Source organism: Kitasatospora sp. NBC_00240, assembly GCF_026342405.1.
GTDB lineage: Bacteria > Actinomycetota > Actinomycetes > Streptomycetales > Streptomycetaceae > Kitasatospora.
Genome location: NZ_JAPEMU010000001.1, coordinates 1,317,818 through 1,375,488, shown reverse-complemented (window position 1 = coordinate 1,375,488; position 57,671 = coordinate 1,317,818). Strand labels below are relative to the sequence as shown.

Annotated in this window: 36 protein-coding genes and 2 pseudogenes (2 of these 38 running past the window's edge); 11 read left to right on the top strand and 27 right to left on the bottom strand. The window is 72.8% G+C overall.

The window, feature by feature from the left end:
* The 11 genes from OG689_RS05690 to mppP form a co-directional block, all read right to left on the bottom strand.
* On the bottom strand, window positions 1–1,069 hold the 5' portion of the coding sequence (locus tag OG689_RS05690) for an alpha-galactosidase (protein WP_266318297.1). It extends 659 nt beyond the left edge of the window; only the first 1,069 of its 1,728 coding nucleotides appear in the window; the start codon lies at window positions 1,067–1,069; its stop codon lies off the left edge, out of view.
* 1,032 nt (window positions 1,070–2,101) lie between these two features.
* The gene (locus tag OG689_RS05685; protein WP_266318295.1) at window positions 2,102–2,497 is read right to left on the bottom strand and encodes a discoidin domain-containing protein; all 396 of its coding nucleotides are present in this window, start codon (window positions 2,495–2,497) and stop codon (window positions 2,102–2,104) included.
* Window positions 2,498–3,392: 895 nt separating this feature from the next.
* Window positions 3,393–4,838, bottom strand: a complete 1,446-nt coding sequence (locus OG689_RS05680) for an RICIN domain-containing protein (RefSeq protein ID WP_266318293.1) — start codon at window positions 4,836–4,838, stop codon at window positions 3,393–3,395.
* A gap of 682 nt (window positions 4,839–5,520) precedes the next feature.
* A complete protein-coding gene (locus tag OG689_RS05675; protein WP_266318291.1) occupies window positions 5,521–7,227 on the bottom strand; it encodes a putative Ig domain-containing protein in 1,707 nt (568 codons plus the stop codon).
* 360 nt (window positions 7,228–7,587) lie between these two features.
* Window positions 7,588–7,917, bottom strand: coding sequence for a TfoX/Sxy family protein (locus OG689_RS05670; RefSeq protein WP_266318289.1), 330 nt, complete (start codon window positions 7,915–7,917; stop codon window positions 7,588–7,590).
* A gap of 261 nt (window positions 7,918–8,178) precedes the next feature.
* On the bottom strand, window positions 8,179–8,916 hold the full coding sequence (locus OG689_RS05665) for a polyprenol monophosphomannose synthase (protein WP_266318287.1): 738 nt from the start codon (window positions 8,914–8,916) through the stop codon (window positions 8,179–8,181).
* Window positions 8,917–8,942: 26 nt separating this feature from the next.
* Window positions 8,943–9,824 carry an alpha/beta fold hydrolase gene (locus OG689_RS05660; RefSeq protein ID WP_266318285.1) on the bottom strand — a complete coding sequence of 294 codons (882 nt, stop codon included), beginning with the start codon at window positions 9,822–9,824 and terminating at the stop codon, window positions 8,943–8,945.
* On the bottom strand, window positions 9,824–10,036 hold the full coding sequence (locus OG689_RS05655) for an MbtH family protein (protein WP_266318283.1): 213 nt from the start codon (window positions 10,034–10,036) through the stop codon (window positions 9,824–9,826). The genes OG689_RS05660 and OG689_RS05655 overlap by 1 nt, the downstream gene beginning before the upstream one ends.
* 26 nt (window positions 10,037–10,062) lie before the next feature.
* On the bottom strand, window positions 10,063–10,872 hold the full coding sequence (gene mppR / locus OG689_RS05650; protein ID WP_266318281.1) for an enduracididine biosynthesis enzyme MppR: 810 nt from the start codon (window positions 10,870–10,872) through the stop codon (window positions 10,063–10,065).
* Window positions 10,869–12,047, bottom strand: coding sequence for an aminotransferase class I/II-fold pyridoxal phosphate-dependent enzyme (locus tag OG689_RS05645; RefSeq protein ID WP_266318279.1), 1,179 nt, complete (start codon window positions 12,045–12,047; stop codon window positions 10,869–10,871). The genes mppR and OG689_RS05645 overlap by 4 nt, the downstream gene beginning before the upstream one ends.
* Window positions 12,047–13,198 carry an enduracididine biosynthesis enzyme MppP gene (mppP, locus tag OG689_RS05640; protein WP_266318277.1) on the bottom strand — a complete coding sequence of 384 codons (1,152 nt, stop codon included), beginning with the start codon at window positions 13,196–13,198 and terminating at the stop codon, window positions 12,047–12,049. The genes OG689_RS05645 and mppP overlap by 1 nt, the downstream gene beginning before the upstream one ends.
* Window positions 13,199–15,070: 1,872 nt before the next feature.
* Between mppP and OG689_RS05635 the strand changes: the two genes are divergently transcribed.
* From OG689_RS05635 to OG689_RS05615, 5 genes are all read left to right on the top strand, one after another.
* Window positions 15,071–15,742, top strand: coding sequence for an ABC transporter ATP-binding protein (locus OG689_RS05635; RefSeq protein WP_266318275.1), 672 nt, complete (start codon window positions 15,071–15,073; stop codon window positions 15,740–15,742).
* Window positions 15,736–18,345, top strand: coding sequence for an ABC transporter permease (locus tag OG689_RS05630; RefSeq protein WP_266318273.1), 2,610 nt, complete (start codon window positions 15,736–15,738; stop codon window positions 18,343–18,345). The genes OG689_RS05635 and OG689_RS05630 overlap by 7 nt, the downstream gene beginning before the upstream one ends.
* 228 nt (window positions 18,346–18,573) lie before the next feature.
* Entirely contained in the window at window positions 18,574–23,475 is a 4,902-nt protein-coding gene (locus tag OG689_RS05625; RefSeq protein WP_266318271.1) for a non-ribosomal peptide synthetase, read from the top strand.
* A gap of 17 nt (window positions 23,476–23,492) precedes the next feature.
* Window positions 23,493–32,621 carry a non-ribosomal peptide synthetase gene (locus OG689_RS05620; RefSeq protein ID WP_266318269.1) on the top strand — a complete coding sequence of 3,043 codons (9,129 nt, stop codon included), beginning with the start codon at window positions 23,493–23,495 and terminating at the stop codon, window positions 32,619–32,621.
* The gene (locus OG689_RS05615; RefSeq protein WP_266318267.1) at window positions 32,618–33,883 is read left to right on the top strand and encodes a serine hydrolase domain-containing protein; all 1,266 of its coding nucleotides are present in this window, start codon (window positions 32,618–32,620) and stop codon (window positions 33,881–33,883) included. The genes OG689_RS05620 and OG689_RS05615 overlap by 4 nt, the downstream gene beginning before the upstream one ends.
* Before the next feature lie 66 nt (window positions 33,884–33,949).
* Here OG689_RS05615 and OG689_RS05610 read toward each other — a convergent pair whose 3' ends face one another.
* Complete coding sequence (locus OG689_RS05610; RefSeq protein ID WP_266318266.1) at window positions 33,950–34,591, bottom strand: response regulator transcription factor; 642 nt, start codon at window positions 34,589–34,591, stop codon at window positions 33,950–33,952.
* A complete protein-coding gene (locus tag OG689_RS05605) occupies window positions 34,582–35,739 on the bottom strand; it encodes a sensor histidine kinase (RefSeq protein WP_266318265.1) in 1,158 nt (385 codons plus the stop codon). The genes OG689_RS05610 and OG689_RS05605 overlap by 10 nt, the downstream gene beginning before the upstream one ends.
* Window positions 35,740–35,969: 230 nt before the next feature.
* Between OG689_RS05605 and OG689_RS05600 the strand changes: the two genes are divergently transcribed.
* Window positions 35,970–36,569 carry an ATP-binding cassette domain-containing protein gene (locus OG689_RS05600; protein ID WP_266318264.1) on the top strand — a complete coding sequence of 200 codons (600 nt, stop codon included), beginning with the start codon at window positions 35,970–35,972 and terminating at the stop codon, window positions 36,567–36,569.
* Here OG689_RS05600 and OG689_RS05595 read toward each other — a convergent pair.
* Entirely contained in the window at window positions 36,559–37,476 is a 918-nt protein-coding gene (locus OG689_RS05595) for an ArsR family transcriptional regulator (protein WP_266318263.1), read from the bottom strand. The two genes, OG689_RS05600 and OG689_RS05595, sit on opposite strands and share 11 nt — an antisense overlap.
* Before the next feature lie 466 nt (window positions 37,477–37,942).
* Between OG689_RS05595 and OG689_RS05590 the strand changes: the two are divergent.
* Window positions 37,943–38,035 (top strand): annotated as a pseudogene (locus OG689_RS05590) (IS5/IS1182 family transposase); the annotation flags it as partial.
* Between the two features lie 286 nt (window positions 38,036–38,321).
* Here the strand turns inward: OG689_RS05590 and gntD are convergent.
* Window positions 38,322–39,350 (bottom strand): guanitoxin biosynthesis L-enduracididine beta-hydroxylase GntD, encoded by a 1,029-nt coding sequence (gene gntD / locus OG689_RS05585; RefSeq protein ID WP_266318262.1) that lies wholly within the window; start codon window positions 39,348–39,350, stop codon window positions 38,322–38,324.
* 22 nt (window positions 39,351–39,372) lie between these two features.
* Window positions 39,373–40,623: an MFS transporter gene (locus OG689_RS05580; protein WP_266318261.1), complete on the bottom strand. Its 1,251-nt coding sequence runs from the start codon at window positions 40,621–40,623 to the stop codon at window positions 39,373–39,375.
* A gap of 322 nt (window positions 40,624–40,945) precedes the next feature.
* On the opposite strand from OG689_RS05580, the gene OG689_RS05575 reads away from it, so the two are divergent.
* Entirely contained in the window at window positions 40,946–42,457 is a 1,512-nt protein-coding gene (locus OG689_RS05575; protein WP_266318260.1) for a glycosyltransferase family 39 protein, read from the top strand.
* Window positions 42,458–42,536: 79 nt separating this feature from the next.
* Here the strand turns inward: OG689_RS05575 and OG689_RS05570 are convergent, their stop codons facing one another.
* The 6 genes from OG689_RS05570 to OG689_RS05545 are packed head-to-tail and all read right to left on the bottom strand — an operon-like array spanning window position 42,537 to window position 50,226.
* Window positions 42,537–43,298: a protein phosphatase 2C domain-containing protein gene (locus OG689_RS05570; RefSeq protein WP_266318259.1), complete on the bottom strand. Its 762-nt coding sequence runs from the start codon at window positions 43,296–43,298 to the stop codon at window positions 42,537–42,539.
* Window positions 43,295–44,011, bottom strand: a complete 717-nt coding sequence (locus OG689_RS05565) for an FHA domain-containing protein (RefSeq protein ID WP_266318258.1) — start codon at window positions 44,009–44,011, stop codon at window positions 43,295–43,297. The genes OG689_RS05570 and OG689_RS05565 overlap by 4 nt, the downstream gene beginning before the upstream one ends.
* Window positions 43,999–44,673, bottom strand: a complete 675-nt coding sequence (locus OG689_RS05560; protein WP_266318256.1) for a 4Fe-4S single cluster domain-containing protein — start codon at window positions 44,671–44,673, stop codon at window positions 43,999–44,001. Before OG689_RS05560 ends, OG689_RS05565 begins: the two co-directional genes overlap by 13 nt.
* Window positions 44,670–46,565, bottom strand: coding sequence for an AAA family ATPase (locus OG689_RS05555; protein ID WP_266318254.1), 1,896 nt, complete (start codon window positions 46,563–46,565; stop codon window positions 44,670–44,672). Before OG689_RS05555 ends, OG689_RS05560 begins: the two co-directional genes overlap by 4 nt.
* A 59-nt stretch (window positions 46,566–46,624) precedes the next feature.
* Window positions 46,625–47,965: a hypothetical protein gene (locus tag OG689_RS05550; RefSeq protein WP_266318252.1), complete on the bottom strand. Its 1,341-nt coding sequence runs from the start codon at window positions 47,963–47,965 to the stop codon at window positions 46,625–46,627.
* On the bottom strand, window positions 47,962–50,226 hold the full coding sequence (locus OG689_RS05545) for a protein kinase (RefSeq protein ID WP_266318250.1): 2,265 nt from the start codon (window positions 50,224–50,226) through the stop codon (window positions 47,962–47,964). Before OG689_RS05545 ends, OG689_RS05550 begins: the two co-directional genes overlap by 4 nt.
* 467 nt (window positions 50,227–50,693) lie before the next feature.
* Between OG689_RS05545 and OG689_RS05540 the strand changes: the two genes are divergently transcribed.
* The 3 genes from OG689_RS05540 (at window position 50,694) to OG689_RS05530 (ending at window position 54,290) form a co-directional block, all read left to right on the top strand.
* Window positions 50,694–51,647 (top strand): sensor domain-containing protein, encoded by a 954-nt coding sequence (locus OG689_RS05540; protein WP_266318248.1) that lies wholly within the window; start codon window positions 50,694–50,696, stop codon window positions 51,645–51,647.
* Window positions 51,635–52,285 (top strand): response regulator transcription factor, encoded by a 651-nt coding sequence (locus OG689_RS05535; protein ID WP_266318246.1) that lies wholly within the window; start codon window positions 51,635–51,637, stop codon window positions 52,283–52,285. The genes OG689_RS05540 and OG689_RS05535 overlap by 13 nt, the downstream gene beginning before the upstream one ends.
* A gap of 166 nt (window positions 52,286–52,451) precedes the next feature.
* Window positions 52,452–54,290, top strand: a complete 1,839-nt coding sequence (locus tag OG689_RS05530) for a glycoside hydrolase family 15 protein (RefSeq protein ID WP_266318244.1) — start codon at window positions 52,452–52,454, stop codon at window positions 54,288–54,290.
* Between the two features lie 101 nt (window positions 54,291–54,391).
* On the opposite strand, the gene OG689_RS05525 is transcribed toward OG689_RS05530, so the two are convergent.
* The 5 genes and pseudogenes from OG689_RS05525 to OG689_RS05505 all read right to left on the bottom strand — a co-directional run.
* Window positions 54,392–55,252: an NAD(+)/NADH kinase gene (locus OG689_RS05525; protein WP_266318243.1), complete on the bottom strand. Its 861-nt coding sequence runs from the start codon at window positions 55,250–55,252 to the stop codon at window positions 54,392–54,394.
* Between the two features lie 100 nt (window positions 55,253–55,352).
* A pseudogene (locus tag OG689_RS05520) lies at window positions 55,353–55,496 on the bottom strand (exodeoxyribonuclease III); the annotation flags it as partial.
* Between the two features lie 241 nt (window positions 55,497–55,737).
* On the bottom strand, window positions 55,738–56,157 hold the full coding sequence (locus OG689_RS05515) for an ATP-binding protein (RefSeq protein ID WP_266318241.1): 420 nt from the start codon (window positions 56,155–56,157) through the stop codon (window positions 55,738–55,740).
* A gap of 388 nt (window positions 56,158–56,545) precedes the next feature.
* Entirely contained in the window at window positions 56,546–56,956 is a 411-nt protein-coding gene (locus OG689_RS05510; RefSeq protein ID WP_266318239.1) for a hypothetical protein, read from the bottom strand.
* Window positions 56,957–57,251: 295 nt separating this feature from the next.
* Window positions 57,252–57,671: the 3' portion of an exodeoxyribonuclease III gene (locus OG689_RS05505; RefSeq protein ID WP_266318237.1), read on the bottom strand. 384 nt of this gene lie beyond the right edge of the window; the window shows 420 of its 804 coding nt (coding positions 385–804); the start codon falls outside the window, past its right edge; the stop codon is at window positions 57,252–57,254.

Genomic DNA, 57,671 nt, shown 5'->3' with positions numbered 1-57,671 from the left:
GTTCACGGACGGTCACCAGTTCGGTGTCGGAGTCGGCGACGATGCGGGCCTGACGTCCGAGGCTGTCCTGGTCGACGGCGATCACGTCGTGGTTGGTGAGGACGCCCTTGACGGCCGACGTCATGGTGGTGAGTACGTTGCCCGCGACGAGGGGTGAGGCCATCTGGGCCCAGAGGCTGAAGTGCGAGCGGTACTCGGTCTCGCTCATGCTGCCGACGCCGACCTCCATCATGTCCGGGTCGTTCCAGTGGCCCGGGCCGGCCTGGCGTCCGAGGCGGCCGTTGATGTGGACGATGTCCATGACGCCCATGGACCAGGAGTTGGCCGTCTTGTGCTTGTCCCAGGTCGCGCTGATGTCCTCGGTGGTCCGCCACATGTTGGCGACGGCGGACCAGTCGTAGGTGGCTCCGGTCTTGTCCGCGTGGTAGCTGTTGGGGTTGATGCTGTACACGATGGGGCGGCCGGTGTTGTGCAGCGCGTTGCGCATCGTGCTGAAGGCGGCGACCTGCTCGTCGAGGGTACCGACCTGGGAGCACCAGTCGTACTTGAGGTAGTCGACACCCCAGGCGGCGAAGCTGTCCGCGTCCTGCTGCTCGTGCCCCTGGCTGCCGGTCGCCCCCGGGTAGTTGCCGAGGCGCTGGGCGCAGGTCAGGTCGGTGGGCACCTCGTAGATGCCGAACTTCAGGCCCTTGGAGTGGATGTAGTCGCCGAGGGCCTTCATCCCGCCGGGGAAGCGCACGGGATCCCCGTGGATGTTGCCCTGGGCGTCACGCTGGGGGTCGAACCAGCAGTCGTCGACGATGACGGTGTCGTAGCCCGCGTCCTTCATGCCGGAGCTGACCAGGAGGTCGGCGGAGGTGCGAATCAGCTGCTCGTTGATGGAGCAGCCGAACGAGTTCCAGGTGTTCCAGCCCATCGGCGGGGTGGTGGCCACGCCGTTGTCCAGGGCGGACGCGGGCTGGGCGCCGATTGTCGTGAGCGGGCCGGCGGCCAGCACCAGGGCGGTGGCCAGCAGCGCCACCGACCTGCGGGAACGGGACGAGGAGGTGGGGGAATTCATGGTGGACATGGGGGTCCTAGGGGTGCTGTGGGTGGGGGGTGGGGTTGTGCTCTGTCGGGCGGCTGCGGCTTCCAGAGGCAGCGACTTGGGGTTCGCTGCCGGTGGAGGAGAAGCCCTGCAGGGGTCGGGAGAGCCGGGCCGGGTCCGGAGGAGGGCCGTGTGGTGCCGGCGGACCTTCGTGTGGTGGACAGCTGCCCGCAGGTGGGTCGCCAGCGGGCGTCTTGTCGGGACTGACTGCGCTCGTCCGTCGACTGCGCTGCAGTTCCAACAAGAAGCGACAGAATCGCTTCTAAATCACCAGGATCGAACTGGTGCGTTACAGGAAACGTCCTGTTCACCTCGCCGTCAAGAGCTTTCGGTGATCTGCCTCGACTTGAGACGACCCCGTGATGTGGATCGCAGGCCGCGGGGGCCCCGCCCCGGCGCGTTCGGATCGTGCGGCAGGCCTTTCCTGGCAGGCCTGTTGAGCATGGCGGGAGTCGTCGGCCAGCGCCTCTGCGGCCTCGCCCGCTTTTGTGGAGAGGCGGGCGAGGCGGCCCCCGCTGCGCCGCCTCGGAGAGTCGTGAACGCTTCCCGGCCTGCGGATCCGCGCGTCGGCGACGATGTTGCGAGAGTGTCGCCAGAGGGCCTGTGGTGTTAGAACATGTTTGCTTCTGTGTAAACTCGCCGCCGATGACTGACGTCTGCGATCTTCCCGCGCGGGTGGGACCCGGCATCAGCAGACCGGTGGCGTGAGGGGAGCACCCTGGCGCCGAGGCGGGGGAGGTCGGCGGCAAGGACGGTGCCCACGCCCCCGGTGCGCGCCCGGTCCGGACCGGGCGCGCCCTGGTCAGCGGCCGCGCGACACCGTGAGAATTCCGCTGGTCCTGCACGGCTCCTCGGCGAGAATGCCGTCGGAGGCGCCCCGCATGGCCTTCCCCCGCTGCGCAGGGCCCGCTGGGCAGGGCCGGGCGCGCCGGAGCCCTCCCCGGAAGGTCGGTCGTGGCGACCGCCGTTCGAGGAAGGGCCGGGCCGGGCACAGTGGATCAGCGGTGCCGGGTGCTACGCGCCGTGGACCTCGAACTCCCACAGGGAGTAGCCGTAGGTGGTGGCGCGCTGGGTCGCGTTCATCCGGATGTACCGGCCCGAGCCGCTGAGCCCGGTCAGGTCGTTGACGCCGCCGGTGCCGGTGGTGGTGGAGTAGATGGTGGTCCAGGTGGCCCCGTCGTTGGAGGTCTGGATCTGGTAGGCCTTGGCGTAGGCGTTCTCCCAGGTCAGCTTCACCTCGCCGATGCCGGTCGTGGCGCCGAGGTCGACCTGCAGCCACTGCGGGTCGGCGTACTGGCTGGACCAGCGCCTGCCGTAGCTGCCGTCGGTGGCGTTGCTGGCGGGGAAGTCGGCGGTCTCCGTGGAGGACGCGGTGGTCGGCCGGTTCAGGGCCAGATCGCCGCCGGCCACGTCGGCGGGCCAGCCGGGGGCGTGTCCGATCGCGGCGATGACCGTTTGGAAGGCGCTGAACGTCGAGACCGGCTTGGGGGATCCCCAGGTCTGCTGGGGCCAGGGCGCGCAGCGGGTCCATGATGCCGCCCGCGATCTGGTTCTCGGTCTGGTACATGTAGGCCGTGTCGGGCTTCGCTCCGCCGAGCACGTAGTAGGTCGGGGTCCACGAGCCGTTCTGCACCCGGTGGCCGGCGGTGACGAGCTGCTGGGGGGGGTCAGGCCGTAGGTGTACCAGTAGTCGACGGTGATGTCGGCGGCCACCGCAATCGTGATCCGGACCCCGGCGGCGGGCTCTTCGCGGCCACGTCATCGCCGACGACCATCGCGCGGCCGCCGTCGGGCTGGACCAGCGCGTCGTACCAGTCACCCCCGAGCAGGGCGGGTTCCGCGGCCGGCTGGTAGACGGCCAGGCGGAGAGCGGGGCGAGTTCCTTGAGCTGCTCGCTGAGCCGGTTCAGGTCGGAGTCGAGGGTGAGGAGCCGGGACGGGAGGGGTGCCGTGCCCCGCCGCTCGTCTGTAGTGTCGCGCCTTTCCGCCGCCGTACCGTCGCCCGGCCCGGCCAGGTGGCACCGTGCCGCGTGCATCGTCCGTTCGAGGCTATCGGCCGGCCGTCCGGCGGACGCGTCGATTGCCCGTACACGTCCTCAGCAGGACGCTTATGTCCGTTCAGGTGCGCGGACGCTGCGGATCCGGTCATGGGTGATCAGGTGTGCGGCGTTCCCGCAGGCCGCGGGGCGTCGGGCTGCTGCTCCCGCACTGCCCGGCCGGGCAGCGGGCCGGCTCGCCCCGGTGTCCCCGCGGGGGACAGGAGCGAGCCGGCCGGGAGTGCGTTGAGCGGTCGGACGGTGCTGCGGTCAGACGGTGCTGCGCTGCCACTGCTGGTTGGTGCCGGTGTTGCAGGTCCACTGCTCCAGCGCCGTGCCGTCGGAGGTCGACTGGTTGGTGACGTCGAGGCACTTGTTGCTGTGCCGGGCGAGCAGCTTGACGTACGTGGTGCCGGTGACCTTCTGGACCTTCCACTGCTGGGAGGTCGCGCCGTTGCAGGTGTTCTGGACGACGGCCGCACCGTCCGCGGTCGACGCGCCGGCGACGTCGAGGCACTTGCCGCTGTGTCGCGCCATGATCTGCACGTAGCCGGTCCCGAGGTCCTTGAACCAGAAGTTCTGGTTGGCCCCGGCGCCGCAGCCCCACTGGATGACCTGCGCCGACTGGGAGAAGTCGTAGTTCCCGACGTCGGCGCACTTGCCGCTGTTGCGGGCGGCGAACCTCTCCCACGGTCCGCCCACGCTGGCGACCGTACCGGCGGCGGTGTCGACCGTGACCTGCGGGGAGTAGTCCATGGTCATGGTGGTGGCGGTCGGGAACTTGAGGGACGACCACACGTACTGGGAGTCGTTCACCATGCCGCCCATGGAGTTGCCCCACCGGTCGCCCATGTACAGGTAGCTGGTGCCGGCCGTGCCCTGCACCGGCAGGACGTAGGCGGTCTGGCTGCGGTACGTGGTCGGGTCGCCGGCGTCCTGGAGGCCGCTCCAGGAGCCCGTCAGGCTGGTCGCCGTCTGGTACCGCTGCTGGTTGGGGGACCAGCCGGTGGCACTGGAGGTGAGCAGGAAGTAGACGCCGCCTCGCTTGAACAGGGCGGGGGCCTCGCGCCACTGTCCGTTGGACGGGCTCGCGATCAGGGCCTCCGCCGTGAGGTAGTCGGCGCTCAGGCGGTAGATGTGCAGGTCGGCGTTGCCGCTGGAGGACGAGATCAGGTAGGCCGTGCCGTCGTCGTCCTTGTACAGCGTCATGTCGCGCGAGTCGTAGCCGAGCGGGCGGAAGCTGCCCTGGTAGCTGTAGTCGCCGTCGACGGTGCTGGAGGTCGCGACCGCCACGCGGCCCTCGCTGTAGTCGGTGCTGCTGCCCTCCTTGTGCATCCACATCACGAACTGGTTGGTGGTGCTGTTGAAGATCACCTTGGGCCGCTCGATGTTGGCACCGGCGGCGAGTTCGGCGCCGCTGGCCACGGTCAGGACGTGGTTGCGGAACTCCCACGTCTTCAGGTCGGTCGAGCGGTACGCCGAGACGTAGTGGAAGGTGTTGTCGGCGTTCCGGTCCTCGCCGAACCAGTAGTAGTACTGGCCGACCTTGATGACGCCGCCGCCGTGGGCCTGCACCGGGTTGCCGGTGGTGTCGGTGAACTGCGTCCCGCTGGTGACGGTCACCGGGGCGGCGTGCGCGGCGCCGGCGCCCCCGAGGAGGCTGAGGGACAGGGTGAGGGCGGCGGTGAGGAGGACGGACGATCTCTTGTGCGGCATGGGTCCGAATACCTTTGCTCTGTCGTGCCGGCCCGAGGGCCCCACGGCGTGGCAGCGCAGACATGCCAGGCATGGGGGTGCGAGGTCCTAGGGTCGTGCGAGGTCCGGACCGGCACCCCCGACGGCCCCGTGGCGACCGGGGCGGGGAGTGGGCGGTCCTTCGCGTGCACGTGATGGGTGGGGGTGATCCGGGCCGGGGACGGACGAGCGTGCCGGCCTTGCCCTGCGAGGGCGTTGACCGCGGACGCGCACTCGGGTGGCGAGGCGCGCCGGCTGGGCGGCGGGATCGTGGTCGGCCCGATGCCCGCCTTCTCCTTCCCGTGGAGTCGGCAGGGCTCGGTGGCTGCTTGACGCACCTTCGGGGGGTGAGTCATGTTGGCGCAAACAAGCGGCCGAGTCAGAGTTTCGGATCCGCGCCCGGCCCTGTCAAGGGTTCCGGTCGAGCCGTGATGCTCCGGACCCGAAGGGTCGGCCCGGGGGCGGGGTCGAGGGTGCGGGGCCGAGGTCGGGTCCGGGGCCGAGCGCGGCGCGGCTCGGATCCGGTGCGGGCTGTGCGCGCGGTCGCGGCGTCGGACGACTCACGCTTGCGGCGTCCGACGGTTCGCGGGTGGGGCGGGCCGGTACCACGACGCCCGCCCCCGGTGGTCGGGGGCGGGCGGGGCGGTGCTTACGGGGCGGTGCCTCAGGAGACGTTGACGGCGATGTCGTCGAGGACGAACGAGGTCTGCTTGGTGTAGTCCTCGGTGCCGGTGAACTTCAGGGTGACGCTCCGGCCGGCGTAGGCGGCCAGGTTGAAGGTGCGCTGCTGGTAGCCGCCGGCGGCGTTGAGGTTGGAGTAGGTGGCCAGGGTGGTGCCGTTGGCGGTCACGGTGAGCTTGTCGTACGCGGTGGTCGTCGACGAGGCGCTGTCGATGTGCAGCCAGAAGCTGAAGGTGTACGCGGCGCAGCCGGTCGGCAGGGTCACCGTCTGGGCGAGGGTGTCGGTGTTGGTGACGCCGTAGCCGTCCAGCCAGGCGTCGTAGCTGCCGGAGTGCGGCGGCTCGCCGGAGCTGTTGCTGACGGCGCTGGTGCCGCCGCTGTTGGTCTCGGTCCAGGACGAGGCGGAGCCGGTCTCGAAGCCGGGGTTGGCGAGAAGCTGGGCGGCGGTGCAGCTGGTGCCGCCGGTGGGGCTGACGGTCCAGGTGAAGGAGGCCGAGGAGGACGGGCCGGTGGAGTCGGTCGCGGTGGCCGTCACCGCGAAGCTGCCGGCGGTGGTGGGCGTGCCGCTGATCAGGCCGGTGGCGGAGCTGACGCTCAGGCCGGTCGGCAGGCCGGTCGCCGAGTAGCTCAGGGAGCCCCCGGCGGTGTCGGTTGCGGTGAGCTGGAGGGTGGTGGCGGTGCCGACGGTGGCGGTCCGGGTGCCCGGGTCGGTGAGGGTGACGGTGCCGCTGCCGCTGCCGCTGCCCTGGGCGAGCCAGTCGGTGGCGTTCAGCGCCAGGGCGGCGTCGGTGCCGGCCGGGTCGTTCCAGCCGTCGTAGAGGGTGTTGCCGGACTGGCCGGTGCCGTCGTCGATCGGGGAGCTGTCGCCCCAGATGGCGACCCGGCCGCTGCCGAAGGCGGAGGTGGCGACGAAGGCGCCGGTGGTGCCGCTGTAGCCGCTCCGGTACAGGAGGCCTTTGACCGCGGGGTTGTCGGCCGGCTTGAGGGTGAAGGTGGTGCCGTTGCGGATGATGGAGCCGGTCACCTGGCCGAAGGGGCCGTTGAGCACCGGGTCGCCCGGGTCGGTGACCGCGCGCGGGTTCTCGTTGGCGATGTTCAGCAGGTCGACGGAGAAGCCGAACGGGTCGGTGTTGTCCACGCTGTTGGTGGTCATCAGGTCGTTGATGATCGCGGGGGAGTCCCAGCCGTCGTTGTTGCGGTCGCTGACGGTGTGGTCGGAGATCAGGAACAGGCCGCCGCCGTTCTGCACGAACTTCATCACGGCGGTCTTCTCGGCGTCGCCGAGCCTGATGTTGGGCTCGGGCAGGACGAATTCGTCGAAGTTGGCGAGGTCGAGTGCGCCGCCGGTGCCGTAGGTGATGGTGGAGCCGGCGGGCAGCGTCTTCAGGCTGTAACGGCCGGTCTTCTGGAGGGCCACGCCCCAGGCGGAGATGGCGCCGGTCCAGGACGTCTCGGTGGTCGGGTCGGCGTTCTGGGCGAGCGGGTCGGGCTGGGCACTGGAGATGATCCAGTCGGCGTTGCCCGCGGTCTCCCCCTTGCTGTCGTCGAAGAGCACCCGCTTCGGGGCGCTTGCCGCGGTCTCGGTGGTGGCTGCCGAAGCCTGGTGCGGTACGGCGCTCGCGCCGGCCAGCAGCACCAGTGCGGCGGCGGCGAGGGCCAGGGGGCGGGTGGTGTTCGTGGCTCTGATCACGTGACAACACTCCTCGTGCGTGGGGTGACAGAGGATGCGCGCTACGCGCGTAGGCGCGGGCCACACGGTGTCATGTTCGGGTAATGGGAGCTTGAACGGAACACGTCGGTTCAACATTTTCCGCATCCCGGAGCAGCCGTCAGGAGGGGCGGGCCGCGGCGCGTCGGCGCGCTCGGACCCGAGGCCGAAGCCCTGACCTGGACCTTCCCGACCTCGAAGCCTTGACCGGGACCTCACCGACCTCGAAGCCCGCTACGGCCCGGACGACTTCGCCGGGATGCTGTTGGTGCCGCGGCCCCCGGCGGGCCCGGTCGCCGCCCGTCATGTGGCACGAATCCGGGAACCTCGCCTCGCGTGCCGTCACTTGGGCGGGAGCGTGCTCGCGAAATCCACGGCCGTGGTGATCCAGTGGTCCAGGACCGGGTCCTCCGCGAGCGCCGGGCCACCGACGGTCACCCAACCGCGCATCGGCTTGCCGGTGAAGTCCGTCGGGCGGGCCTCCGGGCGGACCAAGGCCTCCTCGTGATGCGCGGGGCCGACCCGGGCGATGAGTTCGTCGCCGACCACACCCACGGTCATGTGCCCGCCCAGCAGGAAGGCCAGGCCGCCGAACATCCGCTTCTCGCCGAGGCCTGCCCGCTCGCCGAGCCGCTCCCTGATCCGTTGGGCCAGCCCTTCGTCGTACGTCATATGACCCAGTACGTCATAAGACCCACTCTCCCGCACGGCCCGACGGCCCGCCGTCCGAGAAGGGGCGAGCCGTCGGGCCGTGCGGGAGAGGCGATCCGAGGGTCGCTCCGTCGGCGGGACCGACCGCATGCGAATGGAGCCGACCCGTTCCAGGGTGAGATTTCCGACGGCTTCCTCCCGGGCCGCCCGGACCGTCGCGAAGGTACGCCGGCCGACCGAGGCCCGGTACAGCGCGACGGCATCACGTCGGTCCCGTGAGTTTCACCCGCGCTTTCCAGCGAAAAGCAGCTTCCACGGGGTGAGGGCGGATTCGAGCTGAACCGCCAGGCTCATCTTCGACACGCCTTGCTCGCGTTCCTCGAAGCGAATGGGCACTTCGAGCACGGTGAACCCTCGCCGGACGGCGCGATGGTTCATCTCGACCTGGAAGGAGTACCCGTTGCTGCGCACGGAGTCCAGGTCGATCGCGCGCAAGGTGTCGGCCCGCCAGGCCTTGAACCCGGCGGTGGCGTCCTTCAGGCGCAACCGCAGGATCGCGTTGACGTAGCCGTTGGCCCAGGCCGACAGCATCCGGCGGGACCAGGGCCAGTCGGCGGCGGTCGAACCGCCGGCCACGTAGCGCGAGCCGATCACGGCGCCGGCCTTCGTCGTCAGCAGCGCCTCGATCATGGCCGGGATCACCGAGGCAGGATGCGAGAGATCGGCGTCCATCTGGACCACGATGTCGGCATCCTCCGCCAGCGCGCGGGTCATTCCGGCGATGTAGGCGCGGCCCAGTCCGTCCTTGGCGTCGCGGTGCAGCACACCCACGCTCTCCGGCGCATCGGCGGCGAGTTTGTCGGCGACCTCGCCGGTGCCGTCGGGCGAGTTGTCGTCGACCACGAGCAGATGCAGGTTCGGCACCGGCAGGTCCGCGAGCAGAGCGGCCAGTACGGGCAGGTTGTCCCGTTCGTTGTAGGTCGGCACGACGACAACGGTCTTCGGGGGTACGGCGGCCATGGGCAACTCCTCGGCCGGGAAGCGGTTCAGGGGCTGGGGACCAGGTGGCCTTGGGGCGCCGCGTGGCCGGTCCGCACGAGCGGGCGGTCCGGGACGCCGGCGAAGAACGCGAGGATCTGCCGGTTCACCTCCTCCGGTTGTTCGAGGTACCCGTAGTGACCCGCGTGGTGGACCAGCCGGTGGGCGGCGCCGGGGATGGCCCGGGCCACCTCGGCGACCAGGTGCGGGGGCGTGACCAGGTCGTCGGCGAAGCCGATGACCAGGCACGGGGTGGTGATCCTGGCGTACGCCGCGAGGCGGCCGGGGTCCGGTGTGATGGCGGTCTGGTGGCGCAGTCCGGGGCCGGCGGACAGCGACTGCTCGAACACCGACAGCCAGTCCGACACCTCCAGGTCGTCGTTGAGGGTGTGCGGGGACAGGTTCTGGAGCGCCTGCAGGGCCGCGTGGTACCGGGGCGGCAGCGTGATGCCGGAGTCCATCAGCTCGATCTCGGCCCGGACGGCCGCCGCGCGCAGCTCGTCGTCGCGGCCGCGGGTGGCCATCAGGACGGCGGCGGTGGCGAGGTCGGGCCGGGTCAGCAGCAGTTCCTGCACCACGTGCGCGCCGAGCGACGTCCCCACCAGGCGGCACGGCCCGGCGTCCAGGTGCTCGATGAGTCCCGCCAGGTCGGCTGCGAGATCGCCGACCGTCAGACCGGCTTCGCCGGGGTCGCTCGGGGGTACGCCCCGGGAGTCGTACGTGATCACCCGATAGCCGGCCGCGGTGAGCGCCGGTACCTGGTGCAGGTGCCACGCCCGGCCGCGACCGCCCGCGCCCATGACCAGCACGACCGGCTCGCCGTCCGCCCGGCCGCCGGGCGGACTGTCGTCGTAGTGCAGCCGCGTCCCGCCGACGGTCGCGATGCTCATCAGCGTGCGGCCATGCGGTCGGCCAGGCTCTTCGGGCGCATGTCGGTCCAGTGCTCCTCGACGTACGCGAGGCAGGCCGCGCGGTCCGTGTCGGCCAGCGAGACCGACCACCCTTCGGGGACGGCCGCGAAGGAGGGCCAGAGCGAATGCTGACCTTCGAGGTTGGTCAGCACCTTGAAGGTGGCGTCGGGGTCGTCGAACGGATTGGTCATCGTCTGCTCCTTCGGGGGACGGGGTTTCAGGCGAGTGCCTGGCCGGAGACGAGCGTCTCCGCGTATCCGAAGACATGGCCGCGCCCGACCGAGATCGGCCGCAGCGAGGCGAAGTCCGCGTCGAGCACGTCGAACATCTCCAGGTGCGCGTCGCCCGACCACACCTCGGAGAACTCGACCCCCGTGACGGTCGAGGTCACCAGCCCGACGGCCGGCTGCTCGCCGTCGATCCAGGGCGGCTGCACCCGGCTGTGCACCAGTGGCACGGTGTGCAGCTCCGGCGGTCCGGCGGCGGGGCCGGTCACGTTCACCGAGGCCTGGGCGAGCCGGCGGCCGCCGGTGGCGGCGGTGCCGTGGTAGGTGCCCGCGGCGGAGCCCAGGGGCCCCGCCTTGCCGACGCGCATCGGCCGGGTCTGATGCACTTCGCCGAACTGCTTCGGCATTCCCTGCAGCCAGCCGCGCAGCAGCGGCACGGGCTGGTCGACCCAGGCGTACGGGCACCGGGCCAGGCGGCGGCCGCGGTACTCGCAGCCGAGCAGGATCAGGAACTCGCTGAACTGGCTGGTACCCGGATCGGCCAGCTCGGCGCCCGGCTCCGAGCACCACTGCCAGTGCGCGAAGACGGCGGCGGCCTGCCCGGGGTCGGCGCCGGGGTCGAGCTCGGGCGGGAGGAACCGCGCCGCCGCCGCCGGATCCACCCGGTAGTCGACCATGACGACCTCGCCGGAGAAGTGCCACGGCGGGGGAGTCAGGGTGGCCGAGGTGCCGGACGGGGAGAGCGGAAGGCTGTAGCCGCGCAGGCCGCCGGCGACGGTACTGGTCACGGAAGTGGTCATCGGAGCGGGTCCTCGTTTCTCCAGGCGGCGGCGAGCCGCGCGGCCGCCTCCGCCAGTCGGTCGGGTGGGTTGAGGCTGTACGCGAGCCGCAGGTGGGTGCCGGGCGCGCTGCCGAAGCGGGAGCCCGGCGCCACCACGACGCCGGCCCGGTCGGCGGCGGCCAGCAGCGACGCCTCGCTGCGCCGCGGGTCGAAGGTCAGCCAGACGAAGAAGCCGCCGGCCGGCCGGTCGACGGTCACCGATTCGCCCAGGCCGGCCCGCAGCGCGGCCACCAGGGCCTCGCTCCGCAGCCGGAGTTGCTCCCGCAGCCAGGTCAGGCGCAGGTCGTAGCGGCCGTCCCCCATCAGCATGGTGACGGCCAGTGAGGTCAGGTGGTTGAGGGCGCCGCCGCTGACCAGCTGTCCGCGCTCGGTCAGTGTCCTGATCAGGTCCGGTTCGGCCTCCAGCCAGCCCAGCCGAAGGCCCGGTCCGAGGGTCTTGGCGAAGGACCCGAGCCGGATCACGCCCCGCCGTCCGGCCAGCGCGGCGAGCGAGGGCGGTGGGGCGGTGCGGTCCAGGCTCAGTTCCGCGTACGCGTCGTCCTCCACGATCGGCACGCCGTGCCGGGCGGCGACGGCGAGCAGCTCGCGGCGGCGCGTCTCGCCCGCGACCGTGCCGGTCGGGTTGTGGAAGGTCGGCGTCAGGTAGACGAAGGCCACGTCGTCGCCGTGGGACAGGGCCCGGTCCAGGGCCTGCGGCCGTACGCCCTCATGGTCGGCGTCCACCTCGCGCAGGCGCAGGCCGTGGTCGGTCATGATGCTCCGGCCCAGGTCGTAGCACGTACGCTCGACCAGGACGGAACGGCCGGGCCGGCCCAGGACGGTGCACAGCAGGGTCAGCGCCTGCGAGGTGCCGGCGGTGACCATGACCTCCTCGGCCGGGCAGCCGTGCCGGGCGGCCAGCAGGGCGCGCAGCGGCTCGGCCCCGGCGTTGGCGCCGTAACTCAGCGCCGCCGGGCCGAACTCGGTGAGGGCCTCCGCGTAGAGCGGGAGCACCGCGTCGACCGGCAGCAGGTCCGGCTCCAGGTAGCCGGGTCCGAGGTCGATGACGCCGGGCGGGGAGACGGCCTGCACCACCCCCGCACGCCACCAGCGGGCGTGCGGGGGCGGGGCGACCGTCGTTTCCGGTGAAACCATCAGCTCTGCAGCCCCGGCGTGTCCAGCAGGGCCGAGCGCAGGACCTCCGCGCTCGCGAGCAGGGTGGAGGGGTTGCGGGACAGGGCCAGGCGCAGCATCCGCTCGCCCTCCTGCGGCCTCGCCCAGTGGAACTTCTGGCAGGGCAGCACGTAGAGGTTCTTCGAGCGGACGGCCGACCAGACGTCCATGCCCAGCCGCGAGCCGACGTGCAGGCGCTCCACGCTGACCCGGGCGTGCTCGTCGACGAAGCTGATGTCGGGCACGCCCGCGAGCTCGGCGCGCACCAGGGCCCGGTGGTCGGCGATCGTGCGCTGCAGCTCGGTCAGGCCGCCGTCCGCCCCGTCGTCGGAGAACCGCTTGACCATCAGCAGGATCAGCGGCGAGGTGCCGAGCAGGATGTCCGAGTGGATCTTCTCGATCGGCAGGTCCACGTTGGCCGAGCGGACCAGCCAGCCGATCTTGAGTTCGAGCGTGGGCCACAGCTTGCCGGTGTCCTCGATGACCACCCAGCGGCAGCCGCTCGCCTCCAGCACGGCGTAGTGGTCGAACTGCGCGGCGGGGTCGAACCCCCGGAACGACGTGTCCAGGGCCAGCACCACGCCGTACTCGGCGCACTGCTCGGCGAGCCTGCGCAGGCGGGCCTCGGTCATCACCCGCCCGGTGGGGTTGTTCGGCGTGGTGATGAAGACGCAGCCGACCTGCTCCAGCAGCTCCGCCGGCAGGTCCTCGTCGTGGGCCTGCTCCTCCTCGACCGGCACGAGCCGCAGTCCGACACCGCGCAGGATGTCGGGGATGTTGTCGAAGGTGGGGTGCAGCAGCGCCACCGCGTCGGAGGTGGTGACCAGCGAGCGGGCGAGGATCTCCATGGCCAGCGAGGACGAGTAGCAGCTCAGTGTCCGCCCGGCGGCGAACGGGTGGCTGTGCTGGCCGAGCATGCCGAAGAAGGAGTTGGCGGCCTCTTCCTCGATCTCGGCCACCGGGCGCAGGACGGCCTCGTCCCACATGCTCGGGAGTTCGGCGACGATCTTGCTCTGCGCGGCCGTGAGTTGCTGGCGGGCGTGCCCGTCGGCGAGGTTCATCGAACTGTTCAGGGCAAGGGTCTCGAATTGGGTCAGGTTCTCCGCGGAGACCGACGACGGAATTCTGTTCACAAGCACCTCTCAAGTGAGTGTCGGGCGAAGTGTGCTTGGAGCCACGGCGGTTGCCGGGACTCACCGGCGCCCTGGCGGGCGCCGGGATAGGAATTGGGTGATCTGCTGTCAGCAGAAGGCGAATCGGTTGAGCAGTTGTTCGGCATCGTCGGGGCGGTCACCGGAGGTGAGTCCGGTCTTCTCGACGAAGCGTCTGAGGTGGCCGGCGCGGGTCGCGGGCGTCGGTCGCGCGGTCCGGCGGACCGACGGCCGGGTCACCGGCCGCGGGATCTCGTTCTGGTCGGTGTCCGGTCCGGCCGCGGCCGCGGCCGCGTCGTTGCGCTCGGACAGCCGCAGGCTCTCGTCGCCGCGGGCGGCTCGGCGAGGGGTGTGGCGTCCGGCCCGGCGTCCGGCCCGGCGGGGGTCGCGGCCGGTTCGTGCGAGCGGGTCGGCGCGACGGCCGGTACGGTACTCGCCGTCCGGACCCGCTCTCCGGGCGCCGACCGGCGATCAGGTGCCTGCCGCCGCCGGAGCGCCGGACGGCGCTGTCCGCGAAGCCCGCCCGGCGCGGCGGGTCCGGGTACCCGGTACGGCGCCGGTCCTGGGGCCGCGAGTGCGTGACGCCCGTCCGCCGCGTCGAGGACTCCGACGGAGGACAGCGCCAGCAGGAGCCGTTCCAGGGTGTCCTCGTCGACAGCCGGGGCGGCCGCCGTCGTCGCGGCGCTGTCGCCGCCGTGTCGTGTCAGGTGCTCGAGGGCGCCGTGCCGGGCCGCGACGTGCAGGGCGTGTGTTGCGTACATTCCGTAGACGGCGCGTTCCAGATTCGCAGGAATCATTGCTTTCGCTGCCCATCGATGTAAGGGAAAAGTCAGACGCTGTCGGTGCGGCACATTCGGCGCGGCCACCGAGATTTCCGACGTGGTGCGCCTGCGGCCCCCGGCGGTGGAAAGCCTCCCCGTCGTCGAGAAGTATTTCGGCGGGCGCGACGGGTCGGCCATCTTGTTGACCGCAGAGTGAAACCCGCAGTTCGGAGCCGCTTTCCGGGCCGCCGCTGCGGCGGGGGCGCCGCGGCCGGGGGGACGTGGCCGGCAGCAGCGCCGTCGACCGGGCCGCCGCCACCCGGTCCTGGTCCGGTCCCGACGGAGGGCCGACGCGGACACCGCGCCCCCAACCCGCACCGACTCCGGTGGCGGGACGCACCGGTCCGCAACTGGTCCACCGTCAACTTGCCTATGGGCCATGACCATCGGCTGGCCGGTGGGTCGGCGCAGTCCTCGCCGGCGCCGTCGGTCCGCCGGCCGTGCTGCTCGCTCCGGTCCGGGCGTGGACCCCGGCCGCCGGGGCCGCCGGGCGGGCTCGCGCCGCAGCCGGGGCTGCCGGGCCCGCCGGTGACGACAACCGGCCGGTCGAAGGACGGGGAGGGTGACCCTCCGTGGTGAACACTCTTGCTTCCGAGTCCAGTTGCTCTTCGGCCGGGCCGGGCCGGGCCGGCGGCAGGCGACCGACCGACCTGCCGCGCCGTCACCGGCGGCGGCCGGGCCGGACGGAGGCCGTCCGGCCTGCCGTTCGGCCGGCGCACCTGGATGCGGGTCAATTCGGTCGAGTACGGTCAAAAGTTGCGCATCGGGCGGCAAGATCCGGTCGGGCGGCCGAGGCGGGCAGGCCCCGGTCGAAAGAAGGAGCGCAGGTGGGAGCCGTTATTCGCGAACGTTCGGGGCGCGGCCAAAATTCGCCTTTTCTTCGTCCGGAGCAGGTTGATCGACGAGGGCGTCAGACGGTACCGTGCAGGCAAAGGGGGAATGGGTATGAAATGGGGGAAAGGGGTGCGCAGTGACTGGTAGGTATGCTCTCTTGTTGGAATCCGTGACCAAAACTTACGGGTCGGGTCGTAATATGGTCACAGCCTTGGATGACGTGACGATAGGTGTGCCGCGCGGAACATTCGTCGCGATCATGGGGCCCTCCGGCTCCGGCAAGAGCACGTTCCTGCACTGTTCGGCGGGGCTCGACCAACCCACGAAGGGCGGCGTGGTCCTCGGCGACACCCGTCTGGCCGGGCTGGACGAGGAGCAGCTCACCGAGATCCGCCGGGAGCGGGTCGGGTTCGTCTTCCAGGCCTACAACCTGCTCGACTCGCTCACCATCGCCGACAACGTGGGCCTGCCGTTCCGGCTGGGCGGCGTCCCGGTCCCCACCGACCGGGTGCAGACCGAGCTGGCGAACGTCGGGCTCGGCGACATGGGCGACCGCTACCCCGGGCAGCTGTCCGGCGGTCAGCGGCAGCGGGTGGCCATCGCCCGCGCGCTCATCACCCGACCCGACGTGATCTTCGCCGACGAGCCGACGGGCGCGCTCGACACCCGGACCGGCAAGCAGGTCCTGCAGCTGTTACGAGGAGTCGTCGACCGGACCGGCCAGACCGTGGTGATGGTGACCCACGACCCGGTCGCCGCCTCGCACGCGGACTCGGTGACCTTCCTGGCCGACGGCCGGCTGGCCGGCGAGCTGGTCGGGCCGACGCCCGAGATGGTGGCCGAGCGGATCACCAGGCTGGGTGAGTGGTGAGCCGCCGGAGCGAGGCCAAGGCGGTGGCCAAGGCCGCCAAGGAGGCGAAGAAGGCCGCCAAGGCCAGGAGAAAGGTCCGCACGCTCTCGCGCCAGAACCTTGCCCTGGCCTGGAGCACGATCCGCGGCCGCAAGGGCGGCTTCGCGGCGGTGCTGATCGCCGTCGCGGTCGGCTCCGCCGTGATCACCGCCTGCGGTGTGCTGCTGGAGACCGGGATCAGCTCGGGAGTGCCGCCCGAGCGGTACCAGCGGGCGGCCGTGGTCGTCGGCGGCTACCAGGCCATGCCCGTCGAGGGCGACCAGGACCCGCAGCTCGCCGAGCGGGTCAGGCTGCCCGCCGACACGGTCGGGAAGGTCGCCGCGGTCAAGGGCGTCGAGTCCGCGGTCGCGGACGTCAGCGTCCGGACGACCGTCCTCAAGAAGGACGCCGTCCTCGACGGCCCGCCCGTGTACGGGCACGGCTGGGCCGCCTCGGTGCTGGCGCCGTTCACGCTGCGCTCGGGCACCCGGCCGGAGGCGGCGGACGACGTCGTGCTGGACACCGACCTCGCCCGGCGGGCCGGCGTCGCCCCGGGGGACAAGATCACCCTGGTGATCGGGTCGACCCCGGTGTCGTACCGGGTCAGCGGCGTCGCCGAACCCGCGGACCCGCTCGAGCGGCAGTCCGCGGTCTTCTTCACCGACGACCAGGCGGCGCGGCTGTACGGCGGGTCCGGCGAGATCGACGCGGTCGGTGTGCTGGCCGCGAAGGGGACCGACGCGGGCGACCTCGCCGACCGGATCAAGAAGGCCGTGCCCGGCGTGGCCGCCTACACCGGCGACGACCGCAGCGACGTCGAGACGCTCGACGTCGGGAAGATGCGGTCGTTCGTCATCGAGGTGGCCAGTGCCTTCGGCGCCACCATGATCCTGCTCGTGATCATCGTGGTCTCCGGCACGCTGGCCCTGTCGGTGCAGCAGCGCCGCCGCGAGTTGGCGCTGCTCCGGGCCGTCGGAGCCACCCCCCGGCAGGTGCTGCGCATGATCGGCGGTGAGGCCGTGATCGTCGGCGGGATCGGGGCGGTGCTCGGCGCCGTCCCCGGCGTCCTGCTCGCGATGCTGCTGCACAGCGTGTTCACGGCGGTCGGTGCGCTGCCGCCCGGGTTCTCCCTGGTGACGACGCCGCTGCCGGTGCTGTTCGCCGTGCTGGTCTGCGTCCTCGCCGCCCGGATCGGCGGCTGGCTCGCGGCCCGGCGTGCCGCCAAGGTCAGTCCGGTCGAGGCGCTCGGCGATGTGGCCGTGGAACCGAAGAAGCTCGGCTGGGTCCGGCTCACGTTCGGTGTGCTGCTCGTGCTCGGGGGCCTGGCCGTCGCGGTCGTGCTGCCGATCGCGCTGCCCGGGGAGTCGGCCATCGACGGTGCCGCGAGCTCCGCCCTGGTGCTGGTGATCGCCGTCGGCCTGCTCGGACCGAAACTGTTCGGCGGCGTCGCGGCACTGCTCGGCCGTCGTCGCGCGGGCGGTGTCACCTGGTTCCTGGCCGTCGCCAACTCCCGGGCCCGGGCGCGCCGGCTCGCCGCCGCGACGACGCCGCTGATCATGGGCGTGACCATGGCCTCGGCCCAGCTCTTCAGTGCCACGACGCTCGCCGCGACCGCGCACGACCAGGTCGTCGACGGCGTGATCGCCGACCACGTGGTGACCTCCGACAGCGCGGGGATCTCACCCGGGCTGGCCGACGTGCTGCGCGCCGTCCCCGGCGTCCGCACGGTCGGCCCGGTCGCCCGGACCTCGACGATCCTCACCTGGCCCGACGGTGACGCCGTCCAGTACCGGATCTCCACGGCGCAGGGCATCGACCCCGCGGCCGTTGCGGACACCATGAGACTGGACGTGCTGCGCGGCGACCTGGGAGCCCTCACCGGGTCCACGGTCGCACTCAGCCGGCTCGTCTCCGGCACGGTCGGCGCCGACGTGGGCGGCAGCGTCGACGTGCACCTCGGCGACGGCACGATCGAGAAGGCCAAGGTGGTCGCGGTCTACGAGAACGGGCTCGGCTTCGGCGACGTCACGCTGCCGCACGACGTGGTCATCGCCCACACCACCGACCACCTCGACCAGTGGCTGATGGTGAACTCCGACCCGAAGGCGGACCTGGCCGCGGCGCTGGCGCCGTACCCGACGGTGGGCGTGCAGGACGCCGAGGCCGTCACCGTCGCACCGACCGACGGGGCCGACAACGGGATCAGCCTCGTGCTGAACGCCGTACTTCTGGGCTATCTCGGCATCGCCGTCGTCAACACGCTGGTCATGGCGACGGTCTCCAGACGGGGCGAGTTCGCCCTGCTTCGCCTGGTCGGCACCCGTACCGGCCAGGTCCGGTCGATGATGCGCCAGGAGGCGGGCATCATCGTGCTCTGCGCGATCGTCGTCGGCACGATCGCCGCGGTGCCGTCGCTGATCGGGATGAGCTACGCGATCCGGCACACGGTGTTCCCCTCCGTCCCGCCCCTGACCTACCTCGGCATCGTGGTCGCGGCCGCGGTGATCGCCTGGCCCGCCGTGATGGTGCCGGCCCGGCTCGCGCTGCGTCCGCCGGCCGTGGAGGCGATCTCACGGGCCCAGTGACGCACGGGTGGTGACGTACCACCGATTTCGCAGGTGAGGCGTGGCTTCGGCCACGCCTCACCTGTTGTGCGCACCCCCATGGGCACCGCTGCGAACGGGCGGTCCCGGCACCGGTTTCCTCACCGCTTTCCTCACCGCTCAAGAACGTGGAGCCGGTGTGCCCTCGCAGGCGAAGCTCGACCGTCGACAGATCCGCGCGCCACATGCGTCTCCAGTGGAGGGCCGAGCATGTCCCACCGTTCTGACACCACAGCCGCCGACCCGGGGAGCCGGGCCGTCCACCACGTCGTCGCCGCGCACGCCCGGCGGGCCCCTGACGCGCCCGCGCTCGTCGACGCCGACCAGACCGTCACGTACGGCGAGTTGGACGAGCGCGCCAACCACCTGGCCCACCGCCTGGTCGCCGCGGGGGTGACCACCGAGTCGCGGGTCGGCATGCTGATGGGCCGCTCGGGCCACTCGCCGCAGACCGTCGTCGCCATGCTCGCGGTACTCAAGGCGGGCGGGGTCTACGTGCCGCTGCACGAGAGCTACCCCGAGGACCGGATCCGCCGGATGCTGACCGATACCGACGCGGTCGTGCTGATCGCCGACCGGTCGACCGCCGACCGGGCGGCGACCGCCGGGCCGCCCGTGCTCGTCGTGGACGGCGCGGACCCGGGCCGACGCCCCGACGCCCCGAAGCTGGACGTCGACGAGGAGCAGCTCGCCTACATCATTCACACCTCGGGCTCGACCGGCCGGCCCAAGGGCGTCTCCATCACCCACGCCAACATCGTGGCGCTGGCCGGGGAGCGCCAGGTCCGCGCCGCCTTCGGCCGGGGTGCGCTGTTCAACGCGCCGATCGCGTTCGACGCCTCCACGTTCGAGATCTGGCTGCCGCTGCTCAACGGCGGCAAGGTCGTCATCGGGCCCGCGGAGCTGACCGCGTCGGGGCTGGCCGGGCTCATCGCCGAGCACCGCTTCGACGCGGTCTTCCTGACCTCGGCGCTGTTCCGGCTCTTCGCGGAGGAGAGCCCCGGCTGTTTCGCGGGGGTGCGCGAGGTCTGGGCCGGCGGCGAGGTCCTGTCGGCGACCGCCATCGAGCTGATGCAGCGGGCCTGCCCGGACATCACCTTCATCAACGTGTACGGCCCGACCGAGTGCACGGTGCTGGCCACCGCGCACCGGATGACGCCGCAGGACGCGCGCACCCGGTCGGCGGTGATCGGTACGGCCCTGGAGGACACCGCGGCGTACGTGCTCGACGAGCGGCTGCGGGCCGTCGCCCCGGGCGGTGTCGGCGAGCTGTACCTGGCCGGCGAGGGTACGGGCCGCGGCTACTTCGAACGCCCCGCGCTGACCGCCGAGCGTTTCGTGGCCAACCCGTTCACGCCCGGCGACCGCCTCTACCGCACCGGCGACCGGGTGCGGCTGACCGAGGACGGGCTGATCGAGTTCCTCGGCCGCACCGACCACCAGGTCAAGATCCGGGGGTTCCGGATCGAGCTCGGCGAGATCGAGGCCGCGCTGCGCGGCTGCCCCGGCGTCACCGACGTCGTCGTGCTGGTCCGCGAGAGCGGCCCGACGCGCAGCATCGTCGCGTACCCGACCGGGCCGCACCCGCTCGCGGAGCGTGAGCTCCTCGACCAGCTGGCCGCACACCTGCCGGCCTACATGGTGCCCGCGCGGATCGTCTGGATGGACCGGCTGCCGATCAACGCGAACGGCAAGGTGGACCGGCCCGCGCTGCCCGAGCCCCCGGCCGACGAGGAGGCGTACCGCGAGCCGCGCACGGACACCGAGCGTGAGCTCGCCGCGATCTGGGCCGAGACCCTCGGGGTCGAACGGGTCGGCACCAGGGACAACTTCTTCGCCCTCGGCGGCGACTCCGTGCTGACCATGAAGATCGTCGCGCGGGCGCGGGCCGGACGGCTGCTGCTGAGCACGGCCGACGTCTTCGCCCACCCGACGGTCGAGGCGCTGGCCGGCACGGCGACGCGGCTCGACGAGGGCCCGGCGGCCCGGTCCGCGGCGCCGCAGGCAGGCAGTTACCCGTTGACCTCCATGCAGAGCGGGATGCTCTTCGACAGCCTGATGCTCGACGACCCGGCGCTGCACCTGGTGCAGTTCGTCGTCCGGCTCGGCGACGTCACCGACCCCGGCCGCCTCGGCCGGGCCTGGCAGGAGGCCACCCGGCGGCACGCGGTGCTCCGGACCGAGCTGCGCTGGGCCGACATCGAGGAGCCCGTGCAGGTCGTCCGGGACGAGGTCGTGCTGCCGGTGACCCAGCTCGACTGGAGCGCCCTGCCGGAGGCGGAGCGCGTCGTGCGGTTGCGGGAGCTGCTCGACGCCGACCGCGCCGCCGGCATCGACCTCACCCGGGCGCCGCTCAGCCGGGTCACGGTCGTGCGGCTCGGCCCGGACACCGTCGAGCTGGTCTGGACGATGCACCACGTGCTCACCGACGGGTGGAGCTCCGCGGAGCTGCTGCAGGACGTGATCGACGGATACCGCGGCGCGCCGGTGCAGGAGCGGCCGCCGTTCCAGGACTTCGTCCACTGGCTGGCGGACCAGGACCTGACCTCCGCCGACCAGTACTGGCGTGCCCGGATGGCCGGCTTCACGACCCCGGTGTCCGTGCCCGGCGACCGGCAGCCGGCCGAGGGCCACCGGCCCACGGCCACGCGGTCGGTGCAGCTGACCGTCCCGGCGGAGGCGGCCGCCCGGCTGTCGGCGTACGCGCGGCGCACCGGGCTGACCACCAACACCCTCGTCCAGGGAGCGTGGGCGATCCTGCTGGCGCGCCTGAGCGGTGAGCGCGACGTCTGCTTCGGTACGAGCATGTCGGTGCGGCCGGCGGAGCTGCCCGGTATCGAGTCGATGGTCGGCATGATGATCAACACCCAGCCCGTCCGGGTCCGGGTGGGTGACGAGGAGCAGACCCTGCCCTGGCTCGCGGAGTTGCAGCGCGAGCAGGCCGCGGCCCGGGAGTTCGGGTACGCGCCGCTGAACCGTGTGCAGTCCTTCGCCGACGTGGCGCCCGGGGCCGCGCTGGTCCACACCGCGGTGGTCTTCCAGAACTACCCGTTCGACCGGGCGGTGGTCCGCGCGTTCGACGTCGAGTTCGCCACCAACTACCCCCTGGCACTGAGCGTCTTCCCCGACGAGTCGCTGGTCATGCGGCTGCTCTACGACGAGACGATCTTCGACCCGGAGACCGTGGAGCGGGTCGCCGCCCGGCTGGTCACGGTGCTGGACGAGCTGGTCGACGGGTCCGCGCCGAGCGTCGGCGACGTGACCGCGCTGACCGGCGCCGAGCGGGATCTGATCCTCGGCGGGTGGGGCGTGGCCGCTCCCTCCGAGTACTCCGTCGAGCGGCGCGTGCACCAACTCATCAGCGAGCGCGCCGCCCGCTGGCCGGACACCGTCGCGGTCGAGCGGGGCGACCACCGGCTCACCTACGCGGAGGTCGAGGAGCGCTCCAACCGGCTCGCCCACCACCTGGTCGCCCTCGGCGTCGGCCCGGACGTGCTCGTCGGCGTGTCCGTCGAGCGCGGCCCGGACCTGGTCGTCGGCGTCCTCGGCACGCTGAAGGCCGGCGGGGCCTACGTGCCCATCGACCCGGACTACCCCGCCGGGCGCGCCGCCGCGATCCTGGCCGAGGCACGCCCCGCGGTGGTGCTCACCCACAGCCGCCACCGCGACCTCTTCGCGGGCACGAGCACCCCGCTCGTCCTGCTCGACGAGGACTGGCCCGCCGTCGCCGCCCGGCCGGCGACGGCTCCGCCCGACCACGGCAGCCCCCGCGACCTGGTGTTCACCGTCTACACCTCGGGCTCGACCGGGAAGCCCAAGGGCGCCATGGTCGAGCACCGCTCGATGGTCAACACCGTCGAGGCGGTCGTCCCGCTGCACGTGCGCCCCGGCGCCCGGATCTACCAGCTCGCCCCGATGAGCTTCGACGCCGCCTCGCTCGTCCTGCTGAGCACCCTCGCGGGCGGCGCCACGCTGGTCGCCCCGGTGACCGCCGGGACGTACGGCGGCGCCGAACTGATCGAGCAGCTGCGCGAGGCCGACGTCACCGCGGTCACCGGGGCGCCGACCGTGCTGCCGGTGCTCGACCCGGCGGCGCTGCCGCACCTCGAGTCCATCCTGTGCGGCGGCGAGGTACTCACCCCCGACGTGGCCGCCGCGTGGTCACCCGGCCGCCGCCTGCTCAACGGGTACGGCCCCAGCGAATGCGCGGTCGCCGCGACGCTGTTCGCCGTGGAGCCCGGCGTCCGGTACGACAACGTCCCGATCGGCCGGCCGATCGCCAACACCAGCGTCCGGGTCCTGGACGACCGGCTGCGCCCCGTGCCGCCCGGCGTCACGGGGGAGCTCTACCTCGGCGGCGCCGGGGTGGGCCGCGGCTACGTCGGGCGGCCGGAGCTGACGGCGGAGCGCTTCGTGGCCGACCCGTTCGGCCGGCCGGGCGCCCGGCTGTACCGCACCGGCGACCTGGTCCGCTGGCGGCAGGACGGCATGCTGGAGTTCGCCGGCCGGGTGGACGACCAGGTCAAGATCCGCGGCTTCCGGGTGGAGCCGCGCGAGGTCGAGAACGTGCTGCTGCGGCACGAGGCGGTGGCCGAGGCCGCCGTCGTCGTCCAGGCCGACGGGGCCGGCAAGCGGCTCGTCGCGTACGTGGTGCCGAGCGCCGGCGAGCCGACCGCCGACGAGTTGCGCGCGCACGTCGCCCGGCACGTGCCCGCGTACATGGTGCCGGCCGCCGTGGTCTCGCTGACGGCGCTGCCGATCAACCGCAACGGCAAGCTCGACCGGGCGGCGCTGCCGGCGGCGAACACCCGCCCGGAGCAGGAGTCGTACGTGGCGCCGGGCAACCCCACCGAGGAGGCCCTCTGCCGGATCTGGGGCGAGGTGCTGGACGTGCCCCGGGTGGGTGCGCGCGACAGCTTCTTCGACCTCGGCGGCGACTCCATCAACGCGATCCGCCTGGCCGTCCGGATGCGCACCGCGTTCGGCGTGCCGGTCTCCCCGCGGGACCTCTTCGAGCACCGGCACGTGAGCGACCTCGCCGAGGTCGTCCAGGAACGGATCTTCGCGAGCCTGATCGCCGCCTCCGACGCCGAAGCGCCCGGCCGGATCTGACCCAGGAAGGAACCCTGATGACCCAGTCCGACGAGAAGTTCGCGTCCGTACCGGCGCACCTGCGGGCGGAGCTGCTGCGCCGCCTCGCCGGCGAGTCCGCACCCGTGGACCGGCCGATCCCCACCGCCCCCCGCGACGCCCCGCCGCCGATGTCCTCGGCGCAGGAACGGCTCTGGTTCCAGGCCGAACTGGAACCGGACAGCGCCGAGTACAACGCGCTGCGCGCGCTGCGGCTGCGCGGCGAGCTCGACGCCGCGGCGCTCGGCGCCGCACTCGACCAGGTCGTGCGCCGGCACGAGACGCTGCGCACCACGTTCGACGCGCTCGACGGGCGCGGCGTCCAGGTCGTGCACGAGTACGCCGACCGGCCGCTGCCGACCGTCGACGTCTCGGGCCCCGACGCCGGGCGCACCGTCGAGCGCTTCCTCGCGGCGGAGCTCAACACCCCGTTCGACCTGCGCCGGGGCCCCCTGCTGCGGGCCACCCTGCTGCGCGTGGACGCCCGCGAGCACGTGCTCGTCCTGGCCATGCACCACATCGTCTGCGACGGCTGGTCGACCGGGCCGCTGCTCGGCGAGCTGGCCGCCGCCTACGACGCGGCGGTCGGCGGCGTCCCCGCCGCCCTGCCGCCGCTGCCCGTGCAGTACGCCGACTTCGCCCACTGGGAACGCGAGCGCTCCGCCGACCTCGACGACCAGCTCGGCTACTGGCGCGACCGGCTCACCGGGATGCGCACGGCCGACCTGCCCACCGACCGGCCGCGGCCACCCGTCCGCACCCCCGCGGGCGCGACCCTGCCGGTGGAGATCCCCGCCGACGTGCTGGGCCGGCTGCGGGAGCTGAGCCGTGGGCGTGACGCGACCCTGTTCATGGCCCTGGTCACCGTCACGAAGGTGCTGCTGGCCCGGTACAGCGGCGAACCCGACGTGTCGGTCGGTACCGTCACCCTGGGCCGGAACCGGCCCGAGCTGGAGAACCTGATCGGCTCCTTCATCAACACGGTGGTGCTGCGCTCCCAGGTGGAGGAGTCGCTGTCGTTCACGGAGCTGCTCGGCCGGGTGCGCACGGGCCTGCTGGAGGCCTTCGCCCACGACGAGGTCCCCTTCCAGCGCCTGGTCGACACGCTGCGGCCGGACCGGGACGCGTCCCGGCCGCCGCTGGTGCAGGTGATGGTCAACCTGCAGAACATGGCCGACACGCTGCCGGCCTTCCGGGGCCTGGAGGTCACCGAGATCCAGCCGGCGGTCGACGTCGCGAAGCTGGACCTCACCTTCGACTTCTACGAGGACGCCTCCTCGCTCGTCTGCTACCTGGAGTACAGCACCGACCTCTTCGACCGGGCGACCGTCGAGCGGCTCGGCGGTCACCTCGTCACCCTGCTGCGCGCGGTGACCGACCGGCCCGAGGCGCCGTTCGCCGGTCTGTCCATGCTGCCGCCCGACGAGCTGCGCACCCTCACCGTCGACTGGCAGGCCCCGGCCGCCCCGGCACCGGCCGAGCGGACCCTGCACCAGATCTTCGACGAGCAGGCGGCCCGGACGCCCGACTCCGTCGCGGTGAGCGACAGCAGCCGGCGGCTCACCTTCGCCGAACTGGCCGTGCGCTCCAACCGGCTCGCGCACCACCTGGTCGCGGCCGGCGTCCGGCCGGGCGTGCTGACCGGCGTCCGCCTCGAGCGCGGCGTGGACGCGATGGTCGCACTGCTGGCCGTGCTGAAGGCCGGTGGCGCCTTCGTGCCGCTCGACCCCGAGCACCCCGAGCAGCGGCTGGCCATGCTGCTCGGCGACGCCGCCGCCCCGGTGCTGATCACCGACTCGGCGACGGCGGGCGACGGCGACCGGATCACCATCCGGCTCGACACCGACCAGGACGCGATTCTCCGCCACCCCGCCACGCCGCCCACCACGGCCGCCGGGCCGGACGACCTCGCGTACGTCGTCTACACCTCCGGCTCGACCGGCCGCCCCAAGGGCGTGATGGTCAGCCACCGCAACGCGAGCCACATGATGCGCGCCTGGGACGCCCGCTACGGCCTGACCGCGCTGCGGGGCCGCTCCCTGTCGGTGTCCAGCCTCGCCGTCGACCTGTTCCTCGGCGACTTCCTGATGTCCGCGATGTACGGCGGCGAGATGGTGATCTGCCCGGCGGAGGTGATCGCCGACCCGCCCGCATTGGCCGCGCTGATCACCGAGACCCGGCCGCAGCTGCTGGTGACCACCCCGTCGCTGGCCAAGGCCGTCGCCCAGGAACTGTCCTGGACCGGCAGCCGTGCGGACTCGCTGCGGGTCCTCGCGGTCGGTTCGGAGGCATGGCTGGCCGACGACGCCGCCGCGACCCTGGCGGTGCTCCCGCCCGAGGCCGTCGTCACCAACAACTACGGCGCCACCGAGACCACCGTGGACTCCACCACGTACCAGCTGCGGGCCGGTGAGCCGATCGGCACGGCGGTGGTGCCGATCGGCCGGCCGCTGAGCAACACCCGCACCTACGTGCTCGACGACCGGCTGCGCCCCGTCCCCGTCGGCGTGCCCGGCGAGATCTGCATCGGCGGCGACGGCGTCGCGCAGGGCTACTGGAACCGGCCCGAGCTCACCGCCCAGCGCTTCACCGACGACCCGTTCACCGGCGGGCGGCTCTACCACACCGGCGACATCGGGCGCTGGCGGCCCGACGGCAACCTGGAGTACCTCGGCCGCGCGGACGACCAGGTCAAGATCCGCGGCTTCCGGGTGGAGCTCGGCGAGGTCGAGGCGGCCCTGCTGCGCCACCCCGGCGTCACGGCCGCCGCCGCCGCGGTGCGGCCCGACCCGGTGGGCCGCGACCGGCTCGTCGGCTACCTGGTCGCGGACGGCGCCGCGCCCACCCTCACCGAGCTGCGCGCCTTCCTCGCCGGGATCGTGCCCGACCCGGCCGTCCCCTCCGCCCTGGTCGTCCTGGACGAGCTTCCGATGACACCGAGCGGCACCCTCGACCGCAAGGAGCTGCCCGCGCCGGCGACCACCGACCACGCCACCGGGACGCACGTGGCGCCGCGCAACCCCACCGAATCCGCACTCGCCGCGATCTGGGCCGAGGTGCTGGGCCTGCCGCCCGGCGCGGTCGGTGTCGACGACAACTTCTTCGAGCTCGGCGGCGACTCGATCGTCGGGCTGCAGGTCGTGTCCAAGGCACGGCGGGCCGGCCTGCGGCTGACCGCCAAGCAGATCTTCCTGCACCAGACCGTCGCCGACCTGGCCGCCGTCGTCCAGGAGGTGGACCGCGCGGCCGCGCCGCAGGCGGCCACCAGCGCGGTCGGGGAGGTGCCGCTCACCCCGGTGCAGCGCTGGTACTTCGAGCAGTACCCCGAGGGCGCCCGCCACTTCAACCAGTCGATGTTCGTCGAGCTCGCGCCCGGCACCGATCCGGCCGCCCTGCGCACGGCGGTGACGGCGCTGCTCGACCACCACGACGCGCTGCGGCTGCGCGCCGTCCGCACCGACGGCGGCTGGCGGCAGCACTGCGCGAGCGCCGAGGCGGGCGAGCCGTTCCGCCGGGTCGACCTGTCCGGCCTCGACCGGACCGCCCGCGAGCAGGCGGTCCGCGAGGCGGTCACGGCGGCCCAGACCGGCTTCCGGCTCGACGCCGGGCCGCTGCTCGGCGCGGTGCTCCTCACCGGTGCGCCCGAGCCCGACCGGCTGTTCGTCACGGTGCACCACCTCGTCGTCGACGGGGTCACCTGGCGGGTGCTGCTCTCCGACCTGGAGCTCGCCTACGGGCAGGCGGCGCAGGGCCTGCGGGTCGGCCTGCCGGAGAAGTCCACCGGGTTCCGGGAGTGGTCGCAGCGGCTGACCGAGGCGGCCGGCTCCGGCCGCTTCGACCGTGAGCGGCCGTACTGGCAGGCCGTCGAGGCGGCGTCCGCCGCGTGCCCGCCGCTGCCGGTCGACCGCACGGCGCCGGACACCCTCGCGGACGCCCGCACGGTCGAGGCCGGTCTCGACGCCGAGCTGACCCGGGCGCTGCTGCGGGACGTGCCGGCGGCGTACCGCACCCAGATCAACGACGTGCTGCTGACGGCGCTCGCGGCGGTGCTGGCCGACTGGACCGGCGGCGAGGCCGTCGCGGTCGAGCTGGAGGGCCACGGCCGCGAGAACCTCTTCGACGACGTCGACCTGTCCCGCACGGCGGGCTGGTTCACCACGCTCTTCCCGGTCGTGCTGCCGGTGCCGGGCGACGACTGGGGCACCCGGCTCAAGGCCGTCAAGGAGACCCTGCGCGCCGTCCCCGAAGCCGGAATCGGGTACGGCGCCCTGCGCTACCTGACCGACGGCGCCGGGCTGGGCGGCGGCCGCTGCCGGATCGGCTTCAACTACCACGGCCACTTCGACGTGGCCACCGGCGACGGCCTGCTGCGCGGCTGGCGGCCCAGCCCGGCACCCGACCGCAGCCCGGACCTGGCCCGCCCGAACCTCCTGGAGGTCACCGGGATGGTCCGCGACGGCCGGCTCGAGTTCTCCTGGGAGTACTCGGCCGCGCTGCACGACGAGACGACGATCGCCGGCCTCGCGGCGCGGTTCACCGCCGCGCTCGCCGAGATCGTGGCGCATTGCGCCCGGGCCGGCGGCTGCACCCCGTCCGACTTCCCGCTCGCCGGGCTCGACCAGGCCGGCGTCGACCGGATCGCCGGGGACGGCCGCACGGTCGAGGACGTCTACCCGCTCACGCCGATGCAGAGCGGCCTGCTGTTCCACTCGCTCGACGCGCACGAGGACGACATCTACTTCACCCACCTCGGGCTGGTCCTCGACGGCGTCACCGACCCCGCCCTGCTGGCCGAGGCGTGGCAGCGGGTCGTCGACCGCACGCCCGTGCTGCGCACGGCGATCGCCGAGGCCGAGAGCGGCCGCCCCCTGCAGGTGGTCCACCGGGACGTGACCGTGCCCGTCGTCGTCGAGGACTGGTCGGAGCTGACCGAGGCCCGGCAGCAGGAGCGCATCCGCCTGCTGGCCGAGACCCCGGGCGAACCGCTCGACCTGTCGCGGCCGCCGCTGCTGCGGCTGCACCTGGCCCGGCTCGGCGCGTCCACCGTCCACCTGCGCTGCTCCTCGCACCACCTGCTGCTCGACGGCTGGAGCATGGCCGACGTGCTCGGCGAGGTCTTCGCGGAGCACGCCGCGCTCGGTGGCCGCCAGGTCGCGGCGCCGCGCCCGCGCCGTCCGTTCCGCGAGTACGTGCGCTGGCTCGGCGAGCAGGACACCGCATCGGCGCAGAAGTACTGGACCGATCTGCTCGCCGGGTTCTCCGGGCCCACCGCGCTGCCGTTCGACCGGGTGCCGATGCGCTCGCACCAGTCCCGCGACACCGGCCACCTCGACCTCGTGCTCACGGCGGAGGAGACCGGGCGGCTGGAGGGCTTCGCCCGGGAGGCCCGGGTCACCGTCAACACCCTGATCCAGGGGGCCTGGGCCCTGCTGCTGTCCCGTTACAGCGGCGACCGGCAGGTCTGCTTCGGCACGACGGTGGGCGGTCGGCCCGCCGACCTGCCGGGGTCGGACGAGATGGTCGGCCTCTTCATCAACACCCTGCCCGCCCGGCTGACCGTCTCGCCCGGCAGCGACCTGCGCGCCTGGCTGCGCGAGATCCAGGAGCAGCAGGTCGACGGCCGCCAGTACGAGTACGTCTCGCTCGCCCAGGTGCGGCACTGGGCCGGGATCCCGGCCGGCACCGACCTCTTCGACAGCTGCGTGGTCTTCGAGAACTTCCCGTACGACGAGCACGCCGCCGAGCGCCACGGGCTGGGGGTGCGGTCGCTGGCGGGCCTGGAGACGTCGAACTTCCCGCTCACCTGCGTGGCGCACCTGGTGGACGGGCTCCACATGCGGCTCGGCTACGACCCGCGCCTGTTCGACGACGCCACCGCGGACCGCTTCGCCGGTCATCTGCTCGGCATCCTCGACGCGATGGTGGCGCCGCCCGGCACCACCCTGCGGGACCTGCCGTTGGTCCGTGGCGCCGAACACGACCAGCTGATCGAGGAGTTCAACGGCACCCCGTCCGGTTACCCCGAGCGGTGCCTGCACGAGCTCTTCGCGGACGTCGCGCGCGAGCACCCGGACCGGCCCGCGGTCGTCGCCGGCGACGTCCGGCTCAGCTACGCCGAACTGGACGCCCGCGCCGACCGGCTGGCCCACGAGCTGGTCGGCCGGGGCGTCGGCCCGGAGGTCGCGGTGGGCATCTGCCTGCCGGGTGGCGCCGAGCGGGTCACCGCCATGATCGCCGTCCTCAAGGCCGGCGGCGCGTACGTGCCGATCGACCCGGGGTACCCGGCGGAGCGCCTCGCCTTCCTGATCCGTGACGCGGCCGTGCCGGTGATGCTGACCAGCGCCGCGCTCGCGCCCGTCCTGCCGCCGAGCGGCGCCGAGACGCTGCTGGTCGACGATCTGCGGCCGGGGCCCGTCGTCGGGCCGCCGCCCTCGAGCGCCGCGCCGGACAACATCGCGGTGCTCGTCTACACCTCGGGCTCGACCGGCACGCCCAAGGCCAGCATGGTCACCCACCGCGGCCTGGTCCGCCTCGTGCACGCCGCGGGCGACCACACCTTCGGCGAGGCCACCAGGCTCGCCCAGCACCACTCGATCTCGTTCGACGCCGCGCAGAACGAGCTGTGGCAGGCGCTGCTGAGCGGCGCGTGCCTGGCCGTGCCGCCCGGCGACTTCCACTCGGTCGACGAACTCGACAAGTTCCTGGGCGAGAACGAGGTGGAGGCCATCTCGTTCGCGGCGGGCTTCTTCCACGCCGTCGCCGACACGGACCCGGGGATCCTCGCGGGGCTGCGAAGGGTCGTGGTCGGCGGCGAGGCGCTGTCCGCGGCGCACTGCGCACGCGTCCTCGACCGGCTGCCCGACCTGGAGATCATCAACGAGTACGGGCCCACCGAGTGCTCGGTGACCACGACCTGCTTCCCGGTCGAGCGCGGCGGGCCGCCCGGACGGACCGTCTCGATCGGCCGGCCGACCGCGGACGCCCGGGTCTACCTGCTCGACCAGGACCTGCAGGTGGTGCCGGTGGGGGTGACGGGGGAGGCCTACCTCGCCGGGGACGGCGTGTGCCGGGGCTACCGGGACCGGCCCGGGCTGACCGCCGAACGCTTCCTGCCGGACCCCTTCGGGGCGCCGGGTGCCCGGATGTACCGGTCCGGTGACCTGATGCGCTGGCGCCCGGACGGCACGCTCGAATTCGTCGGCCGCAGCGACGACCAGGTGAAGCTGCGCGGCTACCGCATCGAGCTCGGGGAGATCGAGCAGGCGCTCGCCCGGCACCCGGACGTGGCAGGGGCGGCCGTCGTCGTCCGCGAGGACCAGCCGGGCCGCCGGCGCCTGGTCGGGTACGTCGTCTCCGAGCAGGACCCGGCCGAACTGACCGCGTACCTCGCCGCCCGCCTGCCCGAGTTCATGGTTCCGGCAGCGTTCGTCCGGATGGACGGGCTACCGCTCACCGCGCACGGCAAGGTCGACCGCCGCGCCCTGCCGGAGCCCGCGGCCTCGGCCGCCGGCCGGGCCTCGGTGGAGCCGCGCACCGACGACGAGCGCACGATGGCCGCGATCTGGGCGGAGGTGCTCGGCGTGGAGCGGGTCGGGGTGACCGACGACTTCTTCGACCTCGGCGGCGACTCGATCCTCAGCATCCAGGTCGTGTTCAAGAGCCGCCGGGCGGGCCTGCAGGTCTCCTCCAGCGACCTGTTCCGCCACTCGACCGTCGAGCAGCTCGTCGCCGCCGCCGGCCAGGACCGCCAGGTCGTCGCGACCCAGGAGGCCGAGGCCGGCGAGCTGCCGCTCACCGCGATCCAGCACGAGTTCTTCGCGCGCAACACGGTCGCCCCGCAGCACTTCGCCCAGTCGATCCACGTCGAGCTGGCGGCGGACACCGACGAGGCGGCGCTGCGGGCCGCGATCACGGCGGTCGTCGCGCACCACGACGCGCTGCGGACGCGGTACCCGAGCGACGAGCGGGGCCGCCGGTCGCCGCGGAACGCCGCGGCCGAGACCGGCGAGCTGTTCGAGCGCCACGACCTCTCGGGGCTGCCCGACGAGGAGCTGCCCCCGGTCATGAACCGGCTCGCCGTGGCGGCCGACGGGGGCTTCGACCTGGCGGCCGGGCCGCTGCTGCGGGCGGTCCTGTTCGACCTCGGCCCGGGCCGGCGGGCGCACCTGCACCTGACCGTGCACCACCTCGTGATCGACGCGGTGTCGTGGCGGATCCTCAACCACGACCTGGACCTCGCGTACCGGCAGGCCCTCGGCGGCGAGGTGATCGATCTGGGTGCCAAGACCACCTCGTTCCGGCAGTGGGCCACCCGGCTCGCGGCGCACGCGGCCGGCGGCGGCTTCGCCGACCAGAGCGCCCACTGGGACGCGGTGCCCGAGGCCGAGCCGCTGCCGACCGACGGCCCAGGACCGAACGTGGTGTCCTCGCGGCGGATCCTGCCGGTACGGCTGGAGCAGGACGAGACCGCGGTGCTGCTGCACGTGGCGCCGGGCAGGTTCCGGGCCCGGGTCAGCGACGTGCTGCTCGCCGCGCTGGCCCGGACGATGTGCCGCTGGTCCGGTGACGACCGGCTGGTGATCGAGATGGAGGGCCACGGGCGTGAGGAGATCTTCGACGACATCGACCTCTCCCGCACCGTCGGGTGGTTCACCAGCTCCTACCCCGTCGCGCTGGAGGTGCCCGGACGGACGGACGGCGAGGCCGACTGGCCCGCCGTCGTGCGGTCGGTGCGCCGCTGCCTGCGCGCCGTTCCCGGCAACGGGCTCGGCTACGGCCCGTTGCGCCACCTCGGCGGGGGCGGCACGCCGCCCGTGGAACACACGCCGCCGGCGGTGCTGTTCAACTACCACAGCCAGACCGAGGAGATCACGCAGACGGCCGACCGCTCGCTGTTCCACGCCTTCCACGATTCGATCGGCCAGGAACAGGACGAGCGCGAGCGGGTCGTGCAGGCGCTGGAGGTGGTCGGCGCGGTCGAGGGCGGCCGGCTCGGCTTCGACCTGCACTACTCGGTCAACCTGCACGAGCCCGAGACGATCGCGCGGGTCGGCGCCGAACTCGTGGCGGCGCTGCGGTCGATCGCCCGCCTGTGCGACCCGGCTCTCGGGGCGGAGGACGCCCGGTGAACGAGTTGCTGACGGAGCTCGCGCTCCGGCACGGCGTGCCCGGCGCCCAGCTGGCGATCTGGCGCGACGGCCTCCTCCTCACCGCGGAGACCGGTGAGGAGGAGGCCGGATCGGGGCGGCCGGTGACGGACGCGACCGCGTTCCCGCTCGGCTCGCTCACCAAGCCGTTCACCGCGACCCTCGCGGCCCTGCTGGTCGCCGACGGCGACGCCGACCTGGACGAGCCCCTGTCGGAGCAGCTGGGCGAGCTGCGCGCGGGCCCGCAGTTCACCCTGCGGCAGGTGCTCAGCCACACCGCGGGCCTGGCGGCCAACACCGCCGAGCTGCCCCCCGGGACCACCCGCGCCCGCTGGCTCGCCCGCCACGCGGCCGAACTGGCCGTGCACGAGCCGGGGGCGGCCTTCTCCTACTCCAACCCGGGCTACCTGATCGCCGGCCGCCTGGTCGAGGAGATCACCGGGCTGGACTGGACGGAGGCCGCGCACTCGATGCTGCTGCGCCCCCTGGGGCACGACGCCGCGGCGCCGACCGCCTCGGGCCATCTGGTCCGCCCGGACGCCGCGCCCCGGCCCATCCAGGAGCAGTCCGTCCCGCCCCTGGAGGACCCGGCCGCCGGTCTGCGGGCCTCCGCCCGCGACCTCGCGGTGTTCGGGGCCGCGCACCTGGGCCTCGGTCCGGGCGCGGCCCTGCTGGACGCCGCGACGGCGCGATCGATGCGCGAGGACGTCACGGCGGGGCTCGCCGTGGACGCCTACGGGCTGGCGGGCGGCTGGGGCGCCGGATGGTCGTGGTACGGGCCCTGGTTCGGCCACGACGGCACCGGCGACGGCGCGTGGAGCCACCTGCGCGCCAACCCGTCGACGGGGACGGTGGTGGCGCTGACCGCCAACGGCAGCACCGGCGCGCGGCTGTGGGAGTCGCTGCTCGGGCGGCTCGGCGAAACCGGCCTGGAGGTCGGCGACCATCCGCGGGACCCGGGCGCCGGCGAGTCCGTGCCGGCGCCCACGGGGTGCGCGGGCCTCTACGTGAACGGCGACTGGTCGTGCCGGGCCCAGGCCGCCGGCGACGGTGAACTCCTGCTCTCGGTCGCCGGAGCGGCGCCGGTCCGGCTCGTCGTCGGCCCGGACCTCTCCTTCCGGACGCCGTCGGACGGCGGTTCGCGGGCGGCGATGCCCTACCTCGGGCGGTTCCTGCGGGACCCGGCGACCGGTGACGTCGACCGGGTGCAGATCACCGGGAGGCTCTGCGTCCGGCAGCAGTAGCACGCCCCCGGAGCGGCGGGCCCGGTCGACGACCGGGTCCGCCGCTCTGTCGTGCCTGCGAAGCCGTCAGGACGCATCCAGGTAGGTCAGCACGGCCCGGACCCGCCGATGGCCGGCATCGGTCTCGGTGAGCTCGAACTTCGCGAAGATGTTGCCGATGTGCTTGTGCACGGCGTTGTCGCTGATGGACAACTTGGTGGCCAGCGTGGCGTTGTCGTGCCCCTCCGCCATGAGCGCCAGGACCTCCCGCTCCCGTCGGGTGAGGGTGGACAGCGGCCGGGTCCGCCTGGCGAGCAACTGGCTCACCACGTCGGGGTCGAGCGCCGTGCCGCCGGCGGCCACCCGGCCGAGCGCCTCCAGGAATTCGTCGACCCGGCTGATGCGGTCCTTCAGCAGGTAGCCGACGCCGCCCCCGCTGTCGGAGAGCAGCTCGGACGCGTACGTCTGCTCCACGTACTGGGACAGGACCAGGACCGGCAGCCCGGGACGGACCCGCCGGGCCTCGATCGCGGCCCGGATCCCTTCGTCCCGGAACCGCGGCGGCAGCCGCACGTCGACGAGGGTGACGGCCGGGCGGTGCCGCTCGACCGCGGCCAGGAACCCCTCGGCGTCGGTGGCGACCTCGGCCACCTCGTGGCCGTAACTGGTGAGCAGCAGCTCCAGGCCGGTGGCGAGCAGGACGTTGTCCTCCGCGATGACTATCCGCACGGCAGCTCCACGGTGATGGTGGTGGGGCCGCCCGCCGGGCTGACGACCGTGACGTAGCCGTCGAGAGCCTGCGCGCGGCCCCGGAGACCGGCCAGCCCGCTGCCGCCGTTCTCCCGCGCGCCGCCCACGCCGTTGTCGGTGACCACGACGGTGAGCACGTCCTCGGCGTGCCACACCCTCAGCCCCGCCTCGGTGGCCCGGCTGTGCTTGGCCACGTTCGTCAGCGCCTCGGTGACCACGAAGTAGGCGACCGCCTCGATGGCCGCCGGGATCCGGTGCAGCTCGCCGATGTCGAGCGAGACCGGCACGCCGCCCCGGGCGGCGACGGTGCGCAGGGCCCCCTGCAGCCCGCGGTCGGCGAGGATGGGCGGGTAGATGCCGCGGAGCACCTCGCGGAGCTCCACCATCGCCTCCTCGGTGACGTCGGTCGCCTCGTGGAGCATCCGGGCGACGGTGGCCGGGTCGTGGTCGAGGCACCGCCGGGCCACCGCGAGCCGCATGGCCACGGCCACCAACCGTGCCTGGGTGCCGTCGTGCAGGTCCCGCTCGATCCGCCGCAGCTCGGCGCCGTGCGCCTCCAGCGCGTCACTGCGGGTGCGGGTGAGCGTGGCCACGCGATCGGCGAGTCGCTGGGCACGCGACGAGGAGAGCGCGGCGAGGGTCAGCCGGGCGTAGCCCGTGGCGAGCGGCGGCAGCGCCAGGCAGCCGGCGGTGAACACGATCGTCCCCAGCGACGGGCCGGCGAACACGTCGTGCCAGCCGGCGACCGGGACGTCCAGCACCGTCGTCGGGCCGCCCTGGTCCGGGAACGCCCACGACAGCGGCAGCGTCACCACGACCAGCAGCGCGTTGCCGAGGCAGAGGAGCGTGGCGAGCCCACCGGTGAGGCCGAGCGTGACGTGCAGGCCGAGCCAGTACAGAAGCCGGGGCAGGGCGATGCTCTGCGTGCGGACCGGGCGCCCCAGCAGGCGACCGGCCCGCTGCCGGTGCCACTCGGCCCAGGCCTGACGCATACTCGGGTGGCAGAGCAGCAGGATCGACAGGAGGCTCATGGCCGCGGTGCCGAGCTCCCCGAGGAGGTAGACCGTGGCCCGCAGCGGCGACACCCAGACACGGACCGGCGGAGCACACCGGGTTGTGGTGCGCACTACAGCAGGCTGTAGTTCTTTCCCTGCGGCTGAGGGTATGGGCTCAGCAGCGCCGGGGGCCCTACCATTCCACTGAGACCGAGTGTCAGGAACCGGAGGTGGAGAGTATCGGCCCACCTCCGCCGGTGTGGAACGGGGACGGCGGACTGGTTGCACAACCTACCTCCCGAACGTTGAAAGAGATCACCATGACAGACCGTTGTCCGGCTCTGCAGCTGTCCCGTGTTGGCTTGACCGGAGCCGATGGCGTCGAGCCCGAAGTCGTCATCGAGAATGTGACGTTCGCCTGCGAGGCCGGCACCTGGACGGCGCTGGCCGGGCCGGCCGCCTCGGGCCGGACCTGTGTCCTGCGGTGCGCCGCGGGGCTGGATCCGCTGACGACGGGCGAGGTCCGGCTGGCCGAGGGCCTGCGGCTCGCGCATGTCGGGCTCCGGCCGCTGACGGAGCAGCTGGCGGCGGTCGGCACGCTCGCCTCGGTGCTCGGCCGGCTGCCGACCGAGGCGGCCGAACAGCTGCGCGAGGCCCTGCATCGGCTCGGCCTGTGGGAGGAACTGGACACCCCGGTACTCGACCTGACGGAGGGTCGGCAGCGCGCGGCCGCCGTCGCGGTCGCGATCGCCGACGGCCCCGACGTGCTGCTCGCCGACGACCTCACCGGCGGACTTCCGCCCGCCGCCGCGGCGGCCGTCCTGGACCTGCTGCGCGATCTGGTGGACCGGCAGGGGCTCTGCGTCCTGGCCTCGGCGGCCGATCTGGCCTCGCTGGAGCGGGCCGACGTGGTGGTGCTGCTGGCCGAGGGCCGCGTGGTCGAGACCCGGGTCATGCCCTGAGGCTGCGGGGCCCCGCCCCGCCCCGCCCCTCGCCCGCGCGAGTGCTGCCGGGGCTGCCCAGGATGTCGGCGACCTCGGCGGGCAACTCCCGCTGCAGGAGCGCCAGGCCGAGCGGGGTCAGGGTGTGCATGGCGGTGGTGCGGTTGCGCAAGGTGGTGATCAGACCCGCCTCGCGCAGCACGGTGGCCTGCTTGCTCGCGCCGGAGAGGGAGATGCCGAGCCGGCCGGACAGATCGCCGGTGGTGCCGCTCTCGGACAGCGCGCGCAGGGCGGCCGCACGGGTGGCCCCGACGAGCGCGGACAGCGCCCGGTCGCCCTCGACCTCGGACTCCTCGGGAGCCGACTCCAGATCGTTGAGGTCCAGGGGCACGGAGAAGACGAGGGCGGGCACGCCGGACTGCCGCTCGGAGGGGACGAACACGCAGGTCTTCGCGGGGAGGAAGAGCGAGGGGCTCAGGATCAGGCCGCGCCCGTCGAGCTTGATGTCGAGGTCGAGGTCGGAGGCGATGTGCAGCTCCGGGGACTCCCACGTCACCTTGGGGTGCAGGCCGGCGAGCAGGAACTCGATGCCGTTGGTGATGGCCATCCGCCCGCGCACGTCACGCTCGACCTCCAGCCGGGCCTGCATCCGCGACCAGTAGGGCAGGATGCCCGCGCAGCAGAACAGCAGGACCACCTGGGCGAGTCTTCGGGCCCGGGCGCGCACGGCCGAGGGCACCGAGGCCGTGTCGGCGCCGTCCCGCCCCAGCAGCCACAGGAGGTCGGGAACCACCCGGTACTCGGACACGACCTTGTCCACCGCGGGCAGATCGTCGCCGAGACGCTCACGTACCAACCTGTGCCAACCGACGCCACCGCGAGCCCGGTCGCGCCCGAAGCGGTGGAGCGCGAAGACCGCTTCGGACATCGGTCCCAAGGTATGCACCATTCTTAACCGTTGAATGTCTTCGCTGGTTACGTGAATGCGCAACACTGCGACCCCCCGTGTTACATCTGATGCGCTTTTGCACGCCGAAGCCTAAGCGCGCATTGCCAGCCATGGCAAGATCGGGGGCTTACGATCTTGACCGGACCGTGTCATTCCGGGTGGCGTGGGGCTTCGTGATCTCTTGTCGGGCGACCTTCGGGCTGCCGGGACGCCCTGGCGCGCCGGGCATCGGGTGGGGGGACGGTGCCGGCGCTGCCGGCGACCGGGGTGCTCTGCCGTGCGGCCGGAGTGATCACGGCCGGTCCGCCCCGGAGGGTCCTCGCCGTCGGGACGGGGCGGTGCCGCGTGTGCGGACCGGTCGCGCCACCTCGTCGCGGGGGCGGCGACGAGGGGCGTCCGGCCTGTCGTGGAGCCTCCCGGCGGAGCGCCTCGCTCCGCTCTTCTGGCTTACCGGGAAACAAATTTGACGCTGCGACAGATCGCGCTACTGTTCGGCGTGTCCATGTCGGCGGCCGACTGTGTCGTCGGTCACATCGGCCTGTGGCGACCGTCCGGAGCGTCCTGGGCGACGGCGGCCCCGAGGGCCGCCGTGCCCGTCATGCCGCGTCCGGCGCCGCCCGCCCGCACGGCCCGGTCCAGGTGTCGCGACCGGAGGGGTGACGGTCGGGCGAGGCCTGTTCCGATCCGTTCGGAGATCAATACCGGGAGAGGAATCACCTTTGTCGTCCTCGAGCGCCGGCGCGGACCCGCGCGGGATCCATATCAGTTCCATCTGCAAGCTCGACCCGGTTCACGCAGTTTTCATGAAAGCCCGGGAATGATCTTCAGTAGACGACCCGCGACTCCGCCGACAGGCGGGTGTGGCGGGACTTTCGCAGATCGCGGGTGATATTCAGGCGGCGCAGCCAGCGGTCCGTTCCGTCGAAACGTGCCTGAAAAGGCTTACGGCCGTGAACAACACGATAATTGTCGATGAAAACAATATCGCCGGGAGCCAGGGAAACGCCGCCCATCGCCGCGTCCAGGGCCTGGCCGATCACATCCAGCGCCCGCTGCTCGTCCTCACCCTGCACCCCCTGCATGTAGTACGGGTCCAGCCGCAGGTACGGATCCTTCGGCGAGCCGAAGAGAACCGCGACCGGCTCGGGGGACGCCAGGGCGCCGTCCACCCGCTCGGCGCTGCGCCTCTTGAGCTCGGCCACCTCGGGATCCTCCGGGCCGCCCGCGACCTGGTTCTGCGGACGGTGCGAGTCGTCCGGCAGGATCTTGAAACGCTCCTGGGCCAGGGCCGCGCGCGTCGCGTCGTCGAGCCGCACGTCGGCGATGTCGGCGAAGGTGGTCTCCACGTCGTCGGGGTTGCGCAGGCACATCAGGCCCAGGTAGTCGGTGCGCAGGGGGTGGAAGGCGTCCTCGGTGTGCCAGGAGAGCGTCTCCGCGCTTCCCCAGCCGATCTGGCCGTGCTCGTGGGCACGGATCGGGAAGATGTCGTGCATGACCCGCCCGTCCTGCTGGGTGGCCCAGCCGATCGGCTCGCCGAGCAGGCAGCTGATGAGCAGGAACGGGATGTCGAGGCGCAGCGTCGCGTCGGGCGCGGCCTTGTCGCGCCAGTCCGGCGGGGTCGGCCCGAGCGCCGCGTCGTCGACCGGCAGTCCGGACACCACCAGGACGCCCGACGGCTCGGTCAGCTTGAAGTCGACCAGCGCCGTCCGCAGTTCGCGGGGCAATTCGTGTGCGTGGACCTGGGCGGCCCGGTGCAGGGCGGGATCCTCGATGGACGAGAAGCGCCCCGCGACCTCCGTGGTGATCTTCTCGATCGCGACGATGTCCTCGTCGCGCAACTGCAGCTTCAGCATCTTCTTCCTCCGTGGTCGGTGGTCAGGAGTGGGCCGGCTGTGGTGCGGCCGACAGGTGGGGCAGCGCGAGGCGGCGCAGGGTCGGGCTCAGGGTGGCGCCGGCGGCGACCACCACCAGCAGCGCGGCCGCGCCGAGAATGCTGGCGGCGCCGCTCCGGGTGCCGGTGGCCAGCACGCCGGCGACGACGGGACCGGCCGTGGCCGCCAGTTCGGCGCCGAGGCCGACCAGGCCGGACAGGCGTCCGCGCAGGCCGTCGGGCACGGCCGACAGCTGGCAGGTGATCACGGTCGTGTTGGCGACCGGCATGGCCATCGCCGCCACGCCCAGCAGGATTCCGAGCGGCACGCCGCGCGGGGCGTACGCCATGGCACCGGCGACGGCGGCGAAGACCCAGGTCGAGCCGATGACCAGCACCGCCGGCGACAGCGCCGCCGCGTGCAGACGCTCGGCGACCAGGGCGCCGATCAGGCCGCCCGCGCCGAAGCAGGTCATCATCAGGCCCATCTGGCCGGGCGCGACGTGGTCCTCGCCCGACACGATCAGGACGAGCACCACCAAGGTGTGGAAGGCGAGGTTCACGCCGACGATCCAGGCCATCGTCGCCCGGATGGTCCGCATCCGCAGCAGCTGCCCGAACCCGCCGGCCCGCGGTGCGCCGGCAGCCGCGCTCTCCTCGCCGCCGCCGGGCCCGGCGGCGATGCTCGGCAGCTGCAGCGCCGCCAGCGCCACGAACGACACCGCCAGCACCGACGTGTTCAGCGTGAACGGCAGCACCTCGTGCAGCCCGAACGTGAAGCCGGCCAGCGCCGGACCGATCAGCAGCGCGGCGAACGGCCGGGCCGCGTTGCGCGCCAACGCCTGCGGCAGCAGGCTCTCCGGCACGACCTGGGGCAGGGCCGCGTTCTCGGCCGGTACGAAGATGCCGGCGGCCGCGCCCTCGACCGCCGCCACCAGCAGGACCAGCCACAGCGGGCAGCGGCCCAGCAGGACGGCGCCGGCGACGCCGAGCATCGCCACCGTACGGACGCCCTGGGCCACCACCATCACCCGCTTGCGGTCCGTCCGGTCGGCCAGCGCCCCGGCGGGCAGGCTGACCAGGGCCCGGGCACCGGCGAGCACCGCGGCGGCGCCGGAGACCGCGGCCGCCGAGCCCCCGTGGGCGAGCAGGAGCAGGGGGAAGGCGATGTACGCGATCTCGGCGGCCATCTCGGACAGGAACATGCCGGACCAGAGGATGCGGTAGTTGCGGTTGCTCAGCAGGGGAGTGGTCATGCCGTGGCTTCCCGGTGTGACGGCGGTGGAGGCCACCGAGTCTTGCGGCGACCGGGCGGGCGTCGCCACGAAGTTGACCCGTGGACGAAACTCCGAGGCCAGCCGCGTCGCCGCCCCTGGCGCGGGCCACGGCCTGCGCAATGTCGGCACGGGTCAAGTTCGTTGAGGACAGCGGTGCTTGCGTCGATATTTGAGCGCTGGGTCGTGTCACGCATCCGGCACGGCAGCGAGCCACGACGGCAGGGAGTCCCTTATGGCCTTCGCGACAGCGACCGCTTCCTCGGAACAAGAGGCGCCCACGCCGCCTGAAGGGTTGACCCCCGTGCCATGGCGGCCGGTCTCGCTCACCGCGGCCGCGATGACGGTGTGCCTGCTGGTGCTGGCCACCCGGCACGGATACCACATAGACGAGCTCTACACCCGGGTGGCGAGCAGCCACCTCGCGTGGGGCTACATCGACCAGCCACCGCTCGTCGCGCTCGTCGCCAAGGTCGAGATCGCGATCTTCGGGGACAACCTCTTCGGCTTCCGCGTGGTGCCGGCGCTGCTGGCCTCCGTCGCGGTGCTGCTCGCCCCGCTGATCGCCCGGGAGCTGGGCGCCAACTCCCGGGCGCAGGTGCTCGCGGGGTTGATGGCGTTCGCCTCGGGCCTGGTCATGTACACCGGCCACATCATGGGCACCAACAACTGGGACGAGCTGTCCTGGATCACGGCGACCTGGCTGCTGATCCGGATGGTGCGCACCGGCGACACCCGCCTGTGGTGGGCGATCGGCGTGGTGGTCGGCGTCGGCCTCACCGCGAAGTACCTGCTGGTTCTCCTGCTCCTCTGCCTGGGGGCCGGTCTGCTCGCCTTCGGACCGCGGGCGGTGTTCCGGACCTGGCGCTTCCCGGCCGCGGTCGGCGTGGCCGCGGTGATCGCCTCACCGGTGCTGATCTGGCAGGTGACGCACGGGATGCCGCAGCTGGAGATGAGCGCCGCGCTGTCCAAGGCGCTGGAGAGCCTGTCCCGCAGCACCTTCATCCCGATGCAGCTCCTGCTCATCGGCTTCTTCCTGAACCCGGTGTGGATCGCGGGGCTGGTCGCGCTGCTGCGCCGGCCCGAGTGGCGCGCCTACCGGTTCGTCGGCTGGTCGTACCCGCTGATGGTGGTCGTGCTGCTGGTCATCGGCGGGCAGGGTGCCTACACGACCGCGCTGCAGTACGTCCTGCTCGCCGCCGGAGCCGTGGTCGTCGACCGGTGGGCGCGCAGCGTCCCGCGGCTGTCGGTGATCGGCGCACTGACCGGGCTCAACGCGCTGAGCTGCGCGATCCTGCTGCTGCCGGTGCTCCCGATCGGCACGTACGCGAACACGCCCGTCCTCAAGGACCTGGCCATCGTCCAGTTCGACCAGGTCGGCTGGCCCGAGATGACCCGGCAGGTGGGCGCCGTCTACCAGTCGCTGCCGCCGGAGGAGCAGGCGCACACCGTCATCTACGGCAACCACTACGGTCAGGCCGGAGCGATCGACAAGTGGGGGCCGACGTACGGGCTGCCGAAGGCGTACAGCGGCCACAACTCGTACGCCGACTTCGGCCGGCCCGGCGAGGACAAGACGACCGTGATCACCATCGGCGCCGACCCCAAGCAGTTCGGCCAGCTCTTCCGGTCCTGCGAGGAGCGCGGCGAGTACAGCAACGACCTGCCGGTCTCCGACGACGGCCAGAAGCTCATGGTGTGCCGTGGACCGCTGAAGCCCTGGTCGCAACTGTGGGAGCAGCTGCGCTGGATCGGCTTCCAGTGCCCTTACACCGCCGAGGCGATCACGGCCGACAGCATCAAGGGATGCGACTGAGCCTGCAGCGGAGAAGACCCGCCCGGCCGGCTGCCGTGTCCCCGACGGCAGCCGGCCGGGCGCCCCGCGCGCGCCGGTCTCAGCAGCGCACCAGCAGGGCGGTGATGTTGTCCCGGCCGCCGGCGTTCATGGCGGCGACCCACAGGGCCTTCACCGCCCGGACGTCGTCGCCGGCGTTCTCGGCGAGGATCAGTTCCATCGCGGCCACGTCCACCAGGTCCGACAGCCCGTCACTGCAGATCAGCCACCGGCTGCCCGGGACGTACCGCTCGGTGCCGGTGTGCGGGTGGACGGGCTCGAAGCGCTGGGCGCCGCCGAGGGTCTGCAGGACGAGGTTCGTCACCTCGGGCGTTCGTCCCGGCCCGCCCCGGCCGGCCACGGGCGAGTCGTCCACCGACACCTGTCCCAGCCGGCCGCCGTCCTCGCGGTAGAGCCGGGAGTCGCCCACGTTGAACCAGGACATCCGGCGCGGGGTCAGCCACAGCCCCACCGTCGTGGTTCCCGCGCCGGCGCAGCCGGGGTCCGCCTCGGCCAGCGCGTACAGTTCGGCGTTGATCTCCCGGAGCAGCTCGTCGACGCCGGCGTCCCGGGCGTGCTCCGCCAGCCTGCGGACGGTGAGGGCCGCGGCGATCTCGCCGGCGTTGTGGCCGCCGAGTCCGTCGGCGACGGCGACGACGGCCGGTTCCTCGACCAGCAGGCGCACCACGACAGGATCGAGGGTGTCCACCCCCGCCGCGGTCAGACCACCGATGACGAACGCGTCCTCGTTGCCGTCGCGGACGGCGCCGCGGTGGGTCATCGCGGTGACGGTCACCTCGACCGCGTCCCGGGAGCCGGTCACCGCCGGCCCCCGTCACCCGGTCGATCGACGCTGATCCCGAGCGTGCAGTCGGCGGCCAGCCGCAGCTCGTCCCCGTCCCGGAGGGGAGTCCGCGCACCGGCGTCGGCCGGGCGGCCGTTCACGAAGGTGCCGTTGGTGGAGTGCTCGTCCCGTACCCAGGCCGTCCCGTCCGGTTCCAGGCCGACGGTCGCGTGCTGACGGGAGACGTTGTCGTAGCGCTCCAGCAGACCGGACGTCGTGCGGGCGGCCGGGGCGCGGCCGAGGAGCAGGGTGCTGCCCGGCGTCACGGTGCGCTCCACCGCACCGAACCGGATCCGCAGGACCACGGTGGGGGCGTCGCGGCGGGTCGCCTGCACGTCCGCGGCCCGCTCGCCGGAGCCGGCGGCACGGGACGGGCGCACCTCGCCCAGCATCCGCTGGCAGGCCACGCACACCTGGTTGGTCGGCACCGGGACGGCGGCTCCGCAGTGCGGGCAGACCCGGGGCTCCTCCTGAGGCCCGGCCGCGGCCGGATCGATGTCGCCCACCGCCTTCGAGGCCACCGCCTGCGAGGCCACCGCCCCGATCGCGGGCGGGTGCGCGGGCGGGGGCGGCGGCCCGGGCAGCGGGTACCGGGCGACGGCGGGGCGGCTGAGGTTCCCGGAGCAACCCCCGCAGACGAGATCGCCGTCCTCCGCCGCCAGGCCGCAGGACGAGCAGATCAGCTGCGCCATGACACCTCTTCCATGGTGATGCCGGCCGACCGGAGCCGGGTGCTCAGGCGTTCCATGTCGCCCCGGCGGGGAACCCCGATGAACCAGACCCGGCCGTCGTCGACGGCGACCTGCATGGGCGGTGCGTCGACGGGGCCGGCCCCCTCGTACCGCTCGCGTCCGAGATCGGTCAGTGCGGTCAGACGCTGGTTGCTCGAGCCGCTCCAGCGCAGTCCGGGGCTGTTGAGGCGATCGATGTAAGGGCCGGTGATCACCGCGTCGCACCGGTCGAGGAGCGCGGAGTGCTCCCGCCGCAGCCGGTCGAGGGAGTACCCGCTGTAGACGAGCACGTCCAGCGGCGCGGGCCGCCCGCGGCGCCAGACATGGACCCACTCCAGGAGCGCGGCGAGCGCCTCCGGCTGCTGGAACGGCTCCCCGCCCGAGACGGTGATCCCGTCGAGCGGATCGGGCAGGCCGGCGAGCCAGCTCCGGAGGGCCGCGATGTCCACGAGTGTGCCGGGATCCGCCGTCCAGGTGTCCTGCGAGACGCACCCGGCGCAGCCGATCGTGCAGCCCTGCGTCCAGATGCCGGCCCGGGTTCCGGGGCCCAGCGACGTCACCGGGTAGTGCGCCTTGTTCAGCATCAGCTCGACCGGGCGGGGGGAGGCGTTGGAGGCCGTCATGCCAGCTCCACCGAGACGATGTCGCCCTCGCGCCGCAGAGCGGTCACCCGGACGTGCGCGCCTGCGGCCGGGTCCCGGTCGAACAGCGCCCGGGCGAGGGGATTGACGAACTGCGACTCCAGGGCCATGCCGATGCCCCGGCCACCCATCCGCGGGTTGTCGGTGCAGCTCTTCTGCAACGCGGCCCGGACCTCGGGTTCCACCTCGAGGACGATGCCCTGCTCCTCGTGGACCCGGGAGACGATGTTGTCGAGCTGGAGGCCGAAGATGCGGGCGGCCGCCGCACGGTCGATGAAGTTGAACACCACGATGTTGTCCCCGAAGCGGTTGAGCAGCTCCGGCCGCCCGAGGACCCTGGTGAAGTGGTCGCCGATCGCCGCTTTCATGCGCGCCTCGATCTCCTCGTACGGCATGTCGGGGTGAACGTTGGTCACCGGCCGCCCGCCGTCGTCCTCCACCTCGGTGCCGAGGTTGGAGGTGAACACCAGGACGGACTCGGAGAAGTGCACCGTCGAGCCGCGCCCGTCCGTCAGCCGGCCGTCCTCGAGGATCTGCAGGAACTTGTCCAGAATCCGCGGGTGGGCCTTCTCGATCTCGTCGAAGAGGATCACCCTGAAGGGCTGTTGCCGCACCGCGTTGGTCAGTTCGCCGCCCGCCTCGAAGCCGACGTACCCCGGTGGCGCCCCGATCAGGCGGTCCCCGGCGTGCTCCGCGGAGAACTCGCTCATGTCGAACCGCAGATAGGCGGACTCGTCCGCGAAGATCAACGACGAGACGGCCTTGGCCAGTTCGGTCTTGCCCACGCCGGTGGGCCCGGCGAAGAACAGCACTCCGCGCGGCCGGTCCGAGGACCGGGACTGCTGCGCGCCGGACAGCCCCAGGGCCGCCCGCTTCAGGATGTCGAGGGTCTTGGTGACGGCCTGCGGCTGCCCGACGACGCGCTGCGGGATCGAGTGCTGGCCGTCCGTGATCCGTTTGCGGAGGTACTCCCGCTTCCAGGGGTTGTCCATGACGCCGAGTTTGTAGATGCGGATCGCGTCCGGAAGCTCCGTCATCGTCAGGCGGCGGTCCCGGGCCAGCCGGGTGATCTCGATCATCGCCTGCAGGGTGAGTCCGTCCGTCTGGGCCGCGAACGCCTCGCACGCCTCGGTCGCCGGCAGGTCCGAGTCGAGGTCCGTCACGCCGAAGAGCTTCATCAGCAGGCGCGCGGTGGCCTGCCGGTCGCCCAGATCCGGAACCGGGAGCCCGATGGACCGGATCTGGTCGTTGGACGAGGTGAGCCAGGCCGGCAGGTCGCCCTCGCGGTCCGCCAGCCAGATCACCGGGTTGTACAGCGGGGTCGTCCGGCCGCTCTGCGCACCCACCGGGACCGCCGTCCGGGAGAGCCTGGCACAGAACCTGAAGAAGTCCCGCTCGCTCGGCTCCAGTTCGCCCGCGCTGCGCGCGATGCGGGAGGCGTCGTCGATCGCCAGCGCCGCCCGGACCGGCTGCGCGGGACGGGCCAGCTCGGCCATCAGCGCACGCAGGGTCTCCAGCGAGGGAAGGCTTCCCGGGCGTGGCCGCCGGGGAAGCAGCCGGGAGGCGGCCTCCTCGGCCCGATCGGACTCCTCGGCTGTGGCACCGGCCGGCAGGTGCACCCGGAGACCGTCCACCGGGTCGTGCACGAGCAGGAACGCGTAGCCGCTCCCGCGGAGCGTCTCCCAGAGCAGGTCCGGCAGGGACAGCAGCCGGGGGCGGGCGCTGTCGGACTCCCGGACCAGGAAGCTGTCATGGCGGTTCCCCCACAGCACGAACTGCGAATGGACGGGCAGGGTCGCCTCGAATTCCCGCACGAACGGCGGCCCCGCCGTCGTCGGAATGCCCTCAGGTGCGCGCATGTCCTCGGTGGACAAGGATCCCTCTCCCCATGTCGCCGGCTCTCGGTCCGGAACCTGTCAGTCCGTCGGGCGGATCAGCGATCGCGTTCCCGGTACCCGGGCCGGGCCCGGGTGCCCGGGGCGGGCGGGGCGGGCGGGGCGACGACCAGGGGAACGGGCACCTGTCCGGGCGGGACCGCGACCTGGACGTCCGTGCTCAGCCCCGCCTGGGCGAGGCGGCCGCGCAGTGCATGGAAGTCCTCGCACCACTGCTCCTCGCGCTCGACGTCGAGGTGCGCGTCGTCGTCGCCGTCCCCGGCGGCGGTGCGCACCACCGCGGTACGCAGCTGACCGCCCTGCTGGTCGACGACCAGGTTGACCGCGTGCTCGGGCCATTCGCGCCGGGACAGGCGCAGGGCGCCGTCGGTGACGGTGAGCGTCTCGAACCCCTGGCTGACCTGGTAGCCGAGGTCGGCGAGGGCGTCCGTCACCGTGTTGACCACGTACTGCTGCTCGGCCTGCGCCTCGGCCGCGGCCCGGCAGCCGGCCACCCGTCGGCGCAGTGGCTCGTCGAGGGCGCGGTGGCCGGCCACGACCTCCGCGAGCAGGGCCCGCACCGGCTCCACGTCCGCCACCCGGGCGTGTCCGAGGTCCTGGAGGAACCCGATCGCCTCGTCGGCGTCGCGCCGCACCGCCTCCGCGGCCGCGTTGGCACGTTGGACCCGGAGCCTCGTCTCGGTCAGCCAGCTGCGTGCTTCGTCGGGAGTGGACGCCTCGGCCACCCGCGCCGCGGCCTGCCGAACGTCCGCCCGGTGGGCCTCGCCGCAGTCCGGGAGGAGGCGCGACAGGACCCGGACCAGCGTCTGTCCGACGTCCTGGCGCGCGGCCTCCTCCTCGTTCCCGTCCTCGTCCCCTTCCGCGGCCCCTTCCACGGACGGGGAGCCGGACCCGGCGGCGACGTCGGCGGGCTCCGAGCGGCCCGCGAACAACTCGGCGGCCTCGACCGGACGGCGCTCGGCGGCCCGGCCGTTCAGGTCGGCGAACAGGTCCGCCGCGAAGGCGCGAGCGGTCAGTTCCCGCAGTTCCCGTTCCACGGCGGCCAGCTCGCGGTCGGCCTCGGCGCACCAGGCCTCCAGCTCGGAGGTGGACCGGGTGCCGATCCGAAGCGGCTCCGGAGGCCGCACGGTGAGCTCGGCGCCGTACCGCTGCCGCAAGTCCTCGGCGGACACGGTGAGAGCCGTGATCCGCGCGTTGCGCGTCTCCACCGCGCGGACGGCGGCGTCCCGGGCGGCCGCGGCCAGCAGGGCCGCCCGGCGGTCGGCCTCCGCACGGAGCCGGACGGCCTCGCGCACCGCGGCGTCCTGCGCCGCCGCGCGCAACTGCGCGGCGGTGAGTTCCTCGTCAAGCCGGTACGTCGTGCATTTGGGCCCGCTCATCGTTCCCCCAGAACCTGCGTCTGCTGTGCCTCGTGCGTCGAGCGCCACACCCGGTACCGGGTGAACGACCAGAATCCGTACCCCGCCGCGACCGCGAGGGGGATCGGCGACCAGACCCGCAGTGTGACGATCAGCCAGACCAAGGGGCCGAGTGCCACGTGGAGGAGGCAGCCCCCGCCGAGGGCGATCGTTCTCTTCCGCATGGGCCGCAGTTGCGTCGCCAGGGCTCTGCGCCCGCCGGGCAGGCGATGACCGATGTCGGCGAGGCGGGAGAGCAGGGACCATCGCGGGTGGTAGAGCTGTCCGAGCCTCGCCGCCAGGACCAGCTCGCAGACGAGCGGGACCCCGCAGAGCACCGACGAGGCAGGAAGGAACCGCTGCAGGAACTCTCCTTCGCCGACCAGGGTCCCCACCACAAGCGGCACACCGACCGGCAGGGCGAACAGCAGGGCGATCCCGCCGAGGGCGGTGAGGATCGCCTCGCCGGTACCGGACTGCCTGCGTTCCTCGGTCTCCTGCCACTCGCGCCGCTGGGTCGCCGTCGCGGCCTCGGTGGCGCGGAGCACCTCCGCCAGCCGGCGCGCTTCGGCGACAGCGGTCGAAAGGGTGCGGGTGGCGGCCAGGTGACGAACGGGATCCCCGCCGTCGGCCAGCAGCGCGTCGAACCAGCCGATGCTGCCCTGGACGGACGTCGCGGAGGATTCGATCCGTTGTCGGAGCGCCCGGGCCCATTCCGGGGCCACCGCGATGGCCAGCGCCTCCACCCGGATCTCGGTGCCGACGAGTTCCTGCCGGATCCTGGGCGGCAGCGCCGACGACTCCTGAAGCCCGTCCCACCGGGCGTTCAGGTCGCGCCAACGGTGGTTCACGCCGGCGAGCCGGTGAGCGCCTTCGCCGAAGGTCGCGAGGACGGTGAGCAGGTCGCCGGTGTACAACTCGTCGACGAGCCCTCGCGCGGTCCGGCGTCCTTCGTCGTCGCGGGGGGACGAGGCGAGTTCGGCGAGTGCGAGGAGATCCTCGGGCAGCATGCGCCTGCCGCGGTAGACGGGCGGCAGCGTCGGGTCGAGCCAGTGCAGAAGCCGCAGCAGCTTGGTGTCCGGGGCGTCGGTCCCGGGGAGGTGGATGTCGATCAGGTCCACCAGCTCTTCGGCGGCGTCGTGCTCGGGATCGTCGAACTGGGCCAGCCAGGTGCGCAGTTGACGCCAGCCCTGGCTGGGGTCGTCGCGTTCGCCCATGGCCTCGAAGAAGCGCCGGGCGGCGGTCTCCCAGTTCGCTGCCAGGGCCCGTGCCAGTGCCGCCTTCCCGGTGTACTTCACCCCGTTGAACTGCAGGGGCCGTCGGCCGGCGGCGCGCGGCGGCCCGATGTCCGGGACGGGTAAGTCCTCCGCCACCTCCGGGGCGCCGCCGTCGAGCCAGCTGCGGACCTCGGCCGCCCCCCACCGACGACCCGGATCCCTGACCAGCAGCCCGCGGCACAGCAGCCGTACCCGCGGATCCGTCACCTCCGACACATCGACCGGCCGGGTCGCCAGATGATGCCGGACCGCCTGCTCCGACAGCCCCTCGAACGGCGCACGGCCGGTGGCCAGTTGCCGGGCGATCACACCCACGGCCCACCAGTCCTGCGAACCGGACACCTCCGCGCTGAACAGGTACTCCGGCGCCGAGTACGCCAGCGTCCCGAACACGCGCTGCGTGAACCGGGACGTCGCGTCCAGCGATTTGCTCACGCCGAAGTCCGCCAACGCCAGCTCCAGCGGGTCCCGCCGGCGTACGAGCACGTTCGAGGGTTTCAGGTCGCCGTGCACGATCCCCGCTTCGTGCAGATGCGCCACCGCCTCCGTCAGCTGGGAAACCACCTCGGACAGGACGGCCGGCGACACCACGGCCCCGACCAGGCTCTCCAGCGATCCCGAGGCGAGGTACTCCGACACCTCGAAGTCACGCCCGTCCGAGAAGCCCGTCTCGACCACTTCCACCACATGGCTGGTGTCCAGACCCCGCAGGCGCTCCCAGACCTCGGGCATGACCCGGATCCCGCTGCGGTACACCTTCGCGACGAACTCGACCCCCGCCGCGTCGCGGACCAGCAGCACATCCGCCTCGCGCCCCTGGTGCGGCAGCTCCCCGACCACCACGAAGCGTCCGGCCAACGCCGACGGCAGTCGCAGCAGAGCCGCGGGACCACCACCGCCGTCCCGCCGCGTCACCGCCGCGTCGAGCCTCTCACCAGCAGAACCGTCGTCATCACGACGCGTCACATCAGATGGCACAGCCGACTCTTCCACACCGTCACCCCCGCGACGGAATTCTACTTGGCCGGGTCTTGCCAACGGTGCCAGAGGTGAAAACAAGCCCCCCTCATGTTGGCCCGCGCACCAGCGCGGAGCGGCCTGGCGGATGCCGGGGCCGGCGAGGTCCCCGGCACGGGTGCCGTCCTCGTCGGGGCCCAGCAGGATCGATGCCCCGGCCTGGGGCAGCGCCGCAGGAGGGCCGGCCCGGCCGCGGTGTGCGGGTTGCTTGGCCGGATGTCGTCCTTCGGGCGCCGGGTGTCTCCCTGCCGCGGTGGGTTCGCGACGCGGAGGCGGGGGATCACCTGGTCGTCATGGGACGGCCGACGGCGCCGCCCGGCCGACGCGTTGCGGCACCGGAGGTGGCACTGGCTTCACCATGGAACCGGGTACAGGGATCATGGCAGCCCCCCTTCGAGGTGCCCTAGGGTCGAGCCGTGACGATTCCACCCGTGCTGAGACGCTCGGCGCTCCGGGCGCGGCGGGACACCGGCTTCCTGGCCGCCGGTGTGCTGCCGCACCTGGCCCTGGCGCCGGTGTGGGTCTGGGGCGTGACCTTCGCCGTCAAGACCGGGAACTGGGCCACGGCGCTTCCCGCGTCGGTCGCCCCCATCCTGCTCGGCGTACCGGTGCTGACGGTCCCTCAGCGGTACCGGCACCGGGCGCTGCTCGGGGTGGACATCCCCGCGCCGGCGCCCGTGCCGGAGCACCGGTCGTGGGCGTCGACCGCTCGGTGGCTCTCCGCGACGTCCACCTCGCGCCAGGTCGGGTACCACCTCCTGGTGGGCCCGCTGGTAGCCGCGTCGGAGCTGCTGGTGCTCGCGACGCTGATCGCGGGTCCGGCGGGCGCCACCGTCCACGGCTGGGTGTGGGCGCTGCCGGAGAAGGTCCGGCAGGGCTGGTCCGGCCACCCGAAGCAGCTGTCCTGCTGCACGGTGGGTGGACTCGTCCTGCTCTGCGCCGCGCCCTGGTCGGCAGGCGCGGCGGCCCGGATCGAATCGCGCCCGGCGCGGTCGCTGCTCGGGCCCAGGCGCGCCGAGCGGCTCCAGGCGCGGGTGGAGCACCTGGCCGGCAGCCGCACCGAGCTGGTGGAGGCCGTCGATGCCGAGCGCCGGCGCATCGAGCGCGACCTGCACGACGGGATCTCCGAGGCGCTGGCCAACGTCACCAAGCACGCTCGCGCGACGCGGGCCCAGGTGACCGTCAGGCGGGTCGGGACGGTGCTGCGAGTGCGCGTTACCGATGACGGGCTGGGTGGTGCCGACGCCGCCGCCGGCACGGGGCTGAGCGGGCTGGCCAAGCGGGTCGGCTCGCTCGATGGGGCCTTCCACGTCAGCAGCCCCGTCGGCGGGCCCACCACCATCACCGCGGAGCTGCCGTGCGCGCGGTGATCGCCGAGGATTCGGTGCTGCTCCGGGTCGGCCTGGTCAAGGTGCTGGAGACGGGCGGCTTCCGGGTCGCCGCGGAGGTCGGCGACGGGGAGGCGCTGGTGGCGGCGGTGGCGGAGCACCGGCCGGAACTCGCCCTGATCGACGTCCGGATGCCGCCCGGCTTCACCGACGAGGGGGTGCGGGCCGCGGCGGAGATCCGCCGGCGGTGGCCGCGGACGGCGGTGCTGCTGCTGTCGCAGTACGTGGAGGAGCGGTACGCGGCCGACCTGCTGTCCGCCCACACCGGCGGGGTGGGCTACCTGCTCAAGCAGCGGGTCGCCGATGTCGCGGACTTCGTGGCGGCGGCCCGGCGGGTGGCGGCCGGGGGCACGGCGTTGGACCCGCAGGTCGTGGCCCAGCTGCTGCTGAGGCGCGGCGGCGACCCGCTGAAGCGGCTGACCCCGCGCGAACGGGAGGTGCTCGGACTGATGGCGGAGGGGCGTTCCAACGCCGGGATCGCGGCGGAGCTGGTGGTGGGCGAAAGCGCGGTGGCCAAGCACATCAACAACATCTTCGCCAAGCTGGACCTGCCCGTGGCCGAGGCGGACCACCGCCGGGTGCTCGCCGTGCTGCGGTTCCTGGGGGCGTCCCGGGCCTGACCGGCCGGTTCCGTCGCTCCCGCGTGACAGCGGTCGTTCGGCTGTCGGTGAGTGGGCCGTGCTCCTGCGGCCGCACCGGTTCGCTCCGGCGCTCCTGCAGGCCGCGGTCTAGCATGAAACATGAGGTTCGGCTGGATGCCCCGCGCCACCAGGTGAGGAGGCCGCCATGGCGGAGTACGGCAGCGGCGGGTTCGGGCAACCCGGTGGTTCCCGGTATCTGCCGATCTCCGAGCACGGCCTGATCGGTGATCTCCGTACCGCCGCGCTCGTCGCCACCGACGGCACGATCGACTGGTACTGCTGCCCGCGCTTCGACGCGCCGAGCGTGTTCGCGTCGATACTCGACGCCGACCGGGGAGGCAGCTTCGAACTGTCCGCGGACGTGCCGGCCCGTACCCGGCAGTTCTACTTCCCCGACACCAACGTCCTGATCACGCGGTTCTTCGCCGCGGACGGGGTGGCGGAGATCCAGGACTTCATGCCCGTCGTCGACGAGTCCCGCGAGGCGGACCGCCACCGGCTGATCCGGCGGGTGATCTGTGTTCGCGGCGTGCTCCCGTTCAAGGCGAAGGTCGCCCCGCGTTTCGGCTACGGCGCCGAGTCGCACACCGTGCGCCTCGAAAGCCACGAGGCCGTGTTCCGCTCCCCGTCACTGACGCTCGCGCTGACCTCCACCGCACCCCTGGAGAGCGACGGCTTGGACGTGTGGTCGCACTTCAAGCTCCTTGAGGGCGAGTCCCAGGTGTTCGCTCTCGACCGGATCGGCGACGACGTCCCGGCCCGGTCGTGTCCGCGCGCCGAGGCGCAGGAGCAGGCCGAGGCGACCGTCCGGTTCTGGCGCCGCTGGCTGTCCCGGTCGCGGTACCACGGACGGTGGCGGGAGATGGTGCATCGCTCGGCGTTGCTCCTGAAGCTGCTCACCTACGCGCCCACCGGTGCGATCGTCGCCGCGCCGACCACCAGCCTGCCCGAGCAGATCGGCGGCGAACGCAACTGGGACTACCGCTACGTGTGGGTCCGCGACGCGGCCTTCTGCATCTACGCCATGCTCCGCCTGGGCTTCACCTCGGAGGCCGAGGCGTTCATGGGCTTCATCTCCGAGCACGGGATCATGCGGGGCACCAAGGAGAGCGGCCCGCTGCAGATCATGTACGGCATCGACGGCCGCTGCGACCTGCCCGAGTACGAGCTGTCCCATCTGGAAGGTCATCTCGGGTCCGCACCGGTGCGGGTCGGGAACGCCGCCACCGGGCAGCTCCAACTGGACATCTACGGCGCGCTGATCGACTCCGTGTACCTCTACGACAAGTGGGGGCAGCCGATCAGCAGCGGTCACTGGGACGAGGTCGGCGCCGTGGTGGACTGGCTCTGCCGGCACTGGGACCAGCCCGACGAGGGGGTCTGGGAGACCCGGGCGGGCCGGCGCGACTTCGTGTACTCGCGGCTGATGTGCTGGGTCGCGCTGGAACGGGCGATCCGGATGGCGAACCGGCGGGGGCTACCCGCCGACCTGCCCCGGTGGCAGCAGTCCCGTGATGCGATCTACCGGCAGATCATGGCCCGCGGCTGGTCGGACGACCGCGGCGCGTTCGTCCAGGGGCTCGACGACACAGTCCTCGACGCTTCCCTGCTGATGATGCCGATGACCAAGTTCATCTCGCCCACCGACCCCAAATGGCTCTCCACCCTGGACGTGCTCACCTCCGACCTGGTCTCCGACTCCTTGGTCTACCGCTACGACCCGGCGGCCAGCCCGGACGGGCTCCGGGGCTCCGAGGGCACCTTCTCGATCTGCTCCTTCTGGTACGTCGAGGCGCTGGCCCGGGCGGGTCGGCTGGAGGAGGCCCGGCTGGCCTTCGAGAAGATGCTCACCTACGCCAACCACGTCGGCCTGTTCGCCGAGGAGATCGGCCGCACCGGCGAACAACTCGGCAACTTCCCCCAGGCGTTCACCCATCTCTCGCTGATCAGCGCCGCCTTCAATCTCGACCGCGCCCTGGGCTGACCGGACCGCGCCCCGCGCTGGCACACCGGCCCGTACGCCCTCGCCCCGTACGCCGCCCTCGCCCGGGTCCCAAGTCCCTGCACCCTGCGCGGACGGGAGAGTCAGCCGTGTTCTGCCGAGCCGGTGAGCCGGAGTTTGCGCTGGGCCCGCTGGTAGAACGTGGTGCGGCCGAGTCGGACGACGCGTGCGGCGGCGGGCAGCATGGTGACCTCGACGCTGTCGCCCGGTGCGACGTGGCCGGCCAGGAGGCCGTCGGCCTCGACGGCGAGGCCGCCGCTGTGCGGCAGGACCTCCAGGTCGAGCCGCTCGCCGCTGGAGAGGAACACCGAGCGGTTGAACGCGGCGTGCGGAGCCACGGGGGTGATCAGCAGCCCCTCCGCGTTGGGGGAGACGATCGGGCCGCCGGCGGAGAAGCTGTAGGCGGTGGAGCCGGTCGGCGTGGCGACGACGACCGCGTCGGCGGTGTAGGCCACGAAGGGCTCGCCCTGGACCCGTACGGCGACCGCAGCGGACTTGTGTCCCGGGCTGCGCAGGAGCACGACGTCGTTGAGTGCCGTCTCCCGGGAGTCGCCGAAGCGGGCGTGGACGGCGGAGCGGGCTTCCACGGTGAAGCGGTGGGCGTCGATGGCGTCCAGCGCGTCTGGGAGTTCCGGTATGTCGACCTCGGCGAGGAAGCCCAGCCGTCCGACGTTGACGCCCAGCACCGGGGCGTGGCCCCCGGTGGCGAGCCGCATGGCGCGCAGCATGGTGCCGTCCCCGCCGAGGCTGATCATCAGGTCGGCGCTCGTGGCCATCTCCTCGGCCTCCACCGGAATGGCCTCGCAGCCGATCCTGGCCACCTCCGCCGCCAGCCCCAGGACCTTCGTCCCCCGGGCCCGGCTCCAACGGACCACGGCGTCCACGGTGGGCGCGCAGGTGCGCTCCGGGTGGAGTACCAGCCCCACCGTGCCGATGAATCCCATCCGGGCACCTCGATGTCGGCCGGGCCACTGTTGCTCTCTCCAGTCACGCACAGCCGGCCGCCACCTTCAAGCTCACGCCTTCAGGCTCACGCCTTCAGGCTCACGCCTTCAATCCGTGGTCGTAAGTCACGGTGACGGGCGCGTGGCCGGACCAGCGCTCGGCGTGGGTGGCGGCGCGCTCCACGACGGCCTCGGTGGCGCGGGTGGCGAGGCCGGCCAAGGCGATCTGGCAGTCGATCCGCCAGCGGATGGACGCCCTTTCTAAAAGAGCCCACTCGTTCGAGTGTGGGCTGTTCGAGGGTGTCCGCTGGCCTGGGCGGTAGGGGACCTCCTGTGAGCATCATGACGGCTTCGGCGCCGGTTCGGGCGGTGGTGGGTTCGCGTGTCTCGGACACGCACGGGAACGAGGGCAAGGTCTCGCACCTGGTCCAGGCGGAGTCGGCGACGCGCCACGCGGTCTCGAAGGAGTGGGAGATCGTCGGGTGTCAGACATGTGCATGTGCATCTGGGTGGCCTCCGGAGGACTCGGCGAAGCACCGCCTGCCGGCACTCGTCGAAGTGGGACGGGTTGGTCGAAGGGCCCGCAGTCGCCGGTGGGGGTCACAGGTCGGCCCAGAACGTGGTGCCGTGGTCTGACGGGCGATGATGGCGCGGCCGCGGCCGTGCTCCTCGGGTGCGCGGCCGGCGGTCCAGGTGCCTTCCCGGGCGGCGGGGCCGCCGTCGTCGACCGCGATGTGCAGCGGGTCGCCGGGGGTGGGGTGGCCGAGGCGGAGGGCGATCGGGGGGAGGGCGTGTTCGATTGCGTTGCTGACGAGTTCGGAGACGACGAGCAGCGCCCGGTCGGTGGTCTCCTCGTTGACGTTCCAGGCGCGGAGGGCGGCGCGCGGGGTGGTCTCGAAGGTCACAGCGAGATGACGGGCGGCATCGGTCGTACGGGGTTCATAGGGGAAAACCAAGTAGTCGGGCACGGAGCCGTAGTTACAGCCACAGGCACCCAGGAGCTGCCCTCCACGAGGCGGCCGTCGACCGCCGTCAGGGCTGCAGCCGGGCCGGTACGGAACCATGCCGCCCTGCTCGCCGGCCCGGTCCTCCCGCCTGGAGCGGGGCTGCCAAGGGGGCATCCGACGCGGTGATCACACCAGCCATGGTCGTGCGCCGGCCGGACCGCCGCGGGTGCCGCCCGTCTGTGCGGTCATGGCCCGCAGGCCAGGCGGCATGCCGCTCGGGGTGACGGCCCCGGTCTGCCCATGCGGTGCGGCGGGGCATGACCTCTCGCCGGCCCGTGCACTGCGGTCAGGGCCGGCCTTCGGCCTGCGGCGGACTCCCCGGCCACACTTCGAACGCCTGCGAGATGCCCGCCGGCGGTCCGGCGCGGAAACGCCCGCGGATCAGCGCATCGACCTTGACCGCGGCGTCCTTTCGACCGCTGAGCTCCACCTTCACCGGTCCGGCAGCGGCATCTGCGAAGGCAACCGGCCGTGCGGCGCCTTGTTCGAGGGGGGCCGACGTGTCCACCTGCCAGCGGGTGCGGACCACCTGATCGGCGGGTGAGACGTAGTCCCCCGCTGCGCCAGGACCAGGGACAACGATCAGCTTGAACGACTGCCCCACCGTGTCGGCGACCACGTTCGCCACCGGCGGTGCGCCGGAGATCGACATGTGCACCATGCCGCTCGGTTCCCGTGAGCCACTGGTACTGGTCATCTCTCCTCCGAGGTCAGCTCCTCTTCCAGGGTCTGCCAGTGCGAGGCCTCCCGCATCCGTTCAGCAGGCGGTCCCGCTTCGTGCTCGCGGCCGCCGGCGACAGTCCGCGGGCAGGGGTGGCGTCCGGTTCGACGGTTCCATGACGCGCGGCCGGGGCGCCCGGCACGCGCACCGTGCCCCAGGTGAAGTCGTCGAGCGCCTGCTCACATGGCAAAGGTGCTCCACGGGGACGGACACCACGACTCCCCGCGACGGAGGCCCGGCTCGGGCCGGGGCCCCGGCCCGAGAAGGAGCGTCAGAATCCCCCGTCGTAGACCACGGTGACGGGGGCGTGGTCGCTCCACCGCTCGGCGTGGGTGGCCGCGCGCTCCACGACGGCCGTGGTGGCGCGGGCGGCGAGGCCCGGGGAGGCGATCTGGTAGTCGATCCGCCAGCCCGAGTCGTTGTCGAAGGCGCGGCCGCGGTAGGACCACCAGGTGTAGGGGCCGGTGCGGTCCGGGTGGAGGGCGCGGACCACGTCGACGTAGCCGGCCTCGCCGAGGACCTGGTCGAGCCAGGCGCGCTCCTCGGGGAGGAAGCCGGCGGCCTTCTGGTTGGCCTTCCAGTTCTTGAGGTCCTCGGGGCGGTGCGCGATGTTCCAGTCGCCGCACACCACCACCTCGCGGCCGGCCGCGGCGGCGCGCTCGCGCAGCTTGACGAGGTGGACCAGGAACCC

Bases quoted from the DNA above. Each gene is read 5' to 3' on its own strand.
- OG689_RS05645 (WP_266318279.1), bottom strand. From the start codon at position 12,047: ATGGTTTCACCGGAAACGACGGTCGCCCCGCCCCCGCACGCCCGCTGG.
- OG689_RS05665 (WP_266318287.1), bottom strand. From the start codon at position 8,916: ATGGCCGCCGTACCCCCGAAGACCGTTGTCGTCGTGCCGACCTACAAC.
- OG689_RS05670 (WP_266318289.1), bottom strand. From the start codon at position 7,917: ATGACGTACGACGAAGGGCTGGCCCAACGGATCAGGGAGCGGCTCGGC.
- OG689_RS05580 (WP_266318261.1), bottom strand. From the start codon at position 40,623: ATGACCACTCCCCTGCTGAGCAACCGCAACTACCGCATCCTCTGGTCC.
- OG689_RS05595 (WP_266318263.1), bottom strand. From the start codon at position 37,476: ATGTCCGAAGCGGTCTTCGCGCTCCACCGCTTCGGGCGCGACCGGGCT.
- OG689_RS05660 (WP_266318285.1), bottom strand. From the start codon at position 9,824: ATGAGCATCGCGACCGTCGGCGGGACGCGGCTGCACTACGACGACAGT.
- mppR (WP_266318281.1), bottom strand. From the start codon at position 10,872: ATGACCACTTCCGTGACCAGTACCGTCGCCGGCGGCCTGCGCGGCTAC.
- OG689_RS05525 (WP_266318243.1), bottom strand. From the start codon at position 55,252: ATGGGATTCATCGGCACGGTGGGGCTGGTACTCCACCCGGAGCGCACC.
- OG689_RS05510 (WP_266318239.1), bottom strand. From the start codon at position 56,956: ATGACCAGTACCAGTGGCTCACGGGAACCGAGCGGCATGGTGCACATG.
- OG689_RS05655 (WP_266318283.1), bottom strand. From the start codon at position 10,036: ATGACCAATCCGTTCGACGACCCCGACGCCACCTTCAAGGTGCTGACC.
- OG689_RS05625 (WP_266318271.1), top strand. From the start codon at position 18,574: ATGTCCCACCGTTCTGACACCACAGCCGCCGACCCGGGGAGCCGGGCC.
- OG689_RS05680 (WP_266318293.1), bottom strand. From the start codon at position 4,838: ATGCCGCACAAGAGATCGTCCGTCCTCCTCACCGCCGCCCTCACCCTG.
- OG689_RS05620 (WP_266318269.1), top strand. From the start codon at position 23,493: ATGACCCAGTCCGACGAGAAGTTCGCGTCCGTACCGGCGCACCTGCGG.
- gntD (WP_266318262.1), bottom strand. From the start codon at position 39,350: ATGCTGAAGCTGCAGTTGCGCGACGAGGACATCGTCGCGATCGAGAAG.
- OG689_RS05565 (WP_266318258.1), bottom strand. From the start codon at position 44,011: ATGGCGCAGCTGATCTGCTCGTCCTGCGGCCTGGCGGCGGAGGACGGC.
- OG689_RS05550 (WP_266318252.1), bottom strand. From the start codon at position 47,965: ATGAGCGGGCCCAAATGCACGACGTACCGGCTTGACGAGGAACTCACC.
- OG689_RS05560 (WP_266318256.1), bottom strand. From the start codon at position 44,673: ATGACGGCCTCCAACGCCTCCCCCCGCCCGGTCGAGCTGATGCTGAAC.
- OG689_RS05635 (WP_266318275.1), top strand. From the start codon at position 15,071: ATGGTCACAGCCTTGGATGACGTGACGATAGGTGTGCCGCGCGGAACA.
- OG689_RS05530 (WP_266318244.1), top strand. From the start codon at position 52,452: ATGGCGGAGTACGGCAGCGGCGGGTTCGGGCAACCCGGTGGTTCCCGG.